The organism is Pseudomonas sp. MWU15-20650 (assembly GCF_023242475.1).
Taxonomy (GTDB): domain Bacteria; phylum Pseudomonadota; class Gammaproteobacteria; order Pseudomonadales; family Pseudomonadaceae; genus Aquipseudomonas.
Map to the genome: position 1 here is coordinate 56,808 of NZ_JALJFG010000016.1, position 57,671 is coordinate 114,478.

Here is a 57,671-nt window from a genome sequence, read left to right on the forward strand (position 1 = left end):
CCCTCGCGCTGCTGCGTGCGGCGCAACTGACCATTGCGGGGCGTGCCCCCAGAACTTTTCAGCTGCGGGTGGCAACCCTGCGGCATGCGGGAATGACCCAGGCCACACTTGACTCCTTACATAGCGGCTACAGCGCGCTGTTTTTGCATGATGACCCGCGTGTGGAACTGCTGCTGGTCGAAAACCAGGACGTGTATCCCTTTAATCCTCAGCGCCCGGCCTCGAGCGTCGGGCGTGAAGTCAGCCAGCGCAACATGCTGATGCTGGGGCACCTGACGTCCGGAGATATCCGCGCAACGTTGTGCAACGACACTTACCTGGCCTTGGGGGATTTTTACCAGCGAGTCACTACCTGGAACGGCGGTGTTCATGCGCTGGTCAGCGGTGATTCTGCGCGCAAGCAGGGCCAATACCTGGCCTGGTTGAAGAAGACCGCCTTGGCCGCGAATGTCACTGTCGCGCCCGGCTGGCCGGCGTCGCTCACTGCCCTGTTTGCACGCATGGAGGATTGGAGCATCGGTTGCTATCGTGACCTCTATGGCGAGCATTATGTGGGCGCCGAGAGTTCTGGCCGAGGCGAGCACCGTCATTTGGCCTACATCGGCATAGGCGACCTGCTCAACGACGTGGACGTTGCCCAGTCGCCGCTGTTGAGCGAGTTCCTGGCCCATAGGCCGGACCCGTTTGACTTCCACTTCAGCCATCCGGCCTACCCCAATCCATTGCTGATGGCGCATTTGCATGGGTTGCAGGCCGAATGCCTGCGTGAGCTTTCCTATGAGCATGGCGTCGAGGGCTTTGTTCGCCAGGCAATGGACTACATGCTCCGTCGACAGATCCCAACCGCCTTGATCGCCGAGGCGTCCGGCCACGATGGACGTGTTTTATCCACGACCTACGCTCAGGAATTCTTTGGCCTGGATGAGGGCCAATTGACCTGCCTGTTGTTCTCGCCCTTCATTCACCATGGCGAGCGGCTGGAGGGTTACCTGCGTCAATGTCATCCCGGCATGTTGGTGGGGCTCCCCGAACTGCACAAGGCACTTCAAGGCAGCCCGGCGGCCGACATGCTGCAACAGTGGTTAGTCGACACCAGCGGTTTGTCACTGCCCCTGTTGCAGCACTTGTACCGCAAGCGCCCCCAGCACGTTGACCGGGGGGCCTATGCGCGCAAACGGCGAGCGGCGCAATCCGAGATGCGGCTTGCCCAGTTGTCGGGGCGTTAGCAGCGTGCATTCACGTATACAGCCGAGTGGGCGGCCATGACCCTGAGGGGGGAGCGGCAGGCGGATTTTGCCTATCAGGCGGTGTATCGCTACATGATCAGCCTGATCAACGAAGTCAGCCTGGAAACGCCGGTCAAATTGCCGTCCCTGCGGCAGTTGTCGACGCGCTTGAACGTGTCGATCTCAACCATTCAGTACGCCTATTCACTGTTGGAGAAGGAAGGGCGTGTCTACTCGGTGGCCAAGTCCGGCTATTTTGCCTGGCCTGTGGCTGCCAACCCGCCCGTGATGGCGGGCACCGACCTGCTTGAGCGGCTGTATGCGGCGGCGCGGCGGCCGGCCATGGCCGTCCTCAGCGGTGATGAGCCGTCCCTGCTGGGGTCACTGGATGGCGCCTTGCTGACGTTGGAGCGCCAACTGGTGCGCAGTTATCCGCACCGCTTGCAGCCGTGGTCGCAACCCTGTGGCGTGTGGGAATTGCGCGCGGCACTGGCCGCCCGTTATACCTCGTCGCCCACGCGCTGCTGGCAGGCCGACGAGGTGTATATCGGTGCCGATCTGCAGGGCATATTAGCGATCTTGATTGACGCGCTGGGCCTCAAAGGCACTGCGGTGGTGGTCGAGTCACCTTGTGATTATCGTGTGTTGCGCCTGTTGCAAACCGCCGGCGTGCGGGTGATCGAATTGCCGTGGTGCGCCGATGGCAGCCTCGACCTGGCGACACTCGAACACGTGCTGCGTCACGAGCCGGTAAACCTGGTGCTGCTGTCATCGGTGGTCAGCATGCCGTCGGGTATTGCGTTGTCGGTTCCGGAACGGCTGCAAGTCGCGCATTTGCTGGACCAATATGGCTGCTGGCTGCTGGAGAACGACACCTTTGGTGAGCTGAGCTTCGCGCCTTCCCAGGCCGCCCTGCGTCACCTGGTCAATCCGCAACGGCTGGTTGTGTTCTCATCGTTCGAGAAGGTACTGGGCCCGGAAGCGCCCTTTGGCTATCTGCTGTCGCGGCACCTGAGCAGCGAATTGCAACGCCAGTTCCTGCTGCGCGCCTTCCGGCTGTCGTCTATCCGTCAACGCGCGATTGCCCGGCTTTACCAGAGCGGGCGAGTCGACCAGCACTTGCAGGCATTACGCCAGCGCCTGCAGGAGCAGGCGCAAGCCATGGCGCAGCGATTGGACGCACGCCTGGAAGGGCGCGTGAGCTATCGCCCGCCTATCGCCGGCGCAAGCTTCTGGTTGCGCTCGGTGGCGCCAGTGGACATGCGCCTGGTGTTCCAGCGCATGTTGGCCCAGCAGGTGGTGATTGCCCCCGGCGAGTTGTTCAGCCTCAGTGGCTTGCATCACCAGCATATGCGCCTGAGCCACACGTTCACTGGCCAGCCCAACCTGGATATCGCCCTGGAGGCGTTGGCCCAGGCGCTGCAACAGGCGCAGACTTGTTAGCGTATGAAAATTCTCCAAGAAAAGTCGGATCGATACCGTCGCGCAGTAGTCCAAGTCTCAGTAAACTGTCATTTTTTCCGAATCCTTCTTTTCGAGGTTTATGCATGACTATCAGTCCTTTTGCGGGCAAGCCGGCGCCAGCCCAGTTGCTGGTGGATATCCCGCGACTGGTCACGGCCTATTACACCGGCCAGCCTGATGCAGCGATCTCCACCCAGCGTGTGGCCTTTGGTACCTCCGGGCACCGTGGCAGCTCGTTCGAGCTGAGCTTCAACGAATGGCATGTCCTTGCGATCAGCCAGGCCATCTGCCTGTACCGCGAAGCCCAGGGCATCAATGGCCCTTTGTTCGTGGGCCTGGATACTCACGCACTGTCGACGCCTGCCGGCGCCAGCGCACTGGAAGTATTGGCCGCCAATGGCGTGCACGTGATGCTGGCCGAAGGCGATGAATACACGCCGACCCCGGCCATTTCCCACGCCATCATCTGCTACAACCGCGGCCGCACCAGCGGCCTGGCGGACGGCATCGTGATTACGCCGTCCCACAACCCGCCGCAAAGTGGCGGCTACAAGTACAACCCGCCCAACGGTGGCCCGGCCGATACCCACGTCACCAAGTGGATCGAAGCCAAGGCCAACGAATTGCTGGCCAATAAGCTGGCGGGGGTCAAGCGCATCTCCCATGCTCAGGCACTCAAGGCTGATACGACCCATCGCCACGACTACCTCAACAGCTACGTGGCCGACTTGATCAATGTGATCGACATGGACGCGATCCGCAGCGCCGACCTGCGCCTGGGTGTCGACCCATTGGGGGGTGCAGGGGTGCGCTACTGGTCGGCGATTGCCGAGCATTACCGCCTGAACCTGGACGTGGTGAATACCGAAGTCGACCCTACCTTCCGCTTCATGAGCGTCGACTGGGACGGCCAGATCCGCATGGACCCGTCTTCGAGCTACGCCATGCAAGGTCTGATCGGCCTCAAGGAACGCTTCGACGTTGCATTTGCCTGCGACCCGGACCACGACCGTCACGGTATCGTGACGCCATCTGGTGGCTTGTTGGCGCCGAATAACTACCTGGCGGTGTCCATCGACTACCTGTTCCAGAACCGTCCTGATTGGCGCGCCGACGCTGCCGTGGGCAAGACCGTGGTCAGCAGCGGCCTGATTGATCGCGTTGCGGCGCGTATCGGTCGTCGCCTGTACGAAGTGCCGGTGGGCTTCAAATGGTTTGCTGATGGCTTGTTCGACGGTTCCCTGGGTTTCGGCGGTGAAGAAAGCGCCGGCGCCTCGTTCCTGCGTAAAGACGGCACGGTGTGGAGCACCGACAAGGACGGCCTGATCCCAGCCTTGCTGGCGGCCGAAATGACCTCGCGCAAAGGCCAGGACCCAAGCCAGATCTACCGCGGCCTCACCGACGCCCTGGGCGAGCCGTTTGCCATTCGTGTCGACGCCAAGGCGACCCCGGCGCAGAAGGCCCTGTTGGGCAAGTTGTCGCCGGAGCAGGTCACGTCTACGCAATTGGCCGGGGAAAGCATCCAGCAGATCCTCAGCCATGCACCGGGCAACAACCAGGCGATTGGCGGCTTGAAGGTCATGACCGAGAACGGCTGGTTTGCTGCACGACCGTCGGGCACCGAGGATATCTACAAGATCTACGCCGAGAGCTTTATTGGCGAGGATCACCTCAAGCAACTGGTGGAAGAGGCCCAAGTGCTGGTTGACGGCGCAATAACCCAGTAACAGCGCAGAACCCGATGTGGGAGGGGGCTTGCCCGATAGCGGTGGATCAGTCGATAGCTTAATTGACTGACACACTGTCATCGGGAGCAAGCCCCCTCCCACATTTTTGATTGGGGCAACGAGTTACATCAGGCCAGATCGACCAGGACGATCTCACTGTCCTCAATCGCCGTCACCTGCAACACCTGCTCATCCTCAATCGCCACGCCATCTCGAGCCTGGGCCCTCAAGCCATTGACTTCAATCACGCCAGTGGCCGGTACCAGGTAGGCCCGGCGCCCGCTGTCCAGCCGGTATTCAGCACGTTCACCCGCTTTCAGGTTCGCCGCCACCAAGCGGGCATCGGCACGAATGCGCAGGCTTTCGCTGTCGCCGGCCTTGCCGCTGGCCAGGGTGACAAACCCCTCCCGGTCACCTTTTGGAAACGGCTTGGCGCCCCAGGAGGGCGGTAGGCCCGCCTCATTCGGGATGATCCAGATCTGGAAGATCCGGGTGGGGGTGGCTTCCAGGTTGTATTCGCTGTGGGCGATCCCGGTGCCTGCGCTCATCACCTGCACATCGCCAGCCTCGGTACGGCCCTTATTGCCCAGATTGTCGGCATGGCTGATAGCTCCTTCACGCACGTAGGTGATGATTTCCATGTCGCGGTGCGGGTGCTGGGGGAAGCCGGTGCCGGGTGCAATGATGTCGTCGTTCCACACCCGCAGGTTGCCCCAGTGCATGCGCTTGGGGTCGTGGTACTCGGCGAACGAAAAGTGATGATGAGCGTCAAGCCAGCCATGATGGGCGCCGCCCAGGGTGTTGAAAGGTCGAAGTTCAAGCATGATCGTCTCCTGTTGATGCGGCTCATCATCGCGCAGCACATGATCGATAAAAAGCGTAAAAAATGCCTGATTCCTATCCGTTTATTCGATGATTAATGCCTGCTTTGACTTTCACTTCATCGCCTAACTGCATGACGTCAAAGCAATTGGCTGGAACTGATCGCCGATTCCGGCGACCATGGCGCATTCGCCAAAACCAACCTCATCGCTGGAGTCCGCGTGCCGCAACAAACGCCTGATTTGCCCCCTGAACTGCTGCCCTTGGCCGAAATGCCCCTGTTGAAACGGCTTGCTGCCCGTTTGTTTGGCCACGGCCTGACACGCCTGCGTGCCCAACATCGGTTCTCCTGGTTGCACGGCCAAGCAGATGGTTTCCGTAGCGGGCATGAGGCAGGGGTAGAGTATGGCTATCGGGAAGGCAAGGCCGACGGTATCGAGGAAGGTCGGCAAGTCTTGTTGATCCGGGACTTTCGCCCCGACGAGCACCGTGCGCCCGGCGTGGATGACAGCCTGTTCGACGACTGGCGGCTGCCGTTGACGGCGCAGTTGAAGGCACGCATGAAAGCCGATGTGGCGCGCCTGCTCGCACCCCATGCACAGCCAAGCGCGGCGCAATGGAAAATGATCTTCAGCGATACACCTTCCACCTCTGTCATTGCCGGCGCGGGCGCGGGCAAGTCCACTTCCCTGGTGTTGCGTATCCTGCTGTTGACCCATTACCTGGGCTTCGAGCTGAGTTCGATGACCGTGGTGACGTTCACCCGTGAGTCGCGCAAGGACTTCATCCAGAAACTCATGGAGATTCTCAGCCTGTGGGGCCACCCCCTTGGCATGAAGGAAGCCCAGGCCGTGGTGCGTACGTTTCACTCACGCATCCTGCCGATGGTGCGCAGCTTGCCGGGCTTTGAGCGCCTGCAAGCCTTCGAAAACCTCAGTTCGGGTTTCGAGGACGCAGACACTAACCCCTTCGACCTGCGCATCAACGACGCGCAGCGCCAATTGATGAACGCCTGTTATCACCAGTTGCAGGGGCGGCATGCACGCTTTCGCGAGTTGATTGCACCGTTGGCACGCCACGGGCTGCAGCTCAAGGAATTGGAGCGCGATCATCCGGATGTACAAAAGCGCGTGGCGGTGACCGAGCTGGCTGCCAAGCGCGATGAAGAACTGTGCGATGTCATCGAAGACTTGTGGTTTCGCGCCGGCGCCTGGCCGATCCAAGGGATTGAACCCAACCGCCAGACCCTTGAAATCAATGGGTCACACTTTCACTGCCACGGCTATATCCCGCAGCTGGATGCCTGGGTGGTACTGGGCTTCGACCCGCGGGAAAACGCGCAGATCAGCCGGCCCAATTCAAAGCTATCGGTGCGCGCAGAGTGGGCAGTAAAACGTACCCTTTTTCAAGCTTTCTGTCGTAAGCCATTGATATGGCTTGATAGTTATGAATCATCCAAGCGTCTTTTGAGCAGCCTGGCGGGAGAGGCCACGGCCGGGCCCGGCTTTGATTACAAGGTCAAGGGCGAGCTTGCCTCAGCGCCGTTGCTGGACAGTTTTGTCATGGCGGCCGGGTTTATCGAGAACCTCGGGTTGGATGTTCCCACCGCCGTTGGCCAGATGCGTTTTGCCAAGGACGATCCTGACCGGTTCTTCTTTGAAGCCCTGGGCATTTTCTGGAAAGCCCTGGAAGACCATCTGCTCGATCAAACGCCGCCGATCATGACCTACAACCGAATGTTCTCGCTGTTCGGTGAAAACACTCCTGAAAACCTCAAGCTCCTCAGTGATCCGCTGCTGCGGCCTATGTCGCACCTGATGATCGACGAATTCCAGGATGTCTCGCCGCAGATCGTTTCGTGGATCCGCGCAAGCCTGCGCGAAATCCGTAGTCGTGGTCCGGCCATGCACGTGGGGCGCGGGGCGCAGCGCTCTTCGTTGTTATGTGTGGGGGATGACTGGCAGTCGATCTACGGCTGGCGCGGCAGCTCGCCCAAGTACTTCATGGCGTTCGACCAGGAGTTTGCTTCACCCAGCACCACCCGGGTCATGCTGGGTGAGAACTACCGCAGTCACCAGCACATCATCGATGCCGCCGAACATATCGTGCGCAGCGCCCCGGCGATCCCTGGCAAGAAGGCCAAGGCCAGTGGCGCCCCCAAGGCGCTGGTGCCGGTCACGGTGCTGGAGCGGGATGATGCAGCGCTGGGCCGGCAGCTGCTGGAGCGCTATCAGCAGGGCGATACGGTGTTAATGCTTTATCGAAAAAGTAGCGATAAGTTATTGATTCAAGAGCATATTCAGTATGTGGTTAATCTGGATTCTAGCTTGCCACCCCACGAGCGCAGACTCAAACAGCTGACTTATCACAGCGCCAAGGGCCTGCAGGCGGATGCAGTTTTTCTGCTGGGTGATTGCCAGCACGTCACCAGCTCACCGTATAAAAACCAGGTTTACCGCATGGCGGGCCTGGGCAAGGACGGCGACAGCGAGCCGTATGACAGCGCGCAAAAAGACGAAGTACTGCGCCTGGCCTATGTGGGCATTACGCGAGCGGTCAGCCACTGCTATTGGTATGTAGAGAAGCCGGAAGGCCAGGGCGTGAATGTGCCCAGGGCCTCCGAACGGGTCGACGGGAAAAAAGCCTTTTTCAACGATCGTCGCAGTTAAAGGCTGTAGGCCATCAATGTGGGGCTTGCTCCCGATAGCGGCGGATCAGTCGATACATGAGTTGACTGACACACTGTCATCGAGAGCAAGCCCCCCTCGCACACAGGATGTCTAGCAGGCTTCAGGCCCGCAAAGACAGCGGCGGCACAAAGGACTCCAGTTCATCCTCCACCGCTTCGATGATGCGTTCCACGTCAGCGGCGTTCATCACGGTGGCACAGGGGATGCCGGCGATGGCGATCAACGTCTCGCCGCTGGCGCGGTCGAACAGGCGGGCCACCATGCTGCCGGGGGCGTCCATACTCCCCTCGAAGCCCATCGGATGAAAATGCCAGCGCATCAGCTGGCAGGCGTTGGGGAACGTCACTTTGTTCATGTTGCCCACCTTGTTCATTGAGCGCTTCCTTTAGCTCGCGGCAGGGGCCAAGACCGTCATTGGTCATGGTGTCTAAGCACTTCAAAATAGCATCCGTTCGCAAGTGCAAGGTGATTTTTTCGGCCCGTTCGGCGGTTCTTTTCCTTAATTTTGATGTGGATCATGTCTTACTGAAAGTTAGGCAAAAGGCCATTAGTCAGAAGTTCCAGTTGGCCATTGAAGGCGCTGCTGAATTTCGGCACTCTCAGCCGTTTACCCTGTTGCAGAGCCCTATATGCCCGACATCGCGCCAGACGATGATAGCCAGAACACCCAAGCCACCGGCGAGTTGGTGCTGCGTCACCACCTGTGCTGGCGCCATCGCGATCTGGACGGCGTGATGGCTTACTACCACCCCGAAATCCAGTACCACGATTTTTTCCAGAACCGCGTGGTGGGTTACGCCCAATTGCGTGAGTACCTGCACGCCAGCATGCCGCGTGAGGCGGATGAGGCCATTGAGCACATTGACCGTATTCGTGCCGATGGTGACACGGCCTTTATCCAGTACCGCATCACCTTGCGCGGGGGGCAGGGGTTGGTGTCCTTTCGCACCAGTGAGGCCATCACCGTGCGCGATGGGCTGATCTGGCGCGTCAACGAGTACGCGTCCCTGGTGCATGAGCCGCCGGCCCGTACCCTGCGCCCAACCGTCAGCCGCCTGGGCCTGTCACCTCAGCAGTTGGGGCATATGGCCAACGACTTGCAGCATTACTTCCAGCAACAGCAGCCCTACCTGGACCCGGCGCTGGACTTGCAACGGGTGGCCAAGGAGTGCGGTTACAGCCGCAATCAGATTTCCTACTTGCTGAACCAGGTGCTGGGGCAGAGCTTCTACCGTTACGTCAACCAGGCCCGGCTCCAGCACTTGCTGGCTGCGCTGGACAGTGCCACACCGCCCATCAAGGTCGATGACCTGGCGTTCGCCGCCGGTTTCAATTCCCTGTCGGCGTTCTATAGCGCCTTTCGCCAGCACACCGGCCAATCGCCCAAAGCCTACGTCAAACAAATTTCCCTGCGTGCACGCGCGCAAGACAGCCCGTAACCCCGCGCTCTAGGATCGACCCTATCGAAACGAGGTAGGGGAACCTGGCATGCCGGCATGGCGCAATATCAGTTTATGGATGGACCAGTTGGACGACCCGCTGCTGGCGCGGCCGGCCCTGGAGCATGACCTGGACGTCAATGTGGCCATTATCGGCGCGGGGTACACCGGCCTATGGACGGCCTATTACCTCAAGCGCCAGGCCCCGGAGCTGAAAATCGCGATCATCGAGGCGCAAACCGCTGGCTTTGGCGCGTCCGGCCGCAACGGGGGCTGGCTGATGGGGAACCTGCTGGGGGAAGACCGCCTGTTGGCCGACCTTCCCCCCCAGCAGCGCCGCGCCTCGTTTGACCTGCTGCATGGGATTCCCGATGAAGTGGCCCAGGTGTTGGCCCTTGAAGGCATTGAGTGCGACTACCGCAAGGGCGGCGCCCTTTACTGCGCCGCGCGCTACCCCGAGCAGGAAGGCAGCCTGCGTCGTTACCTGGAGAAACTCTACGCCCAGGGCTTGACCGAAGATGACTACCGCTGGTTGAGCCCGCAGCAGTTGGCGGAGCAGATCCGCATCGCCAGGCCCTATGGCGGTATCTATGCGCCCCATGTGGCGACCATCAACCCGGCCAAGCTGGTACGCGGCCTGGCGCGGGTGGTTGAACGCATGGGCGTCGCGATTTACGAAAACAGCCCGGTGACCCATTGGCAAGCCGGTAGCCTGCGCACGGCCAAGGCTGGCGTGCGCGCCGCGTGGGTGGTGCCGGCCGTCGAAGGGTATGCCAATACCTTGCCGCCGCTGGGTCGTTATCAATTGCCGGTTCAAAGCCTGATCGTCGCCACCGAGCCCTTGCCCGCCAGCACTTGGGATGAAATCGGCCTGAACCATGGCCAGGCGTTTGGCGAGAGCAGCCGCCAGGTCACGTATGGCCAGCGAACGGCCGACAATCGCCTGGTGTTCGGTGCCCGTGGCGGTTATCAGTTTGCCGGCAAATTGCGCCACAACTTCGATTTGACCGACAGCGAAGTGGCGCTGCGTCGCTATCTGTTCGGCGAGCTCTTCCCACAGTTGAAGCAGGTGCGGATCACCCACTCCTGGGGCGGTAACCTCGGCATGTCGCGCAATTTCCGACCGCACATGCTCTGCAATCAGCAAACCGGCATCGCGCTCTGCGGTGGTTATGGCGGGGAGGGCGTAGGCGCCGCCCACCTCGGCGGTCGAACCCTGGCCGACCTGATTCTGGGCCTCGACACGCCGCTGACCCATCAACCCTGGGTGATGCGTGAGCGTGGCCTGGACGCCCTCAAGGCGTGGGAGCCCGAGCCCTGTCGCTGGCTGGGCTACAACGCGATCATTCGCAGCTTTGTCCATGAAGACCAGGTATTGGCCAACCCCAATACTGCTCCTTGGCGCCGCGCATTGGCGACCGGCATCGCCGGTTTCATGGAAGGTTTCATGCACTAGTCGTTTCACTCACACGGGGAAACCCCATGAGCATCACTCACGCAAGACCTGTGTATTGACCCTGTAACGCTTTGATCCTTGATCGCCTGCCATAAAAACAGCCCTAAAACCGCCAGGAAATCGAACCATGAAAGCCATTGCCCTGTTGCCCTTGATGTGGGTCGCCTGTATCAGCCAGGCTGCCGAGACAGTGAAAATCTACAACTGGTCGGACTACATTGCGCCGGACACCACCAAGAACTTCCAGAAAGAAACCGGTATCGGCTTCACTTACGACGTGTACGACAGCAACGAAACCCTAGACGGCAAGTTGATGACCGGTAAATCCGGCTACGACGTGGTGTTCCCGTCCAACCATTTCATGGCTCGGCAGATCCAGGGCGGCGCCCTGAAAAAGCTCGACAAGCGCCAGTTGCCAAACTGGAAGAACCTCAACCCGGTACTGCTCAAGGCCCTGGAAAACAACGACCCGGGCAATGCCCATGGCTTCCCGTACCTGTGGGGCAGCACCGGCATCGGCTACAACATCGACAAGGTCAAGGCGGTACTGGGTGACAACGCCCCGGTGGACTCCTGGGACCTGATCTTCAAGCCGGAAAACATGGCCAAGTTGCACAAGTGCGGGGTGGCGATCCTCGACAATGGCCCGGAGTTGCTGCCGGCCGCGCTCAACTACCTGGGCTTGCCGCACCACAGCAAAAAGGCTGAAGACTACAAAAAAGCCGAAGACCTGCTGATGAAAGTGCGGCCTTACGTGGCGTACTTCCACTCCTCGAAATACACCGCCGACCTGGCCAACGGTGATATCTGCGTGGCTGTCGGCTTTTCCGGCGACATCCTGCAGGCCGAAGGCCGTGCCAGGGAAGCCAAGAACGGCGTGAACATCGGCTACAACATTCCCAAGGAAGGCGCCGCCATCTGGTTCGACATGGTGGCCATGCCCGCCGACGCGCCTGACGAAAAAGCCGGCTATGCCTTCATGAACTACCTGCTGCGCCCGCCAGTCATGGCCAGCATTACCAACTACGTGCACTACGCCAACGGCAACGCCGCAGCCGACAGCCTGCTGGACCCGGCGATCAAGGCGGACACCAAGGTCTACCCGAGCCCGGAAATGATGGGCAAGTTGTTTGCGCTGCAAGCCATGCCGTTGAACATCGACCGTGTTCGTACGCGGGTGTGGAATAGCATTCGTACTGGCCGCTGATGTTTAAAAATGGTGTGCTCGATTAGTTTGAATGAGTTCCCGTTATATTGATTCGAAGGGTTTCATTGGTTATTCGTCACACGATGTTATACATGCAGGCTGGAAAATATTTATATTAAAGTGGAAGGTGGCGAGCAGCCGCGAATACAACAATCGCAACACATGCCGGCTGGCATTTAAAAAAGCCAGCCGGTTCTGCGCGGTGGTTATTGCTTGCTGGCTTCATCAGGAACTTTAACTTTTATATATAAGGCAACCCATATGTCATCTATAGAAAGTCTCCCCGTAGGCGGAACCTGGACCTATCCCGCGCCCCCTAGCACCGCACGTCCAACCTTGCGTGGCACAGACCAAAGTGAGCGGCTGGAGGCTGTTCGCGGCCAGGACTCGGTCATTATCGGCGGTGGCGGTGGCGATCAACTGGTAGGGAGTGTGGGCCGTAATAGCTTCAAGTATGAGAATGGCAGCGACTCAGTGGCCAGTAATCCAGACCGGATTTTAAACTTCAATCCCAAGCACGACAGGATTGACGTGTCCAAGATGCTCAAGCATTCGAAGATAACAGACATCAAACGCACTGACGGTCCACCCCAACAGGTCGGGGATATGCAATTGACGTATCTACGACCTGAGGAAGTGGGTGTGCTGAAGATTAAGCTTGAGCCCAAAGGCGAGGATTTCACGGTGTATGTCGACGGCGTTCATTTGACGGAAAAAAACATCAAGTTATTTAATAAAACCAAATAGCACTGGGTTCAGTGCTGCTAGCGCTCAAGGGAGGCATGCCAATTTTTCCGACTTGAGCGCTTATTGGGTCAAGGGTTTTCCAAGTCATGCCCCAACGACTGGATAAACAACGAAAACAACTCCGGCTGTGACGAAATATCCAGCTTGGCATACAGGTGCCGACGGTGCACCTTGACCGTATCCGGTGAGATACTCAGCCGTTCGGCCATGGCCTTGGAAGAAAACCCACGCAGCACCAGCCGGGCCACTTCCAGTTCGCGGTCCGAGAGCACGCCGCTGCCGAAATGGCTCAAGGCATCCCTGATCTGGCTCTCCATAGCGGGCGTGCGCTGGGTGCTTTGCTGCCAATGCTGTTGCATCAATGGCAGCACCCACGCCGCCAGCGTGGTCATCAACCCGGTTTCTTCAAAGCTGAACCGCCGCTGCATGCCCAGTGACAAGGACAAGGTCCCCGTGCCGGGCAATTGCAGGATGAATTGCACCTCATCTTCCAGCACGTTGTCGCGGAAGTAGTTGAGGAAGTATTCACTCTGGCGAAAATGATCCGGTGCCACTTCCTCCAGGCGGTACACGCCGCTGGCATAGTTATCGCGATACGCCTGGTAAAACGGGTCGATCAGGTACAAACCGTTGAGGTACACCAGCATCGACGCCGGTTTGCTGCTGGGCTGGGCGTCGTATTCCTCCAGGGCTTGAGGCGGGCCGTCCAGGGGGTAGAAAATCGCCAGGGCGTTATCGAACGGCAGGCATTGGTGCAGCAACAGCACCAACTGTTTCCAGAAGCGCTCGGTACCGATCTGTGACAGGGTGCGCCCCAGCCCTGCATGCATGCCGATTTCCCTGAACAGGCTCATGTAACAGGCTCCCGCCATCAAAAGGTTGGCCAAGGGTTCGGCTTTTAGCCGGTGTCGTCAAGGGGAGTACGCCAATAGGGGAATTGGCCTGCACCCGGCAGGCGTTTAACGTCGCCATTACCCAGCGGGAAACATATCCCGCATACGTCCCACTTTTCGTTTCTGCCTCCTACCAAAAACAACGACAGAGGATAACGATATGAGTGCTTCCCCCGCGCCGGATGGCGTGCTCAAGCCCACCCTGAGCGTCTTCGATGTAGTGGCCATTACCGTTTCAGCGGTGACGCCGGCCAGTTCCGTGTTTGTGATTGCCCCGTTTGCCATCCAGCAGGCCGGTAGCGGCGTGTTCCTGGCGTTTGTGATGGCCGCGTTGCTCGCGTTGATGTTCGCCTTCTGTTATGCCGAACTCGGTCGCGCCCATAACAGTGCCGGTGGCGAGTACGTGTACGCCAAGCGGGTATTTGGCGGCATGGCCGGCTATGCGACGTTCCTGACCGTGCTGGTGATGTTGCTGTTTATCCCGCCCGTGTTGGCGACCGGTGCGGCGACGTACCTGAATAACGCCCTGGGCACCAAGTTCGACGCCCAAACGGTCGCCCTGGTGATCGTGGTGTGCAGCTACGCCCTGGGCATCCTCAATATCAAACTCAATGCCTGGATCACCGGCACCTGTTTGCTGCTGGAAGTGGCCGCACTGCTGGTGATCGTGTTTATCGGCTTCGGCAACCCGGTGCAGCCGGCGAGTGTGCTGTTCCAACCGCAGATCGTCGAAAACGGCGTGTTGCACATGGCGCCCTGGGCGCTGGTGATTGGCGCTGTCGGCATTGGCCTGTTCTCGTTCAATGGCTACGGCCCGGCGGTGTTGCTGGCCGAAGACATGAAGTGCGGCGGCAAAGGCGTGCACAAGGCGGTGTTGTGGTCCCTGGGGCTGGTGGTGGTGATCGAGTTGGTCCCCATCACGGCCTTATTGATTGGCGCCCCCTCCTTGAGTGCGATGATCAGCAGCCCCGATCCCATCGGCTACCTGTTGACCAGCCACGGCAATGAAACCCTGTCACGGCTGGTCAGCGCCGGTATCTTCCTGTCGGTGTTCAACGCGATTGTCGCCATCGTTATCCAGATTGGCCGCGTGGTGTTCAGCAGTGGTCGTGATGCGCTGTGGACCCCAGGCATCAACAAACTGTTCACCCGTATTCACCCGCGCTGGGATTCCCCGTGGCTGGCGACGCTGTTCCTGGCGATTCCTTCGGCGCTCTTGAGTTTCAGTTCGAACCTGGCGGACCTGACCTCGTTCAGCGTCTTGCTGATCATGCTGGTGTACCTGGTAGTGGCGTTGAGCGCGCTGATGAGCCGGGTCCTGCTGCGTGATCGCGAGCACCCCTATCGCATGCCGCTGTGGCCGCTGCCGGCGTTATTGGCGGTGCTGGGCGCGGGTTATCTGCTGGTGACGTTGATCTATGCGGCGTCCGTGCGTGACATCATGATCATCATCGGCTTGCTGGCCCTGTCGGTGATTTTGTATTGCATCAGTGGCCGGTTGAGTCCGGCGTTTCAGAAATTGTAAGGAGTGGGTATGCGTGCACGTCAATTGGGCATCACCTTGGGGTTGGGCACCCCTGGCGAATTGAATGCCATCACCGATGTTCCCGGCGTCAGGGTCGGCCACACGACGCTCAAGACCCGTATCGACGGTAAGCAAGTGCGTACCGGCGTCAGCGTCATCCAGCCGCGCTTCGGGGAGGCGCGGCAGCAACCGTGTTTTGCCGGCTACCACGTGCTCAATGGCAATGGTGACGCCACGGGCCTTGAGTGGATCAGCGAAGCCGGGCTGCTGACCACGCCCATTGCCATCACCAACACCCACAGCATCGGGATCGTGCGTGACACGTTGATCGCCCTGGAGCGTGAACGCCTGGCGGACCCGGCGGTGTACTGGTGCATGCCGGTGGTGATGGAAACCTACGATGGCCTGCTGAACGATATCTGGGGCCAGCATGTGCAGCCCGAGCATGTGCGCCAGGCGCTGGAGAGTGCCGAAAGCGGCCCGGTGCAAGAGGGCGCGGTCGGCGGTGGCACCGGGATGATCTGCCATGAGTTCAAGGGCGGCATCGGTACGGCATCGCGGCGTTTGCCAGAGGAGCAGGGCGGCTGGACCGTCGGCGTACTGGTGCAGGCCAACCACGGCAAACGCCAGGAGTTGCGAGTGGATGGCTACCCGGTAGGGCGCCACTTGATGGAGATCCCCTCGCCATTCGCCGAACGGGGCACGCCGGGCATGGGGTCCATCGTGGTGATCATTGCCACGGATGCACCGTTATTGCCCCATCAGTGCCGGCGTCTGGCACAGCGAGCTTCAATCGGCATTGCCCGTACCGGCGGTGGCACCGAGGACTCCAGCGGCGACCTGTTCCTGGCGTTTGCCACGGGCAACCACGGGCTGCCGCCAGCCGATTATGGTCGCCAAGACCTGCCGCTCAGCAGCGTGTTGCGGATGGTCAACAATGACCATATTTCGCCGCTGTTCAGTGCGGCGGCAGAGGCTGTGGAGGAGGCGATCATCAATGCCGTGCTGGCGGGTGAAGACATGACCACGGCGGATGGCGTCAGTGTGCCGGGCCTTGCCGGCAGCACACTAATGGATGCATTGCAAAAGTGTGGGTGGAGTGTGTCCCGGTAATGGGGGCCAACGCACATTAATAGTGCAAGTCATGGCTCTTTAATACTGCCAATGACACCGTGACAATATATTGGATCCATTATTCAAGTGCGCCGCTCAACTAGAGCGGCTTTACCGCTATTTAATATTTAAATAACAGTCGGCGCTGATTTGCCGCACTCGGGCAAAACCCCCAATAAATGCTGCGTGCGACTTCCTGAAGTTGAATCTACGTCACATTTACGCTATGGAAATATTGGTAGACGAAAGATTTCAAGTTGTGTCAGTTTCGATACGCCTTCAAAAGAGGCGAGTGATAGGACTATCTCGCCCGCGAGGTTCCTATCGATCAAAGACTGATGCACTTGCAAACAAGGAAGTACGTTTATGTCAAAAGTAAAAGACAAAGCTATTGTATCTGCCGCGCAAGCCAGCACTGCTTACTCGCAAATCGATAGCTTTAGCCACTTGTACGATCGTGGCGGCAACCTCACGGTCAATGGCAAACCGTCCTACAGCGTGGACCAGGCAGCCACCCAGCTGCTGCGGGACGGTGCCGCTTACCGGGACTCTGATGGCAACGGCAAGATTGATCTGACTTACACCTTCCTCACCTCGGCTTCCTCGGCCACCATGAACAAACATGGCATCTCCGGGTTCAGCCAGTTCAACACCCAGCAGAAAGCACAGGCCGCACTGGCCATGCAATCCTGGGCGGATGTCGCCAATGTGACCTTTACCGAAAAGGCTTCCGGCGGTGACGCACACATGACCTTCGGCAACTACAGCGGTGGCCAGGATGGCGCAGCTGCCTTCGCCTACCTGCCCGGCACCGGCGCAGGCTACGACGGCACTTCGTGGTACCTGACCAACAACAGCTACACGCCGAACAAGACACCGGACCTGAACAACTATGGCCGGCAGACCCTGACCCATGAAATCGGCCACACCCTGGGCCTGGCCCACCCTGGCGACTACAACGCCGGGAGTGGCAACCCGACCTATAACGACGCGACCTATGGACAGGACACGCGCGGCTACAGCGTCATGAGCTACTGGAGCGAGAGCAACACCAACCAGAACTTCAGCAAAGGCGGCGTCGAAGCTTATTCCTCGGGCCCGCTGATCGACGACATTGCCGCGATCCAGAAGCTCTACGGTGCCAACTACGCGACCCGTGCCGGCGACACCACCTACGGTTTCAACTCCAACACCGGGCGTGATTTCTACAGCGCCACATCCAATGCCGACAAGCTGGTGTTCTCGGTATGGGACGGTGGCGGCAACGACACCCTGGACTTCTCAGGTTTTAGCCAAAACCAGAAGATCAACCTCAATGAAGCCTCGTTCTCCGACGTTGGCGGCCTGGTGGGCAACGTGTCCATCGCCAAGGGGGTCACTGTCGAGAACGCGTTCGGCGGTTCAGGCAATGACCTGATCATTGGCAATAACGTAGCCAACATCATCAAGGGCGGTGCCGGCAACGACATCATCTACGGCGGTGGCGGTGCGGACCAACTGTGGGGCGGTAGCGGCAACGACACTTTCGTGTACGGTGCCAGTTCCGATTCCGCACCGGGGGCTTCGGACAAGATCTTTGACTTCACCTCCGGTTCCGACAAGATCGACCTGACGGGCATTACCAAAGGTGCAGGCTTGACCTTCGTCAATGCGTTCACCGGCCATGCCGGCGACGCTGTGCTGAGCTATGCCTCGGGGACCAACCTGGGCACCTTGGCCGTGGACTTCTCCGGGCACGGCGCGGCGGATTTCCTCGTCACCACCGTCGGCCAGGCAGCGGTCGGCGACATCGTAGCGTGATGTAAAGCGCGCGGCGCCTCGGCGCCGCGCTCTATCATGGAGCACAACATGCCGCGTTTTTCCCATTTGATCGCCTGTGTTTTACAGGTGTTGTTCGTTTTGGCAGGAGCCCACGCAATGGCTAGCAGTCTCGTTTTACCCACCGCCGCCCAATTGGCCGGCCATTGGCAGTTACACCAGCAGGACCAGGTCTGTGCGCTGGACCTGTTGGAGCAGGCCAATGCCTTGGGCGGTGATGTTGCCTGTGCGGAGCAATGGCTGGGTGATAAACCCCAGACGTGGTCACCGACCCCGGACGGTATCTGGCTGATGAATGCCGAGGGCACCGGGATTACCCATTTGAATCGCCAGAAAGAAGGCGAATATAAAGGGCGCACGCCGTCAGGCCGTGAAGTTGTATTGCAACGAACACCTTAATTAAAGTTATAAGCTTATCACTCGATTTTAATAGTTGGCCGTCCCTTATTTAAGGGGTAGGGCAACTATTGCGCGTCATTCGCTTCAGGGAAGATCAGACACTATGGCGACGTCCCATGCGGTTGCGCCCTTATTCAGGGCGTTGGGTGAATACAAGAACATTTTGATCAGCATTGGCTGCTTTACGGCATTGATTAACCTGCTGATGCTGGTGCCGTCGATTTACATGCTGCAAGTGTATGACCGTGTGTTGTCCTCCCAGAATGAAACCACCCTGGTGATGTTGACGCTGATGGTCGTGGGCTTCTTTGCCTTTATTGGCACGCTGGAAGTCGTGCGCAGTTTTATCGTGATCCGCATCGGTAGCCAGTTGGAGCGGCGTTTCAACTTGCGCGTCTACAAAGCCGCGTTTGAACGCAACCTGCAACGTGGCCAGGGGCACGCCGGGCAATCCCTGGGCGACCTGACCGTTATCCGCCAATTCATCACGGGGCCTGCGCTGTTCGCATTTTTCGACGCGCCGTGGTTCCCCATCTACCTGTTTGTGATTTTCCTGTTCAACGTGTGGCTCGGCGTGTTGGCCACGGCGGGAGCGGTGTTGCTGATTGCGCTGGCGTGCCTGAATGAATACCTGACCAAAAAGCCGCTGGGCGAGGCGGGCGCCTTTTCCCAGCAGTCGACCCAGCTGGCGACCAGCCATTTGCACAACGCCGAGACCATCCAGGCCATGGGCATGCTGGGGGCGTTGCGCAAACGCTGGTTTGCGGTGCATTCGCAATTTCTCGGCTACCAGAACAAGGCCAGCGATACCGGCTCGGTCATCACCTCCCTGAGCAAGTCCCTGCGCCTGTGCCTGCAATCGTTGGTGCTGGGCCTGGGGGCGTTCCTGGTGATCAAGGGCGAGATGACCGCCGGGATGATGATTGCCGGTTCCATCCTGATGGGCCGCGTGCTCAGCCCCATCGATCAGTTGATCGCCGTATGGAAACAGTGGAGTTCGGCCAAGCTCGCCTACCAGCGCCTCGACGGATTACTGCGTGAGTTCCCGCCGGAAGTCGAGCAGATGGCGTTGCCGGCGCCCAAGGGCCAGGTCAGCTTCGAGCAAGTCAGCGCAGGCCCGCCCGGGCGGCGCATGGCGACCCTGCATCAAGTCAGTTTCAACCTGGCTGCGGGCGAAGTGCTGGGGGTGCTCGGTGCGTCGGGCTCGGGTAAATCCACCCTGGCTCGCGTGCTGGTGGGGGTGTGGCCGACCCTGGCGGGCACGGTGCGCCTGGATGGCGCGGACATTCACCGCTGGGACCGCGACGACCTCGGCCCACACATTGGTTACCTGCCCCAGGACATCGAGCTGTTCAGCGGCAGTATTGCCGACAACATCGCGCGTTTTCGCGACGCCGACCCGCAGCTTGTGGTCCAGGCGGCGCAACAGGCCGGTGTGCACGAGATGATCCTGCGCCTGCCCCAGGGCTACGACACCGTATTGGGTGACAACGGCGGTGGCTTGTCCGGTGGCCAGAAACAACGCGTGGCGCTGGCCCGCGCACTCTACGGCGGGCCGCGCCTGATCGTGCTGGATGAGCCCAACTCCAACCTCGACACCGTCGGTGAAGCCGCGCTGGCCAGTGCCATCGTGCAGATGAAAGCCCAGGGCAGCAGCGTGGTGCTGGTCACCCATCGTTCCTCGGCGTTGGCCCAGGCAGACAAGTTGCTGGTGTTGGGTGAAGGCCATTTGCAGGCGTTCGGTCCGAGCCAGGAAGTGCTACGCGCCTTGTCGGGCCAGCAAGAAGCATCACGGGAAAAGGCCGGTGTGAGCCTTAGCCGTCAGTATCAAGCCGCAAGGAATCCAGGCGCATGAGCAGCCTTACTGTTGAACCTCGTTTCAAAGAGCGCGACGCCGGTTTTTTTGTAAAGATGGGCTGGTTGCTGACCCTGGTCGGCGCCGGTGGTTTTTTCCTCTGGGCCAGCCTGGCCCCGCTGGACCAAGGTATCCCGGTGCAAGGCACGGTGGTGGTCTCGGGCAAGCGCAAAGCCGTGCAAACCTTCAGCCCCGGCGTGGTCAGCCGCATCCTCGTGAAGGAGGGCGAGTTGGTCAAACAAGGCCAGCCATTGTTTCGCCTCGACCAGACCCAGAACCAGGCCGATGTGCAGTCGCTGCAAGCCCAGTACCGTATGGCCTGGGCCAGCGTGGCGCGCTGGCAGAGCGAGCGTGACAACCAAACCGCGATTACCTTCCCGCCTGAGCTGAGCGCCAATCCGGACCCGGCCCTGGCGTTGGTGCTCGAAGGCCAGCGCCAACTGTTCAGCAGCCGCCGGGAAGCCTTTGCCCGTGAGCAAGCCGGGATTCGCGCGAACATCGACGGTGCCACTTCCCAGTTGGGCGGCATGCGCCGTGCCCGCAGCGACCTGACCGCCCAGGCCCAGTCCCTGCGTGACCAACTGAGCAACCTGCAACCCCTGGCCGACAACGGCTACATCCCGCGTAACCGGCTGATGGAATACCAGCGCCAATTATCCCAAGTGCAACAGGACCTGGCGCAGAACGCTGGCGAAAGTGGTCGGGTGGAGCAGGGCATTCTTGAGTCGCGCCTCAAGTTGCAGCAGCACAGCGAGGAGTATCAAAAGGAAGTGCGCAGCCAATTGGCCGACGCGCAGCTGCGCAGCCTGACCCTGGAGCAGCAACTCACCTCCGCCGGTTTCGACTTGCAACACAGCGAGATCAACGCACCGGCCGACGGCATCGCGGTCAACCTCAGCGTGCACACCGAAGGCGCCGTGGTGCGTGCCGGTGAAACCCTGCTGGAGATCGTGCCTCAGGGCACACGCCTGGAAGTGGAAGGGCATTTGCCGGTGCATCTGGTGGACAAGGTCGGCACCCATTTGCCGGTCGATATCCTCTTTACCGCCTTCAACCAGAGCCGCACCCCGCGTGTCCCAGGGGAAGTGAGCCTGATTTCCGCCGACCAGATGCTCGATGAAAAAACCGGCGCGCCGTATTACGTGCTGCGCACCACCGTGAGTGAGGCCGCCCTGGAAAAACTCCACGGTCTGGTGATCAAGCCCGGTATGCCGGCCGAGATGTTCGTGCGCACCGGCGAGCGCTCGTTGCTCAATTACCTGTTCAAGCCGCTGCTCGATCGCGCCGGCTCCGCGTTGACTGAGGAATGAGCATGAAAGTGGTGTTCATCGCCTTGCTGTTCAGCTGTGCCGGCGCTCACGCCGCCATGGGCCCATTCGACGTCTACGAGCAGGCGCTACGCAACGACCCGGTGTTCTTAGGTGCCATCAAGGAGCGCGACGCCGGCCTGGAAAACCGCACCATCGGCCGCGCGGGCCTGTTGCCCCGGCTGTCCTACAACTACAACAAGGGCCGTAACAACTCCGAGGCACACTTGCCTGACGGGCGCGGCGGCAGTTATCGCGACGACCGCAACTACGACAGCTACGGCTCCACCTTCAGCCTGCAACAGCCGTTGTTCGACTACGAAGCCTATGCCAACTACCGCAAGGGCGTGGCCCAGGCGCTGTTTGCCGACGAAAGCTTTCGCGATAAAAGCCAGGCGTTGCTGGTACGGGTACTGAGCTATTACACCCAGGCGTTGTTTGCCCAGGACCAGATCGACATCGCCCGTGCCAAGAAGAAGGCATTCGAGCAGCAGTTCCAGCAGAACCAGCACCTGTTCCAGCAAGGCGAGGGCACCCGCACCGACATTCTGGAAGCCGAATCCCGCTATGAGCTGGCCACTGCCGAAGAGATCCAGGCATTGGACGAGCAGGACGCGTCACTGCGCGAGTTGGGCGCGTTGATCGGGGTGCAAAGCGTCAACATCAACGACCTGGCGCCGTTGAACCAGAGCTTCGCCGCGTTCACCCTGACGCCGGCCAACTACGACACCTGGCATGAATTGGCGATCAGCAATAACCCAACGCTGGCCTCCCAGCGCCAGGCCCTGGAAGTGGCGCGTTACGAAGTGGAGCGCAACCGTGCCGGGCATTTGCCGAAAATCACCGCGTACGCCAGTGCGCGCAAGCAGGAGTCCGACAGCGGCAACACCTACAACCAGCGCTACGACACCAACACGATTGGCGTCGAATTCAGCCTGCCGTTGTATGCCGGCGGCGGCGTTTCGGCTTCCACGCGCCAGGCCAGCCGCGCCATGGAGCAGGCCGAGTACGAGTTGGAAGGCAAGACCCGCGAAACCCTGATCGAACTGCGCCGCCAGTTCAGCGCCTGCCTGTCGGGCGTGAGCAAGCTGCGCGCGTATCAAAAAGCCCTGGTCTCCGCCGAAGCGCTGGTGGTGTCGACCAAGCAAAGCATCCTCGGCGGCGAGCGGGTCAACCTGGACGCATTGAATGCCGAGCAGCAGTTGTACAGCACGCGTCGCGACCTGGCCCAGGCGCGTTACGACTACCTGATGGCCTGGACCAAATTGCATTACTACGCGGGCAACTTGCGCGACACCGACCTGGCGACCGTCGATGAGGCCTTTGGCCCTGTGAAATGAGCACCCATAACAACAATAAGGAAGGTTTAGATGATCACCGATTCACCACGCTTCAAACCCTTCACCGCTGGCTCCTTGCTCCTGCTGTCCGTTGCGGCACAGGCGCAATACACCGAGACCGGCCAACCGGGTAACCCCGCCAGTTGGCGCTCTGCCGAATACCTGAGCGACTGGGGCCTGGACCGCATGAAAGCCAACCAAGCCTACGCCGCCGGGATCAGCGGCAGCGGGGTGAAAATTGGCGCACTGGACTCGGGGTTCGATCCCAACCACCCGGAAGCCTCCAAAGACCGTTTCCACGCCGTCACCGCCACCGGCACTTACGTCAATGGCAGCCCCTTCAGCACCACGGGTGCGCTCAACCCCAACAACGACTCCCACGGCACCCATGTCACCGGCACCATGGGCGCGGCCCGCGACGGTGTGGGCATGCACGGCGTGGCGTACAACGCGCAAGTCTACGTGGGCAACACCAACGCCAATGACAGCTTCCTGTTCGGCCCGACCCCGGACCCCAAGTATTTCAAGGCGGTGTACAGCGCGCTGGTGGGTTCGGGGGTGCGCGCCATCAACAACAGTTGGGGCAGCCAGCCCAAGGACGTCAGCTACCAGACCCTCGGCGACCTGCACGCGGCCTACGCCCAGCATTACAACCAGGGCACCTGGCTCGACGCAGCGGCGGATGTGGCCAAGGCCGGTGTGATCAACGTGTTCAGCGCCGGCAACAGCGGCTATGCCAACGCCAGCGTGCGCTCGGCCTTGCCGTATTTCCAGCCGGAGCTGGAAGGCCACTGGCTGGCGGTGTCGGGGTTGGATAAAGCCAATAACCAGAAATACAACCAGTGTGGGATCGCCAAGTATTGGTGCATTTCCACGCCGGGGGCGCTGATCAACAGCACCATTCCCGAGGGCGGCTATGGCGTGAAATCCGGCACTTCGATGTCGGCCCCCCACGCCACGGGCGCACTCGCACTGGTGATGGAGCGCTACCCGTACATGACCAATGCGCAGGCGCTGCAGGTGCTGTTGACCACCGCCACGCAACTCGACGGCTCCATCACCCAGGCGCCCACTACCACTGTGGGTTGGGGCGTGCCGGACCTGGGCCGGGCGATGCATGGGCCTGGGCAATTGCTCGGCCCGATGGACGTGAACCTGGCGGCCGGGCAGGGGGATGTGTGGAGCAACGGCATCTCTGATCAGGCGTTGATCCAGCGCCAGGCCGAGGACCGCGCCGAGCATCTTGCCTGGCAGCAAACCTTGATCGACAAGGGCTGGCAAAACGGTGTGGGTGCCAATGCCAGCCAGCAGGACCAAACCGACTACGCCATCGGCCATGCGCGCGACCAAGCTGCAGCCAACCGTGTGTACGAGGGCAGCCTGATCAAATCGGGCGTCGGTCATCTGGTACTCAGTGGCGACAATACCTATCGCGGTGCGACCACCGTCAACGGTGGCCTGCTGACGGTCAATGGTTCGCTGGCCTCGGCAGTGACCGTGAACGACAGCGCCACCCTCGGGGGCTCCGGGCGTATCGCCGCGCTGTCGGTGAACAGCGGCGGCGCGGTGGCGCCAGGCAACTCCGTGGGCACCTTGCAGGTGGCGGGCGATGTCAACCTGGGCGTCGGTTCCACCTATGCCGTAGAGCTGACGCCCACCCGCAGTGATCGCATCGTCGCCGGGGGGCGGGCGCTATTGGGCGGCGGCAATGTGACCCTGGCCTTGGAGAACAGCCCGACGCTGCTCAGCCAGAGCCAGGTACAAAGCCTGATCGGCCGTCAATACAGCATTCTCCAGGCGGCGGGCGGCATCCAGGGGCAGTTTGGGCAAGTGTTGCCCGACTACCTGTTCCTCGGCGGTACGCTCGACTACGCCGCCAATAACGTGCAGCTCAACGTCGGGCGCAATAACGCCAGTTTCGCCAGCGTCGGCGCTACCCGTAACCAGCGCGCCGTGGCGGCCGCCGCCGAGCAATTGGGCGCCGGCAACCCGGTGTATGAAAGCGTGCTGCTGTCGGACTCGGTGGCCACTGCGCAACAGGGCTTGCAGCAACTGTCCGGGGAAATCTACCCGGCCGTGGGTGCGATGCTGATCAACGACAGCCTGCAATTGCGCGATGCGGTGGGCGAGCGCTTGCGGCATGTGCCGGTGGCCGGTGAAAGCAACCTCTGGCTCAAGGCCCTCGGTGCCTGGGGCAAGACCGACAGTCGCAGCGAAACGGCAGGCGCCACCACCTCGATCGGCGGCTTGCTGGCCGGTGTCGATGGGGCGCTGGACGAACAGACCCGCATTGGTGTGGTCGCCGGCTACAGCGACAGTTCGCTGAACCTGGGCAGCGGCACGCACGCGTCGGCGTCCATCGACAGTTACCACTTCGGCGCCTATGCGGGGCGTGAACTGGGTGACTGGCGCGTCAGCGTCGGCGGCGCCTACAGCTGGCATCGTGGCGATGTGAAACGTGACCTGCAATACGGCGACGTCAGTGGCAAACAAAAAACCAAGCTGGAGGCGCGCACGGCCCAGCTGTTCACCGAAGCCGCGTACCGCATTCACCTGCAACCGCTGGCGCTTGAGCCGTTTGCCAACCTGGCCTACGTGCACCTGGACAGTGATTCATTCCACGAAAAAGGCGATGCAGCAGCCCTTGAGCGCGGCAGCGATCGTCGCGATGCGGTGCTCAGTACCCTCGGTGTGCGTGCGCTGAAAACCCTTCCACTCAATGACCACCAGCAACTGGCGCTTTCCGGTTCGTTGGGCTGGCAACACAGCCTGACAGCGGTCGAATCCGAGGAGCATTTGGCGTTTGTCGCAGGCGGGCCTTCATTTGCCGTGCGCAGTGCGCCGTTGTTGCGCGATGCCGCGTTGGTCGGTGTGCAGGCCAGCCTGGCACTGAGCCCGACCACGCGGGTCAACCTCGATTACAACGGCCAATTGGGTGGCCGTGAGAAAACCCAGGGGGTGGGGCTGAGCCTCAACTGGCAGTTCTAAGTACACCGCAGACTCAAAATGTGGGAGGGGGCTTGCTCCCGATGGCGAATTTTCAGTCGCCAGATGTAGCGACGGGTACACCACCATCGGGAGCAAGCCCTCTCCCACAGTTGATCGAGGGTGTTTGGCAGAAATCGGATTTCCAAAGAAGTGCAATAAGAAAACTAAGGAAGGTCACCGTGAAAAAACGCAAGTCAGGGTTAACTACCGCCACCCACACCGGCCCGGGCTACCCGCTCAAGGCGTTGAGCTGCGTGCCATACGGCGCGTTGCTGTGCTGCCTGGCAAGCCTGGGAACCGCCCAGGCCGCACCCTATGTGGAAACCGGCAAGCTGGGCGACGCCGCCAGTTGGCGCAGCAATGAGTTCAAGGCCGACTGGGGCCTGGGCGCCGTGAATGCCGACACCGCGTATGCCGCCGGCTACACCGGCAAGGGCGTCAAGCTGGGGATCTTCGACCAGCCGGTGTACGCCCAGCATCCGGAATTCGACAGCCCTAACAAGGTGGTGACGATCGTCACCGAGGGCATTCGCCAATACACCGACCCGTATATCCCGGTGAAGGCCGGCGATGCGTTCCGTTACGACGGTACGCCGTCCAAGGACTCCAACGGCAAGCTGGGTAACCACGGCACCCACGTCGGCGGGATTGCCGCCGGTAACCGCGATGGCGGGCCGATGCATGGGGTGGCGTTCAATGCGCAGATCATCAGTGCCGAAAACGGCGACCCGGGCCCCGAAGACGGGATCATCCTCGGCAACGACGGCGCGGTGTACAAAGCGGGCTGGGATGGCCTGGTCGCCAGTGGCGCGCGCATCATCAACAATAGCTGGGGCATCGGCATCGGTGACCTATACGCCAAGGGCGGCCGCGATCCGGCGTACCCGAACTTCACGGTCAATGAAGCGCAGGCGCAGTTCAATCACATTCGGCCGATCCTCGGTACCCTGGCCGGCGGCGCTTACCAAGGCGCCATCGACGCGGCCCGCAGCGGTGTGCTGACCATCTTCGCGGCAGGTAACGACTACAACCGCAACAACCCGGACGCGATGTCGGGGCTGGCGTACTTTGTGCCGGAAATTGCGCCGAACTGGCTGTCGGTTGCGGCCTTGCAGCAAAACCCGGATACCACCAGCACCGTCCCCTACGTGATCAGTACATTCTCGTCACGCTGCGGCTATGCGGCGAGCTTTTGCGTGTCGGCGCCCGGCACCAAGATCTACAGCTCGATCATCAACGGCACCAGCCTGGAAAACCTCACCACCGACTGGGCCAACAAAAATGGCACCTCCATGGCTGCGCCCCATGTGGCCGGCAGTGCGGCGGTGCTGATGGAGCGCTTCCCGTACATGAGCGGTGAACAGATCTCCACCGTGCTGAAAACCACCGCCACAGACCTTGGCGCACCGGGCATCGATTCGCTGTATGGCTGGGGCATGATCAACCTGGGCAAGGCGGTCAATGGGCCAGGCATGTTCATCACCGCCGAGGATATACCGGCTGAGTTTCGCATTGACGGCGCCTATGGCAGCGGCCAGTTTGTCGCCGACCTGCCCGGGGTTGGCGCGCTGGTGGACGCCGGCAAACCCACTCAACGGCTGTGCAACGATGTGCATTGCGGCCGAGAGGTATGGAGCAACGATATTTCGGGGCATGGCGGCCTGACCAAGCAGGGCATCGGTACCCTGGTACTGACCGGCACCAATACCTACAGCGGCCCGACCCTGGTCAACCAAGGCTTGTTGGCCATCAACGGTTCGCTCACCTCTGATGTGACCGTCAGCCAGGGCGGTATCGTCGGTGGCTCGGGGCAGATCGGTTCGCTGATGGCGAGCAGCGGCGGCACGGTGGCGCCGGGTAACTCCATCGGTACGCTGAACGTGGCCGGCAATGTCACCTTTGGCCCGGGCTCGACCTACGCGGTGGAACTGTCACCGACCAGCAGCGACCGGATCGTCGCCGGCGGTACCGCCACACTCAGCGGCGGCACCGTGACACTGGCCTTGGAAAACAGCCCGACGTTGTTGAGCGTGACCCAGGCCGAAAGCCTGGTGGGGCGCCAATACAACATCCTGCAAGCCGCAGGCGGTGTCACCGGCAGCTTCGGTTCGGTCTTGCCTGACTACCTGTTTATCGGTGGCACGCTGAACTACGCGGCTACGGGGGTGCAGTTGGCGGTGGCGCGCACCAACAGCTTCGCCAGTGTCGCGGTCACGCCCAACCAACGGGCGGTGGCTGCGGCCGCCGAGCAACTGGGCGCGGGCAATGGTGTGTATGAAAGCCTGCTGCTGGCGCCGACTGCGGCCTCGGCCCAAGGTGCGTTCCAACAGCTGAGCGGGGAAATCTACCCAGCGCTGGAGAGCGCATTGGTCAACGACAGCCGCTACGTCCGCGAAGCCGTGGGCGAGCGCCTGCGCAGTGGCGAGATGGGCGCCAGCAGCCAGACCCTCGACAGCCGTGGCAACGTGTGGGTCAAGGCACTGGGCGCGTGGGGCAAGACCGACAACCGCAGCGACACGGCCGGCTACACCACCTCCATCGGCGGCCTGCTCGCCGGTGTGGATGGGGCGCTGGACGACGCCACGCGCATCGGCCTGGTGGCCGGCTACAGCGACACCTCGTTGAACATGGGCAATGACACCCATAGCCGTGCTTCGGTCGACAGCTACCACTTCGGCGCCTACGCCGGGCATGAAATCGGCGCGTTGCGCTTGAGCGGCGGTGCGACCTACAGCTGGCACCGTGCCGATGTGACGCGCGACCTGCAATACGGCGCTGTCAGCGGTAAGCAAAAAGCCAAGGTCGATGCTACCAGCACACAGGTGTTCACCGAGGCGGCGTATCGCGTCAACCTGCAACCCTTGGCCCTGGAGCCGTTCGCCAACCTGGCCTACGTGCACCTGGACACCGACGGCTTCACCGAGAAGGGCGACGCCGCGGCGTTGAAAAGCCATGACGACAGTCGCGACCTGGTGCTCAGTACCTTGGGTATGCGCGCCCTCAAGACCTTCAACGTGAATGACCACCAGCAATTGGAAGTGTCCGGCACCTTGGGCTGGCAGCACAACCTGAGCAGCACCGACTCCAAGCAGCACCTGGCGTTTGCCTCCGGTGGCCCATCGTTTACGGTGGAAAGTGCGCCGATGGTGCGTGATGCCGCGTTGGTCGGGGCGCGTGTCAGCCTGGCGCTGAGCAAGGATGCGCGAGTGAATTTCGACTACAACGGCCTGCTGGCCAGCAAGGAGAACGTGCACGGCGTCGGCCTGAGTCTCGACTGGGCCTTCTAAAGGAAAAGGTGCGGTGGGTTGGGGCGAGGGCGCTTGCTCGCGCTGGAGTGCGAAGCGCTCCCGTTTTTTAAGGGCGGCTTCGCCCCCCAACGCAAGCAAGCTTGCTCGCCACAAGCCGCTCGCGCCTTGTAGGTAATGGATAACACGCGTTTTAGCTATCTCGACAACTCCAACAACAGAGAGGCATTACCAATGGGTATTTTTGACTATAAAAACCTCGGTACCGAGGGCTCCAAAACGTTGTTCGCCGATGCCATGGCGATCACGTTGTATGCCTACCACAACCTGGACAACGGTTTTGCCGTGGGTTACCAGCACAACGGCCTGGGCCTCGGGTTGCCGGCCACGCTGGTGGGGGCCTTACTGGGCAGTACCGATTCCCAAGGGGTGATTCCCGGTATTCCATGGAACCCCGACTCGGAAAAAGCCGCCCTCGACGCGGTGCACAAAGCCGGTTGGACGCCCATCAGCGCCAGTACCCTGGGCTACACGGGCAAGGTGGATGCACGCGGCACGTTCTTTGGTGAAAAGGCCGGCTACACCTCGGCGCAGGTCGAGGTGCTGGGCAAATACGATGATGCCGGCAAGTTAGTCGAAATCGGCATCGGTTTTCGCGGGACCTCGGGGCCTCGGGAAAGCGTGATCAGTGACACCTTCGGCGATGTGATCAGTGACTTGCTCGCCGCCTTCGGTCCCAAGGACTACGCAAAGAATTACGCCGGCGAAGCCTTTGGCAACCTGCTCGAGAACGTCGCCGACTATGCCGGCGCCCATGGCCTGAGCGGCAAGGATGTACTGGTCAGCGGCCACAGCCTGGGCGGGCTGGCGGTCAACAGCATGGCCGACCTGAGCCCCAATAAGTGGTCGGGGTTCTACCAGGATTCCAACTACGTGGCCTACGCCTCGCCCACCCAAAGCGCTGGCGACAAGGTGCTGAACGTCGGCTATGAAAACGACCCGGTGTTCCGCGCGCTGGATGGCTCGTCGTTCAACCTGTCGTCCCTGGGCGTGCACGACAAACCCCATGAATCGACCACCGACAATATCGTCAGCTTCAACGACCATTACGCATCAACGCTGTGGAATGTACTGCCGTTTTCCATCGTCAACCTGTCGACCTGGGTCTCGCATTTGCCGACAGGGTATGGCGACGGCATGACGCGCGTCCTCGAGTCCGGTTTCTACGACCAGATGACCCGCGACTCCACGGTGATCGTCGCCAACCTGTCCGACCCGGCGCGAGCCAACACCTGGGTGCAAGACCTCAACCGCAATGCCGAGGCCCACAAGGGCAACACTTTCATCATCGGCAGCGACGGCAACGACCTGATCCAGGGCGGCAAAGGTGCGGACTTTATCGAAGGCGGCAAGGGCAATGACACGATTCGCGACAACAGCGGGCATAACACCTTTCTGTTCAGCGGCCACTTTGGCAACGATCGCGTGATTGGCTACCAAGCCACCGACAAGCTGGTGTTCCAGGACGTGGCGGGGAGCACCGACCTGCGTGACCATGCCAAGGTGGTCGGCGCCGATACGGTGCTCACGTTCGGCGCCGACTCGGTGACGCTGGTGGGCGTCGGGCAGGCTGGCCTGTGGGCCGACGGCGTGACCATCGGCTGATCAACGCCAATGCTGCTCCCGCCAGCCGCCACCCCAGTGTGGCCGGTGGGGGTAGCCATAGCCGTAGCCGTAGCGGTGATAGTGATGGGGGTAGTCGTAAGGCCGTGGGCCGTAACCCCAATGCCCGTAATAGATCGGTGGCGCAGGGGCTTGCACCACGATCACCCGGGGCGGCTGGCGAATGATGAGGGTATCGGCAAACGCCGGAGCGCTGGCCAGGGCCGCCAAGGCCAGGGGGATGAGCAAAACAGCGCGTAGCGTTCGGGACATGAGGGCCATGGCCGTCGTTCCTCCGTTCTACCGCCTTCGAAGATGAAGGTGGCTTATCGGTTAAACGCAGGGCCGGGGAAAATCCTTCGGTCAATAAATCTTTAACTTCAGCCGGCGACGGATAGCGCCGTTCACACACGTTCAACGGTTAACGGCGAGCTTTTTCGCCGGTTGCGTGGGAGAACCGAGCATGTCCCGACTTCGATTGCTGCTAGGCGCCTTGGTCCTGCTGGGGTTAGGCGGGTGTGCGGTGTATCCGGCCTATCCGGGCCCATGCTGCTACCGCCCGTACTACCACTCGTACTATTACCATCCCTACGATCGCCCGTATTACCACCACCCGTACTACCGGTATTGAGCGGGTGTGGCCATTAACAAAAAGCCCCGGTTTGCGGGGCTTTTTGGTTTTCACTTCTCTTGGCGTACCGTCGCCACATCCGCGGCCTTGACGCGTACGTGCTTGCCGGCGATATCGGTGAACTCGTAGAAGCCGTCGGCTGTCTTGGTATTAGGGATGTCCTTGGTCAAATACTGCGTGCCATTTTGCAATGTCACCACGGTTTGCGTCGCGCAACCGGCCAATAGCAGAAAAGTGAGTGCAACCAGCGGAAGACCCAAATTCTTCATGTTCATAACCCTTACCTTTAACCCTGAAAAATCCCGCCGCCCAAGGCCGCAGGCCACAAATGTTACGCGATCAACTCCCTCATCTGATCGCTTTTTTGCAAAAAGTTGCAGGGGCCATTTATCTATTACCGATTGCAACAACCGGTTTACGGCGGCACTCTGTATGCATAACCAGTATTTGATCTGTGCACGCCATGGCCAATTCCCTCGACGACCCCTTGTATTACCTGCATAACTTCCGCCAAGTGTTGCTTTGGCTGGGGCAGCGTTATACCGATTTGCTCGATTCGCACGAACAGCACTTTATTCAGCAATTTGACAGCTTGCCGCAGGCATCCCAGGCGCTGTTGGTGCGAATGGTGATGCGCAAGGGCGTGCATTTTCGTGCGGGCAAGCTCAATTACCCGGAGATCGGCTGCACCCAAGCGGCCATCGAGCCCCTGCTGCAACTGGATTGGGTGAGTGATCAAGCCCTGCTGGGGTTTACCGAACTGTTTGGGTTGCTGCAAAAAGGCGAAATCCTCACCGCCTTCACGCCCTGGATCGACCAGCCCAAAGGCAATAAGGCTGACTGGCTTGAGCCATTGGCCGCGCAGTTCACCGAAACCCGCTGCTTTGCCCAGTGGTGCCCCGAGGTGGACGATCGGCTTTATAGCCTCACGATCATGGACCTGTGTGATCGATTGCGCTTGATGTTCTTCGGCAACTTGCACCAGGACTGGTCGGAGTTCGTGCTGGCCGACCTTGGTATCTACACCTATGAAAAAGTCGAGTTCTGTGCCGAGTCCCGTGGCCTGCGTACCCGCGACGACGTGCAGGTTTTTTTGTTCCTGCACCAGTGCCAGCAAGCCTTTGAAGCGGGCGAGGCAGTGGACAGCGTGCTGGCGCAGATCGCCACGCTTTACACCGATAACCCCTGGCTGGAAAAACGCCGCGCCAAGTTACTGTTCCAGATCGGCCAGTATTGCGAACGTTGCGCCGAGCTGGTGCTGGCCGAACAGATCTACCGTACCTGCGCCTATCCCGGCGCGCGTGCGCGGTTGATCCGCGTATTGGAGCGCCAGGAGGACTACGCGCAAGCCATGGCCCTGGCAACCACTGCCCAGCTGGCCCCGCAAAGCGCTGCCGAACATCAACACCTGCTGCGGGTGCTGCCGCGTCTGCGGCGCAAACTGGGTGAGCCGGCGCTGCCCAAGGCCAAGCCGCAAGCCGTTACGCGCCTGGACCTGGCCTTGGTCCCGGAACCGCTGATGTCGGTGGAGCTTTGCGTCCAGGCCCATCTGAGCGCGCCGGATGCGCCGGTGCATTACGTCGAAAATGGCCTGATCAACTCACTGTTCGGCCTGCTGTGCTGGGAGGCGATTTTCGCGCCGCTGCCGGGCTCGTTCTTCCACCCATTCCAGCGTGGGCCGGCAGACCTGCACAGCGAAGATTTTCATCAACGCCGTGCAGCGTTGTTTGCTGCGTGCTTCGAGCAACTGGGGGATGAACGCTACAAGACCACCATCCGCCAGCGCTACGTGGACAAATGGGGCATCCAATCGCCGTTCGTGTTCTGGAACCTGCTCAGCGAAGAGCTGCTGGAACAAGCCTTGGCCTGCCTGCCCGCCGAGCACTTGCGCCATTGGTTTGAACGGCTGCTGCTGGATATCCGCGCCAACCGCGCCGGCATGCCGGACCTGATCCAGTTCTGGCCCGCGCAAAACACCTACCGCATGATCGAAGTCAAAGGCCCCGGCGACCGCCTGCAAGACAACCAACTGCGCTGGCTGGCGTTCTGCGGCGAGCACCAGATGCCGGTGACCGTCTGCTATGTGCGTTGGGCGGAGCAACCGGCTTGAGTTACAACGTGGCCGTGCGGGCACTGTGTGAGTTCACCGCCAAGGTCGGTGACCTTGACCTGCGTTTTACCCCATCCCCCAGTGCCCAGGAAGGTATCGTCGGCCACCGTACGGTCGCCTCTCGTCGCAGTGCGCACTACCAGCATGAAGTGGCCCTGGAAGGCGACTACCAGCAGCTCAAGGTGCGGGGCAGGGCGGATGGCTACGACCCCGACGCCAACCGTCTCGAAGAAGTGAAGACCTACCGTGGCGACCTGGCTGCCCAGCCTGCCAACCACCGGCAACTGCATTGGGCCCAGGTCAAGGTGTATGGCTGGCTGATGTGCCGCAAGCTTGGCCTGCAAGAGATCGACCTGGCGCTGGTGTACTTCGATATTGTCGGTGAAGGCGAGACGCCGCTGAGCCAGCGCTTCAACGCGGCCGACCTCGAACGCTTCTTCAATCAGCAATGTGCCTTGTTCCTCGACTGGGCTCACCAGGAAATGCAGCACCGCGCGGCGCGCAACCACGCCGCAGGCGCGCTCACGTTTCCCCATGCCGACTTCCGCACCGGCCAGCGTGCATTGGCCGAGACCGTCTACAAGGCCGTCAGTACCGGCCGTTGCCTGATGGCCCAGGCGCCCACCGGTATCGGTAAAACGGTCGGTACGATCTTCCCGATGCTCAAGGCCCTGGCGCCCCAGCAACTGGACAAAGTGTTCTTCCTCACCGCCAAGACCCCGGGTCGCCAATTGGCGTTGGACGCCGCCCAAGTGCTGTATGACAGCCATCCCGAGCTGCCGCTGCGGGTATTGGAGCTGGTGGCGCGGGACAAGGCTTGCGAGCATCCGGACAACGCCTGTCATGGCGATTCGTGCCCATTGGCCAAAGGTTTTTACGACCGACTGCCCGCCGCGCGCCAGGCGGCGTCCACGGTGCGCCTGCTCGATCAACGCAACCTGCGGGAAGTGGCTTTGGCCCATGACGTGTGCCCGTATTACCTGAGCCAGGAAATGGCGCGCTGGGCCGACCTGGTCGTTGCCGACTACAACTACTATTTCGACTTTGGCGCCATGCTGTTCGGCCTGGCCCAGCTCAACCAATGGCGCGCAGCCGTGCTGGTGGACGAGGCCCACAACCTGGTGGAGCGCGCGCGCTCGATGTACAGCGCCAGCCTCGATCAATACAGCCTCAAGACCTTGCGCGACACCGCGCCCGATGCGTTGAAAAAGCCGTTGCAGCGCCTGAACCGTGAGTGGAATGCCCTGCACAAGGACCAGATCGCGCCGTACCAGGCCTATGCCGCGCGCCCGGAAAAACTGCTCCTGGCCCTGAGCTTGTGCACCAGCGCCCTGGGCGACTACTTCAACGACCACCCCGAATCCCTCGCCGGTGACCTGCAAGCCTTCTATTTCGATGCGCTGCAATTTGCCAAAGTGGCGGAGCTGTTCAACGAGCATTTCATTTTCGATATCAGCAAGCGGCAGTCCAGTGGCAAACGCAGTGCATCCACCTTGTGCCTGCGCAACGTGGTGCCGGCTGAGTTCATTCGCCCCAGGCTGACGGCGGCCCGCAGCAGCGTGCTGTTTTCCGCGACCCTGAGCCCGCGTCACTATTACGCCGACTTGCTGGGGCTGCCGACGGATACCGCGTGGATCGATGTGCAATCGCCGTTCAAGGCCGAGCAACTGCAGGTGCGCATCCTCGACGCGATCTCCACGCGCTTCGTGCATCGCCAAGCCTCGCTGGAACCCATCGTCGAGGTGATCGCCCAGCAGTTCGCCGCGCAACCGGGCAACTACCTGGCGTTTTTTTCAAGCTTCGACTACCTGCAACAGGTCGCACAATTAATGGCCCAGCGGCACCCGCAAATTGCGTTGTGGCTGCAATCACGCGGCATGGCCGAGGCCGAGCGGCAAGCGTTTCTGGACCAGTTCACCCCACACAGCCAGGGCGTTGGCTTTGCGGTCCTGGGCGGTGCGTTTGGCGAAGGCATCGACTTGCCGGGCGCGCGCTTGATCGGGGCATTTATCGCCACATTGGGGTTGCCGCAGCTGAACCCGATCAACGAGCAAATGAAAGTGCGCATGGGGTCGATCTTCGGAGCCGGGTATGACTACACCTACCTGTACCCCGGCCTTCAGAAAGTGGTGCAGGCGGCCGGAAGGGTGATCCGCAGCCAGCAGGACCGGGGCGTGGTGATGTTGATTGACGACCGGTTTGGCGAGGCGCGGGTGCGGCAGTTGTTGCCGCGATGGTGGGCCGTTCATTAGACGCACGGGGAAAGTACTAGACGACGAACCCCCCGCCGCGGGTCAACGCGCTGATGCTTGGGTTTCTAGAGAAAAGCTGAAGGTCGCCCCCCGACCGGCTCGCTCGACCAGCTCAATGCGGCGCCCATGCAATTGCAGGATCCGGTGCACGATGCGCAGGCCCAGGCCACCTTCACGGCGTGCGCCGCCGATGGTGAAGGCACGCAGGAACAGCCCTTCACGCAGTTCGGCATCGATGCCCGGGCCGCTGTCGGTGACGGTCACCGTCACGCTGTCGGCTTCAGTTGCCAGGATCACTTCAACTTCGCCATGCATGGGGGTGTGCCTTAACGCATTGTCGAGCAGGTTGGTCAGCACCCGTTCGATCAGGCCCAAATCGGCCAATACCGTGGGCACGTAGGGGGGCAGGGTAGCAGTCAGGGTGATGGCGCGGGCTTCGGCGGTGAGCTCGAACTTCTGGAAGATGTCCTGCACCAGGTCCGGCAATGAAAAACCCTCGATCACCGGCTGCACAAAACCGTGTTCCAGGCGCACCAGTTCCAGCAGCGACTGGGCCAGGCCGCCGACTTTACGGCTCTGGTCCAGGGCAATCCCAAGGTAACGCCGGCGTTCTTCGGGGCTCAGGCTGGCGTCCTTGAGCGACAGGGTTTCCAGGTAACCCTGCAGGGAGGCCAGGGGCGTGCGCAGGTCATGGGAGATATTGGCGACCATTTCCCGGCGTTCCTGGTCTTGATGGGTAATGGCGCGCCATTGTTCGCCCAGGCGGTTTTCCATCTGCACGAAGGCGTGGTCGAGCACGGCGATTTCATCACCGCTGTCCAGCTCGGGCGCGCGCGGTTGCGCCAGCCTGGGCACGCCATTGATGTCGAACTGGCCGACCTTGTCGGTCAACTGGCGCAAGGGCCGGGTGATCCAGGCAAATGCGATCAGGCCGGCCATTAGGCACAGCAGGGCGACCAGGCCGATGGACCACAACGCGATTTTCAGCGCCATGCCCGTTGCATCCTTGGCGTCGTACACATCGTGGGCTTCGCCCAGCAGCACCACATACAGAAAACCGGTTTGTTGGCCGTTGGCTTTCAGTGGCGCGGCGCTGAAGACTTTGCGCCCGTCGACGCTACGCGGGTCATCGCCCAGGATCGGCAACATGGCGCCGCTGAGGAAACGCCGGATGGGCGCGAGGTCGACGCGATCACGCAGCAAATGCCCGCTGGGCGCGGCGTTACCGACCACACGGCCCTCGATATCCAGCAAATACACTTCGACGCTGGGGTTGACCAGCATCAACTGGTTGAACAGGTTGCGCACCGCTTCGGGCTTGAGGCCGTCGGCGTCCATCAGTTGGGTGTCGCGGGCAATGTGCGCGGCCAGGTCGCGAGACAGACCTTGCACCACTTCCAGTTCGTGCATGCGGTTGGAGCGCACCTGCAACCAGGCCGAGGTGCCGCTGCAAATCACCAGCAACACGGCGAACACCACCGAGAGGCGTTGGGTCAGGGTCAGCTTCATGGCGCGCTCTCGGCAAACTTGTAGCCGCGGCCCCACACGGTGAGGATGCGCGCCGGGTTGGCCGGGTCGGCCTCGACCTTGGCGCGCAGGCGGTTGATATGGGTATTGACGGTGTGTTCGTAGCCCTCGTGGCTGTAGCCCCACACGGCGTTGAGCAGGTCCATGCGCGAGAACACCTTGCCCGGCTGGCGCGCGAAGAAGTACAGCAAGTCAAATTCCCGTGGGGTCAGCTCCAGGCGTTGGCCTTGCAGGGTGGCATCGCGGGTGAGGGGGTTGATGAATAGCTGGCCCAGTTCAAGGCTGCCGGCGTCCATCTTCAGGTTGCGCGCCATGGCATCCACCCGGCGCAGCAGGGCCTTGACCCGCGCCACCAGCTCGGGCATCGAAAACGGCTTGGCCAGGTAATCGTCGGCGCCCAGCTCCAGGCCGAGGATGCGGTGCAGTTCGCTGGAGCGTGCGCTGGTGATGATGATCGGTGTGTAGCGCGTCATGGCGCGGGCGCGACGGCAGATTTCCAGGCCATCGACGCCGGGCAGCATCAGGTCGAGGATCAATGCATCCCAGCCGCCTTGTTCGAGCAGGCGCAAGCCTTCGTTGCCATCGGCACTGTGGGTCACCTCGAACTGCTCGTCACGCAGGTGCAGGCAGATCAAGTCGGCAATATGGGCATCGTCCTCAACCACCAGGACTCGTTTGGGCTGATCCATGTAAGGGAAACCTTCGCGTTGGGTTCGCGCATTGTGCGGGTTTTGTCTCAGTGTAGTTATCACGAATTGTTTAACTCTGCGTGAGGATTTCGCGACCGCCCAGGGTCCAGGATGGCCTCATTGTTCAATGAGGAGAACGCCATGTACTCACGTCGACAAATACTGCTGGCCGGTGGCGGCCTGGGTGTCGCCGTCCTGGCCGGTGGCCTGTTGAAACAGCTCAATGTCGTCACCGAAGTCCAAGCGGCCGAAACCTTCGAGGTCAACCACACCGAGGCCGAGTGGCGCAGCCTGCTGAGCGCGGAGCAATTCGACGTATTGCGCGAGGAGGGCACCGAACGCCCTTACAGCAGCCCACTTAACGACGAACACCGTGTCGGCACCTTTGCCTGTGCCGGCTGTGCGCTGGCGCTGTTTTCCTCGGCCACCAAGTTCGACAGCCATACCGGCTGGCCCAGCTTCTGGCAGCCGCTGGATAACGCCGTCGCCAGCCATACCGACACCTCCTTGGGCGTGGTGCGCAAGGAAATCCACTGTCGCCGTTGCGGCGGTCACCAAGGGCATGTGTTTGACGATGGCCCGGCACCCACCGGCCTACGCTATTGCATGAATGGCGTGGCCATGACGTTCATGGCGGCTTAAGCCAATGTCTATTTTTCATTCGTATAAGGGTCGATCCTATGTGGCTTCTGGTTCTTGCCTATCTGGGCGGCGTGCTGACCATTGTCAGCCCGTGCATCCTGCCGGTTCTGCCTTTTGTCTTCGCTCGCACCGGGCAGCCGTTTTTGCGCAGTGGCTTGCCGCTGTTGGCGGGGATGGCGGTGACATTCGCCCTGGTTGCCTCGCTGGCGGCGGTGGGCGGCGGCTGGGTGGTGCAAGTCAATCAGTACGGGCGTTGGCTCGCGTTGCTGTGCGTTGCCCTGTTCGGACTGACGCTGTTGCTGCCGCAACTGTCCGAGCGCCTGACCCGGCCGCTGGTGGCTGCCGGCAGTCGCTTGTCGCAAGCCGCCGGCGCGGATGCAAGGCCGCGTCCCGGCGCTTCGTTCCTGATCGGCGTGGCCACCGGGCTGCTGTGGGCGCCGTGCGCGGGCCCCATCCTCGGGTTGGTATTGACCGGCGCCGCGCTACAGGGCGCCAGCATCGGTACTACCTTGCTCTTGCTGGCCTACGCCGCCGGGGCTGCCACCTCCCTGGCCTTGGCCCTGCTGGTCGGCGGTAAAGTCTTCGGCTTCATGAAGCGTTCCCTCGGGGCGGGCGAATGGCTGCGCCGTGGCCTCGGTGCGTTGATGCTGGCCGGCGTGGCGGCGATTGCCCTGGGCCTGGACACGGGCGTGTTGTCGCGCTTGTCCTCGGCCTCGACCGGTGGCCTGGAGCAAAGCCTGGTGGACCGCCTGAGTGCCAAACCTGCACCACAGGGCGGCGCGATGATGATGGCCGCCAACCCCGGTGACACGCTGCCGATCGAAGGCGCACTGCCTGCGTTGGACGGCGCTGTGCAATGGCTCAACAGCCCACCGCTGACGGCCGAGGCGCTCAAGGGCAAAGTGGTGCTGGTGGATTTCTGGACCTATTCCTGCATCAACTGCCTGCGCACCTTGCCGTATGTCAAAGCCTGGGCCGCGAAGTACCACGACCAGGGCCTGGTGGTGATTGGCGTGCACGCCCCGGAGTTCGCTTTTGAGCGCGACGTGAACAACGTCACCCAGGCCATGAAGGATTTGGGCATCACTTACCCGGTGGCCATCGACAACAACTACAAGATCTGGCGCGCGTTCAACAACCAATACTGGCCGGCGCATTACTTTGCCGACGCCAAGGGCCAGATCCGTTACCACCACTTTGGCGAAGGCGATTACGCCGAGTCCGAGCGGGTCATCCAGCAACTGCTGCGCGAAGCCGGGGCGCAGAACGTCGGCGGTGGCTTGATCGAGGCCGATGCCAAGGGCGTGCAGCAAGCGCCGGACATGAACGAAGTGCAGTCGCCGGAAACCTACCTGGGCTTCCAGCGTGCGGAAAACTTCGTGACCACCGGCACACGGGGTACCGACACTGTGGTGAATTACCCGGTCGCAGGCCCCCTGGCGCTGAATAACTGGACCCTGGAAGGCCGCTGGAACGTCGGCGGCCAGCAAGCCACCCTTGACCAGGCCGGTGGCCGCATTGTGTATCGCTTCCATGCTCGCGACCTGCACCTGGTGCTGGGCCCGGGGGCCGACGGCAAGCCGGTGCGCTTCAACGTCTCGATTGACGGCCAGGCCCCAGGCGATGCCCACGGCACCGACGTGGCGCCGGATGGCAGCGGCACCGTGACCGAACAGCGCCTGTATCAACTGGTGCGCCAACCCGGTGCCGTCAAGGACCGCACCTTCACCATCGAATTTCTCGACCCGCACGTGTCGGCGTATGCCTTTACGTTTGGTTAATCAGGAGTGCCGTCCATGAAGCTTTTCAAATACCTGCCCGTCCTGGCGTTCGCGGCCTTTGTCGGGCAAAGCTCGGCCTTTTCATTCGCCCGCTCCGAAGACGCCGTGGCCATCGCGCCGCCGGCCCTGGACCTGCCCGCCGAACCCGGCAACCTGCAAACCGCCGTGTTTGCCGGGGGCTGTTTCTGGGGTGTCCAAGGTGTGTTCCAGCATGTACAAGGGGTGAAAAACGCCGTGTCCGGCTATGACGGTGGTGCGGCGAGCACGGCTGAGTATGAGGCCGTCAGCGGCGGCGATACAGGTCATGCCGAGTCGGTGTCCGTCACCTACGACCCGAGCAAGATCAGCTACGGCAAGCTGTTGCAGATTTACTTTTCAGTGGCCCATAACCCCACCGAGCTCAACCGCCAGGGCCCGGACAGCGGCACCCAATATCGCTCGGCGATCTTCGCGCAGAATGCCGACCAGCAGAAAGTCGCGCAGGCTTACATCGCGCAACTGGAGGCGGCCAAGTCGTTCGCCAAACCCATTGTGACCCAGGTGGAGATGGGCAAGACGTTTTACCCGGCGGAGGCCTATCACCAGGACTTTCTGACCGAGAACCCGTCTTACCCGTACATCGTGATCAACGATTTGCCCAAGGTGGCACAACTCAAAAAGCTGTTCCCCGACCAATACCGCGCAGAACCCGTGTTGGTGAAAAACCAATAAACGCCGTAAACCCAATGTGGGAGGAGGCTGGCTCCCGATAACGGTGGACCAGTCGATAGCTTCGTTGACTGACACACTGTCATCGGGAGCAAGCCCCCTCCCACATGTTGACCTGTGTTGGGCTTTAAATAACCTCCAGGTACGAGCTGTGGATGGCCCTTGCCAGCTCGCGCACGGTGTCGATGAAGCCCGTGAGCCGGCGGTGCAAGCCGTCGTCGAGAATCTCATCAATCCCGGTATAGCGCAGCCGCGCTTCGAACTCCGCGGCCAGGCGCTGCGCCGTGCGCCCATAACTGCCGGGCAGGTCCGCGAGGATATGGCTCAACTCCTCGACACACGCATGCAAGGAGCGCGGCACATCACTGCGCAGCAACAGCAACTCCGACACCGAACGCGCATTCAAGGCATTGGGGTACAACTCGGTATACGCCTCGAACGATGACAACGCGCGCAGCAGGGCGCTCCACTGGTAATAGCCACGTGCCGACAGGTCGCTGACTTCTTCTGACTCTTCACCGAACATCTCGTAGCGCGCATCCAGCAGGCGCAAGGTGTTGTCTGCGCGTTCGACAAACGTGCCCAGGCGAATGAAGCGATAGGCGTCATTGCGCATGATGGTGCCCGACGTTGCCCCCCGGAACAGGTGCGAGCGCTGCTTGACCCAGTCACAGAAGTGGCTGATGCCGTGCCGCGCCAGGCCGCCGGCGGCGATGCTGCGCATTTCCAGCCAGGTGGCATTGAGGTTCTCCCACATATCGGCGGTGATGCGCCCGCGTACCGCATGGGCATTGCCCCGGGCGGCGCGCAGGCAGTTGTAGATGCTGGCGGGGTTTTCTTCGTCGAGGGCGAAGAAGTGCAGCATGCGCATCGCGTCCAGCTGCTTATGGCGTTCCAGGTAGCTGTCGAGGGTGCCACTGCTGAGCAACGACATCGCCAGTTCGTCCAGGCCATCGCTGCGCCCGGCCTGGGGCATCAACGACAGCGAGTAACTGACCTCCAGCATGCGCGCCAGGTTCTCGGCGCGCTCCAGGTAGCGGGACATCCAGTACAGATCTGCGGCGGTTCTACTCAGCATACTCAGCCCTCCACCACCCAGGTGTCCTTGGTTCCGCCGCCTTGCGACGAGTTGACGATCAACGAGCCTTCCTTCAGCGCCACACGGGTCAAGCCTCCGGGTACCAGACGGGTTTCCTTGCCCGAGAGCACGAACGGGCGCAGGTCGATATGCCGGGGCGCAATGCCGTTTTCGACAAACGTCGGGCAGGTGGACAGGCTCAGGGTTGGCTGGGCGATATAGGCATGGGGGCGGGCCTTGATGCGCTGACGGAAATCTTCGATTTCGGCCGCGCTGGACGCCGGCCCCACCAGCATGCCGTAGCCACCTGAGCCTTGGGTTTCCTTGACCACCAGTTCCGGCAAATGCGCCAGCACATGGGACAGTTCATCCGGCTTGCGGCACTGGAAGGTCGGCACGTTCTGCAGGATCGGTTCTTCATCCAGGTAGAAGCGGATCATTTCCGGTACGTAGGGGTAGATCGACTTGTCATCGGCCACGCCGGTGCCGATGGCGTTGGCCAGCACCACATTGCCGGCGCAGTAGGCGGCCACCAGGCCGGGCACGCCGAGCATCGACTCGGGGTTGAACGCCTGTGGGTCGAGGAAGGCATCATCGATGCGCCGGTAGATCACATCCACGGCCTTGGGACCGTCGGTGGTGCGCATGAACACCTTGAGGTCGTGCACGAACAGGTCGGCACCTTCCACCAGTTCCACGCCCATTTCCCGCGCCAGGAAGGCATGCTCGAAGAACGCACTGTTAAAACGCCCTGGTGTCAGGACGACGACGTTGGGGTTGTCCAGGCGGCTCGAACTTTTCAGGGTCTTGAGCAGCAGGTTGGGGTAGTGGTCCACCGGCGCGATGCGCTGCTTGGCGAACACTTCGGGGAACAGGCGCATCATCATCTTGCGGTCTTCGAGCATGTAGCTCACGCCGCTGGGGGTGCGCAGGTTGTCTTCAAGCACGTAGTAGGTGCCATCGCCGTCGCGCACCAGGTCCACCCCGGAGATATGCGAGTAGAGGTCGCGGTGCAGGTCGAGCCCGACCATCGCCTGCTGGTAACCCTCGTTGCCCAGCACCTGGTCTGCCGGAATGATCCCGGCCTTGATGATGCGCTGGTCGTGGTAGATGTCGGCGAGGAACAAGTTGAGCGCATTGACCCGCTGGATGCAGCCGCGTTCGATCACCTGCCACTCGCTGGCGGGGATGCTGCGGGGAATGATGTCGAAGGGGATCAGGCGCTCGGTGTCTTGCTCGTCACCGTAGAGGGTGAAGGTGATGCCGGCGCGGTGGAACAGCAGGTCGGCTTCGCGGCGACGCTGGGCCAGCAGTTCCGGCGGCGTGTTGGCCAGCCAGCGGGAGAAATCCTGATAGTGCGCACGGCAGGCGCCGTTTGCGTCATTCATTTCATCAAAGAAAGATCGAGCCATTCCAGTACCTTGTCAGTGCCGAGGGACGCCTTGGGGGGCACTGCCGCTTAAAAAAACGCATTTTTTTATGAGCCCGTGGCGCAGGGTGCCAACAGGCCGGGTCCTTACTTTCTTATGGGGCGGCTCTGGGTCAAGGGGTAACGAATGCTCCTGTTTGCGGGTAGAAGAATGGATAAAGCAAGGCGTGTGCCGCAATTGTGCTCAGGCGTCGAAAACTGACTGTGTGTGGCGAGCGGGCTTGCCCCGCGTTGGAGTGCGCAGCGCTCCCGCTTTTTTGGGGCCGCTGCGCAGCCCAGCGCGGGGCACGCCCGCTCGCCGCAGCGCCCCAACTTGGTGCGGGAACAAACTTGAACTTCGCACACGCCCGGTTCTTCTAACGAAGCTCGAAACCGTGTGGAGCAACGTCGTGCCCAGAATCATCGCGCCCAACACCCCGCAGGCGGCCCTGGACGATCACAGTGAACACAACGCCAAGATCTTCGGCTCCCCCAAGGACCGCCTCGACTTCTATCGCCGCGAGATCCAATACGAAACCAGCATCCTGGCCAACCGCACCGACGCCTACCTCACGGCGCAATCGTTTCTGGTGATCGCCTTTGTGTCCGGCATGGGTAACCTGAACCCGGAATGGGGCAAGCTGTTCACCCTGGTGGTGCCGGTGTTCCTGGTGTTGCTTGGCATACTCAGCTCGCTGAATGCCTGGCCAGGTATTCGCGCAGCCTACGAAATCATCGACCACTGGCACTACAAGCAAAGTGAGCTGCTGCGCAGTGAGCCGGTGATGGGCCTGGCCTACGACGATTCGCCGCTGTTCTGCGAGACCGAGTCGTCACACAAGGGCTATCGCAAGTCGCTGCTATTCTCAATGCGTGCGCCCTGGCTTTTTATGGTGTTCTGGCTGGTGCTGGGGGCCTACGCGTTCTATATCCAGGTGGACAACCCGATTTCCTGAGAGGCGAGGGCCATGTCGAAAGAACCGGAAGACGACGAACTCAACGACCCAGGTAACGAAGACCCGGGTTCGCTGATGGATGATGCCCAGGTGCCGTTGCGCGAGCCGGATGACACTGCGCAGGCGGGCGAGCCTGAGCATCAGGACTGACGTGTATCCTGGCTACCGAGCGGCCAAATGCGGGTCAGCCGAACACTGGAGCGAGTCACCGCTAACCTGTGGCGAGGGAGCTTGCTCCCGTTGGACGGCGTAGCCGTCCCCTGCTTTTTAAACAAAGAGCGGGGCCGCTTCGCGCCCCAGCGGGAGCGAGCTCGCCACTGTTACGGTGTTCCGTTTGATTGACTGGCATACATCCGGGTATGTCGAGGGTTACAAAAACACTGGCAACGACCTGTTCACTCGATAAACGACACCCCTCCAAACTTACCCATTGAACGACTGTTCAGTTTGAACTATGTTGACCGCATCCACCCGTTTACACCTGAGCGGGTTCGCGCTTTTTCTTCTTGAACGAGAGGCTCTGGCATGCGGTTTTCCCCCTTCGTTGAGCGAATTGCAGGGCAGGGCGTCGCCGCCTGGGACATCCACCACGCCGCGTTCCACGCTGCCAGCCAGGGCGAAGACATCATCATCCTCAGCGTCGGCGACCCCGATTTCGCCACGCCGTCCTTCATCACCGACGCCGCCGTCAACGCCTTGCGCGAAGGCGATACCCACTACACTGAAATTCCCGGTCGCCCGGCACTGCGTGAGGCGGTCGCGGCGCGCTACAGCCAGACCCTGGCCCGCCCGGTGAGCGCCGAAAGCGTGATCATCGTGCCCGGCGCACAGAACGCCCTGTTCGTCAGTTCGCTGTGCTTGTTGCAGGCGGGCGACGAAGTGCTGGTACTTGACCCGATGTACGTGACGTACGAGGCCACGCTCAAGGCCAGCGGTGCCACCCTGGTACGGGTGCCGTGTTCGCCTGAGTCGGGTTTCCGCCTGGATGCACAGTTGCTCGCCGCGGCGATCACCCCGCGCACCCGGGCGATTTTCTTTTCCAACCCGAACAACCCCACCGGTGTGGTGCTCAACCCACAGGAACTGCAAGCTATCGCGGATCTGGCCATCGCCCATGACCTCTGGGTGGTGGTGGATGAGGTCTACGAAAGCCTGGTGTTCGACGGTGAGTACCACAGCCTCGCCGCGTTGCCGGGCATGGCTGAGCGCTGCATCGTGATCGGCAGCCTGTCCAAATCCCACGCCATGACCGGCTGGCGCATCGGCTGGATCATTGCCGCGCCGCAGATGGTGACCCACGCAGAAACCCTGGTGTTGAGCATGCTGTATGGCTTGCCCGGCTTCGTAATGGCGGCGGCGACCGCGGCGGTGTTGGCCCATGACGACGTGACCGTGGGCATGCGCGAAATCTACCGCCGCCGCCGTGACCTGGTGGTGGCGGGCCTCGGCGCCTGCCCGGGGATCAAGGTGCAAGCACCGCAAGCGGGCATGTTCGTGCTGGTGGATGTCCGCGGCACCGGCTTGGGCTCCCTGGATTTTGCCTGGCGCCTGTTCCGTGAAGCGGGGGTGTCTGTGCTCGATGCCGCGGCCTTTGGCGAACCGGCCCAAGGGTTTGTCCGGCTGTCTTTCACGCTGGGTGAGGAGCGCTTGAGCCAGGCGTGCCAGCGTATCGCAACGTTTGTGGCCAAGCTGGCGGGTGAGCCGCGTATCAACGCCGTGCCGAAGGTCGAAGTCGCACCACCGGCCGATGCCAGGAAGATGATCGACGTCATCGACCTGCATAAGCGCTTCGGCAATATCGAAGTGCTCAAGGGCATCTCCCTCACGGCCCACGAAGGCGAAGTGATCTCGCTGATCGGCGCCAGCGGTTCGGGCAAAAGTACCTTGCTGCGTTGCATCAACATGCTCGAAGTCCCCGACCAGGGCAGCATCCATGTCGATGGCGAGCCCATCAAGCTGAACTATGGCTGCCCCGGGGCGCCGCTGGTGGCCGACGCCAAGCAACTGGTGCGTATCCGCTCGACCTTGGGCATGGTGTTCCAGAACTTCAACCTCTGGCCCCACCGCACGGTGTTGGAAAACCTCATCGAGGCACCGATCCAGGTGCTGCGCGAAAGCCGCAGTGAAGCAATAGAGCGCGCCGAAGCCTTGCTTGACCGCGTGGGCCTGGCCGCCAAACGCAACGAATACCCGGCGTTTCTTTCCGGCGGCCAGCAACAGCGGGTGGCGATCGCCCGCGCGCTGGCCATGCGGCCCAAAGTGATGCTGTTCGACGAACCCACGTCGGCCCTCGACCCTGAATTGGTGGGCGAAGTGCTGCGCGTGATCCGCTCCCTGGCCGAAGAAGGCCGCACCATGATCCTGGTCACCCATGAAATGGCCTTCGCCCGGGATGTGTCATCCAAAGTGGCTTTTCTGCACCAAGGCATGATCGAGGAAGCCGGTTCGCCGGACTCGGTGTTTATCAACCCACGCAGTGAGCGTTGCCGGCAGTTCGTCAACGCGCATCAAACTCGCTAATTCCATAAAAAGACGGGGCACATCATGAAATCCAAACCCATGGCAAGGTGGTTGAGCAGTGCAGTGTTGATGTTGGTTGCAGGTTTTACCCTGGCGGCGGAGAAACCCATTGTGTTTGCGGTGGCGGCCGAACCCTATCCACCGTTCACCATAAAAGGCGGCAACGGCGAGTGGTCGGGTTTTGAAGTGGACCTGATCCACAAACTCTGTGCGGGCATGAAAGCCGAGTGCCAGATCAAGGAAGTGGCGTGGGACGGCATCATCCCCTCACTGTTGGCGAAGAAGATCGACGTGATCTTCTCTTCGATGTCAGTCACCGATGAACGCGAAAAACAGATCGCCTTCAGCCGTGCCTACTACGACTCGTTATTGGGCGTGGCGGGGCCCAAAGGCAGCGAGGTGGACATCTCCCCAGCGGGGCTCAAGGGCAAGTTGATCGGCGTGCAGATCTCCACCGTCAGCGCCAATTACCTGAAGAAGTATTACGAGAACATCGCCGACCTCAAGTACTACGACACCCAGGAGTCGGCCAACGCGGACCTGATCGCCGGGCGCATCGACTACATGATGGCCGACGACACGGCCATCGCCATGATGGTCAAGACTCCGGAGGCCAGTGGCCTGGCCCATATCGCCAGTGTGCCGTATGACCCGATCATTGGCCGTGGCGTCGGCGCCGGTTTGCGCAAGGAAGACGTCGCGCTCAAGGTCCGGTTGGACAAAGCCATCGGCGAGTTGCTGGTGAGCAAAGACTATGACGACCTGTCCGAGCACTATTTCGGCCTCTCCGTCAGCCCGTGCAAGCGTGGCGATACCCCGGCGTTCGTGAGCAAGACCTGCGACAGCCCGTACCCGCCCATCGCCCAGAAGACCGAATAAGATGTTCGACCTCCTCAGTTTCGGCGAACAGGGATGGGGTAACGCACTGCTCAAAGGGTTATGGATGACCCTGCAAATTTCTGCCGGCGCGTTTGCCGTCGGTGTGTTGATCGGCCTGGTGGTGGCTTGCGCCAAGCTCAGTGCACCGCGCCCGATTGCCCTGTTGATGCGCGGTTACACCACGGCGTTTCGCGCGGTGCCGGAACTGCTGCTGATCCTGTTGCTGTATTACGCAGGCTCCATGGGCCTCAACGCCTTGATGCTCGGGTTGGGGTATGAACAGGTGAATATCAGCGGCCCACTGGTTGCGATCCTGGTGCTGGGGTTGGTGCAGGGCGCCTACGCCTCGGAGATTTTCCGCGCGGCGATCCTGGCGATTCCCCACGGCCAGATCGAAGCCGCGCGGGCCTTTGGCTTGAGCGGCGTGGGCCTGTTCCGCCGGGTGACGTTGCCGATCATGGCCCCGTACGCCCTGGCGGGCATGTCCAACCTGTGGATCAACCTGATCAAGGACAGTGCGCTGATCAGCGTGGTCGGCACTAATGAACTGTTGTACACCGCCAAGCAGGCGGCCGGTTCCACGCGCCAATACTTACTGTTTTATCTCACGGCCGCCGCCTTGTATTACCTGGTGACGCTGGCTTCCAACCACCTGTCCGGGCGCCTGGAGCGACGTATTCGTCGCTGGATGCCGGCTGTCGAGTGAGTCGCCCATGCCTGAATGGATAAGCTATTACGCCGGGCTGGTCGCCAAGGGGTTGCAGACCACCTTGTCGCTGCTGGCGATCTCGGCAGTGCTGGGGTTTGCCCTGGCGGTGCTGGTGGCATTGGCGCGGCTGTCGCGACGCAAGTGGCTGGCCCGCGGCGCACTGGCTTACACCAGCGTGCTGCGGGGCACGCCGCTGCTGATCCAGATCTACATTTTCTACTATGGGCTGGGCAGTCTGTTTGCCCAGTTTCCGATGGTGCGGGGCAGCTTCCTATGGCCGTTTCTGCGCGATGGTTACTGGTACATCGTGTTCGCCCTGGTGCTGTCGGTGGGCGCCTATGTGGGGGAAGTGATTCGCGGCGGCTTGCTGGCAGTGCCCAAGGGTGAGATGGAGGCGGCGTCGGCGTTTGGCATGACCCCGCGCCAAGCCCTGTTGCGGGTGCGCTTGCCCCGGGCGATGCGCCTGCTCTTGCCGACCTTGGCGGGGGAGACCGTGATGCTGCTCAAGTCCACCGCGTTAGCCTCGACGATTGCCGTGGTGGACCTGCTGGGTGCGGCCAACGTGGTACGCGCGCAAACCTTGCAGATCTATCAGCCGTTGCTGTTGGTGGCCGGTGTCTACCTGTGCCTGACCTTCTTGATCGAGGCGGTGTATGCGATTGCCGAACGCCGTGGCACACCCCTGCGCAGGGCGGCCGGGTGAACCCGCCCCGCGCGCTGCAAGGGATCGCGCTGTGCGCCCTGGCCTATGCGTTCCTGGCGTTGCAGGACGCCGTGATCAAATGGTTGGTGGCCGATTATTCGGTGTTCACCATCCTGTTCTGGCGCAGCCTGGTGGTGGTCGCCGCGTGCGTGATCGCCGGGCGCATGGGGGTGTTGCGGCGTGCCTGGCGCTCTGCCAGCCGCAGGCTGTTGATCATTCGCGCACTGCTGTCGTTGTTGGCGTGGTTGTTGTATTACACCGCCGCCAAGGACCTGACCCTGGCGGAAATGACCACCTTGTATTTCTCCGCGCCGATCATGGTGACGCTGCTCGCCGCGCTGATCCTCAAGGAACGCGCCAGCCGTGGCCAGTGGGTCGCGCTGATCATCGGTTTTGTCGGCGTGGTCATCGCCTGCCGTCCGAGCCACATGGTCGATCCCGTGCCCATCGCGCTGACCCTGGCGGCCGCGCTGTGCTGGGCGTTCACCTATATCCAACTGCGCCAGGTCGACCCGACCACCTCGGTACTGGAACAAATGCTGATGACCAATGGCGTGTTCGTGGTCTGCATGGCCGTGACCTTGCCCTGGACCCACACGCCATCACCGACACCGGCCTGGCTCGGCATGTTGGCGGCGGGGCTGGTGGGCGGTATCGGTCAGTTCCTGTTGTTTGCCAGTTTCCGTCGGGCCACTGCGACGTTGCTTGCGCCGTTCGAATACACCGGTTTGATCTGGGCCTTTCTGTTATCGAGCCTGGTGTGGGGCACGTCGATGGACGGGTCGCTGATCATCGGCGCGGTGTTGATCGCTGTCAGCGGCACCCTGGCGATGCTCAGCGCCCGTCACCCGGAATCACAGGACGTGGTCGGCGCCGAATGCGCCGTGACGCAACCCCCGTACCCAGCAACGACAGATGTGCAAGCCGTTGGCGGGGCTGAACGTGCCGGGGTTGAGGCACCCCTCGAGCCAGAGCCCGTCGAGCATCGCCGATAGGCCGATGGCGGCCAGGTGGCTGTCGTGGATCACCAGGTTTTCGCTGCGGGCCAGGTCGTCCAGCAGTTGCTGGATCAGCGCCAGGTAAGCGCGGTAGCTGTTTTCGTGGGATTGGTTCACGTGGGGCGAATGGCGGATCAGGCTCCAGAACACCACCCACACGCCGAGCAAGTCGGGGTCCATCACTCGCGGTGAAAAAGACGCCGTAAGAAACGCATCCAGGCGTGCGGCCGCACCTTCGGCCAGCTCGACTTGCGCCCACAGTGCGCTGGTCAGCTCATTGGCGAGTTTGTGGTAGGTCTCGGCGACCAGCGCATCAATGCTGCCGAAATGGTGGTTCAGCAAGCCCACCGACACACCGGCCTCGGCCGCGATGCGGCGCACGGAAATCCCGGCATGCCCATCGCGGGCGAGGCAGGTGAGGGCGGCGGTAATCAGCAGGTCCCTGCGCTCATCGGGGTCGGCACGGCGCAGTTTGGGAGGGTCGATGTTCACGGGTATCCCTTCGATGAAGAAACTGCGGTGAAAGACAAGTGTGCTCAGGTTAATTGAACAGCTGTTCAATCTCTAGCGATTAAATGATCAGAGGAGGGCAAGGCATGGCATTGGACCTTTCGTGGCACGTAGCGGGTGACGCCGGTAACCGGTTGTCCATTGGCGCCTGGCGTTTTGACGGCGACGGCAGTGGGCCCAGGGTGCACCTGCAAGCGGGTGTGCATGCCGATGAAATCGCCGGGATGCTGGTGCTGCATAAGCTGCTGCCGCGCTTGCAGGCGTGCGAGCAGCAGGGCTTGCTCAAAGGCTGCGTGACCGTGGTGCCCCAGGCGAACCCCTTCGGCATCGGCCAGTTCCGCCAGGGCCGTTTGTTGGGCCGTTTTCACGCGGCCAGCGGGCAGAACTTCAACCGTGCGTTCGACCAGTCCCTGGCCATGGAGCGCCCGGCGAACACGCTGGCGCAATGGCAAAAAAGCCTGGTGCAACTGGCCGCCGACGCTGACCTGGTGCTCGACTTGCACACCGACGATGAGGCGCTGCCGTACCTCTACATCCACCGCCGCTTTTGGCCCGAGCAGGGCTTGGCGCTGGCAGTGGCATTGCAAGCGGAGGTGGTGATCGTCTGGGATGAAGGCGGCGATGGCTCCTTTGAGGAAACCCTCATCAATCATGGCGCGCCACGGCTGGCGGCCACCCTTGAGTTGCGCGGTCAAGCGGATGTCAGCGACGCTCTGGCGCAGCAGGATGCCGATGGCCTGTGGGCGTGGCTGTGTATCAATGGCGTGATTGATGAAGTGGCGGCCATCAGCGAATGGCAAGGCGAAGTGGTGGACATGGGCTGCATGGAAACCCTTCTCGCGCCCTGTGCCGGGGTGCTGGTGTTTGACCTGGGCCTGGGTGATGACGTCGAGGAGGGCCAGCCCTTCGCCAGAATCATTGGCCGCCCAGGCGACCCGGGTTCAGAAGTGATTTTGCACGCCGCCCAGGCCGGCCGCATGGTCACTCGCCACCGCGAACGGCTGGTGGCCCAAGGCTCAGTGGTGGCGAAATTCACCGGCACACGTTTATCCGATAGCTACAGCGGTGGGGTACTGGACCCTTAGGGTGCCAAAACGCAAGAAATGCTGAGATCGCAGATTTTGTGCCAGGTGAAACGTTTCTTCTAGCGACAAACGGCTGACGCAAGCGCTTGCGTAAGCAAATGTATCTGATTAGAGTCGGGGGCAACCGGCTCTGATCCAAAGGAGGCGGAATACAACAATAATAAATCCAGGAGCTCAGCCATGAGCCTTGACCCCCTGCTTGAGATGCAGGGCATCAGCAAAACCTTCAACGGTTTGCGGGTGCTCAAAAATGTCGGCCTGAAGGTATACCCCGGCGAAATCCACGCCTTGATGGGGGAGAACGGCGCCGGCAAATCAACCCTGATGAAAATCCTCTCCGGTGCTTACCAAGCCGACCCGGGCGGTGAAATCCACATCGACGGCCAACCCGTCGCCACCTTCGACCCTGCGACGGCCAAAACCCTCGGCATTGCCGTGATCTACCAGGAACTGAGCCTGTGCCCTAACCTGAGCGTGGCCGAGAACATCTACCTGGGCCGCGAGCTGCGGCGCGGCTGGACCATCGACCGCAAGGGCATGCAAGACGGCTGCACCGAGGTACTGCAACGCCTGGGGGCTGAGTTCAAACCCACGACGGCGGTCAGCAGCCTGTCGATTGCCGAGCGCCAGTTGGTGGAGATCGCCCGCGCCCTGCATGCCCACGCGCGGATCCTGGTGATGGACGAGCCGACCACGCCGCTGTCGTCCCGCGAGACCGACCGCCTGTTTGCCTTGATCAAGCAGTTGCGCAGCCAGGGCTTGGCGATTATCTATATCAGCCATCGCATGGCCGAGATCTACGAACTGTCAGACCGGGTTTCGGTGCTGCGCGACGGCCAGTACATCGGCGAACTGACCCGCGACGCCTTGTCGGCCGAGGTGTTGGTGAAAATGATGGTCGGCCGCGACCTGTCCGGTTTCTACAAGAAGGAACATGCCGCGTACAACCCCGGCAATGTGCTGATGCGCGTGCGCGACATGGCCGACGGCAAGCGTGTGCGCAATTGCAGCTTCGACCTGCATGCCGGTGAAGTACTGGGCATTGCCGGGCTGGTGGGGGCAGGGCGCACGGAGCTGGCGCGGCTGATCTTCGCCGCCGACCCACGCACCGGCGGCACCCTTGAAGTGGTTGGCAAGAACGTCACCCCATTGCGTAACCCGGCCGACGCAATCCGTGCCGGCGTGGTGTACCTCACCGAAGACCGCAAGGCCCAGGGCCTGTTCCTGGACATGAGCGTGGCCGACAACATCAATGTCTGCGCCTGTGTGCCGGACGCCCATGCGGGAGGGGTGTTAAACCGTGGCCACGCCGCGCAGCGCTCCAATGACGCGATCAAGTCCCTGTCGATTCGTGTGGGGTCGGGCAAGGTCAATGTCGGCGCGTTGTCCGGCGGCAATCAGCAAAAGGTGCTGTTGGCACGCCTGCTGGAGGTCAAGCCTCACGTGCTGATCCTCGACGAGCCGACCCGAGGCGTGGATATCGGTTCCAAGTCCGAGATCTACCGCATCATCAATCAACTGGCGCTGGCCGGTGTCGGCATTGTGGTGATCTCCAGCGAGCTGCCGGAAATCATCGGCACCTGCGATCGCGTGCTGATCATGCGTGAAGGCCAGTTGGTGGCTGAGGTCGGCGGGGCGTCGGGCCACGTTATTTCCCAGGAACGCATTATTGACCTCGCCACTGGTGGCGATCAGGTGACTGTCCATGGCTGATTCAAATAACAACACAATGACCCTTGCGCCCATCGGCAAGGCCGAGCGTCTGCGCGAACTGATGCGCACCGTTGGCATGTTGCCGGTACTGGTGTTGCTGCTGGTGGGGTTTGCCCTGGCCAGCGAGAACTTCCTGACCGGGCAGAACTTGTCGATCATCACCCAGCAGGCTTCGGTCAATGTGGTGCTGGCCGCCGGCATGACCTTTGTGATCCTCACCGCCGGCATCGACCTGTCTGTGGGCGCGATACTCGCGGCGTCTGCGGTGGTGGCGCTGCAGGCGTCGATGTCGCCGCAGTTCGGCATGTTTGGCATTGCCGCCGGCATCGGCTTCGGCCTGTTGCTGGGCCTGGTCAACGGTGGGCTGATCGCCTTTATGCGCCTGCCGCCGTTTATCGTCACCCTCGGCGCGCTGACCGCCATGCGTGGCCTCGCGCGTTTGCTGGCCGATGACAAGACCGTGTTCAACCCTGACCTGCCGTTTGCCTTTATCGGCAATGACTCGATCTTCGGCGTGCCATGGCTGGTGGTCATCGCCGTGGCCGTGGTGGGGATGTCGTGGTTCATCCTGCGCCGTACCGTGATCGGCGTGCAGATCTACTCGGTGGGCGGCAACCCCGAGGCGGCGCGGCTGTCGGGGATCAAGGTGTGGAAAGTGCTGTTGTTCGTCTACGCCATGTCCGGCGCATTGGCCGGGCTGGGGGCGGTGATGAGTGCTTCACGCCTGTTCGCCGCCAATGGCCTGCAACTGGGGCAATCCTATGAACTGGATGCGATTGCGGCGGTGATCCTTGGCGGTACCAGTTTTACCGGCGGGGTCGGCACCATCGGCGGCACGCTGATTGGCGCGCTGATCATTGCAGTCCTCACCAACGGCCTGGTGCTGCTGGGCGTGTCGGATATCTGGCAGTACATCATCAAGGGCATTGTGATCATCGGCGCGGTGGCGCTGGATCGTTACCGCCAGTCCGGTGCGCGGACCTGATTTCACTCCAACAACAATCACAAGAGAAACTCGCATGAACCTTAAACGCCTCTTTCCCGTTATTGCCTTGGCTGCCCTGATCGCCCAAACAGCGCAAGCGCGTGAACTCAAGGCCGTCGGCATCAGCATGGGCTCGCTCGGCAACCCGTATTTCGTGACCCTGGCCGACGGCGCCACGGCCCGGGCCAAGGCGCTGAACCCCAACGTCAAGGTCACGTCGGTGTCGGCGGACTACGACCTGAGCAAACAGTTCTCGCAGATCGATAACTTCATTTCGTCCAAGGTCGACTTGATCCTGCTCAACGCTGTCGACCCGTCCGCCATGGCGTCGGCGATCAAGAAAGCCCGGAATGCCGGGATTGTCGTGGTCGCCGTGGATGTGGACGCTAAAGGCGTCAACGCCACCGTGCAGACCGACAACGTCGAAGCCGGCAAGCTGGCGTGCCAATTCCTGGTGGACAAGCTCTCGGGCAAGGGCAACGTGATTATCCAGAATGGCCCGCAAGTCACTGCGGTGACTGACCGCGTCAAAGGCTGCAAGGCCGCATTGGCCTCTGCCCCGGACATCAAGGTGTTGTCCGATGATCAGGACGGCAAAGGTTCGCGCGAGGGCGGTTTGAATGTGATGCAGGGCTACTTGACGCGCTTTCCAAAAATCGACGGCTTGTTCGCCATCAACGACCCGCAGGCGATCGGCAGCGACCTGGCGGCCAAGCAGCTCAAGCGCAGCGGGATCATCATCACCTCGGTGGACGGTGCCCCGGATATCGAGAACGCACTGAAGACCGACACACAGATCCAGGCATCTGCCAGCCAGGACCCATGGACCATGGCCCAGACCGCCGTGAATGTCGGCAATGACCTCCTCAATGACAAGGCCCCGGCCGAAGTGATTACCCTGCTCGCGCCCACACTGATCACCCGCGACAACGTCGGTACGTACAGCGGTTGGTCGAGTAAGCATTGAGTCACTGAAAAAGGGGGGCAGCGTCGTGGTCACCATGGATGACGTGGCAAGCAGAGCGGGGGTGTCGACCTCGACCGTGTCTCATGTGTTGAACGGCACCCGCAAGGTCAGCCCGGCGACGGTGCTGGCCGTACAGCGAGCGATCCAGGCATTGGGTTACATCCCCAATACCCTGGCGCGCTCGCTGGCCCGCTCCAGCACCAGCACCATCGGTGTGGCGATTTCTGCGCTGTCCAACCATTACTTCAGCGAAACCGTGAACGCGATTGAACGCGAGTGCGCCCAGCACGGCTACATGATGCTGTTTGTCGACCCCCACGATGACCCGGAGCAAGAACTGCGGGTGGTAACGGCCCTGCATCATCGGCGTGTCGACGGGATTCTGTTGGCGCCGTCCACGGGGTCAAAGGCCCTGGAGTATCTGCAAGCCAATGAGATGCCAACGGTGCTGGTGGACCGCATGATGAGCGAGCGATTTGACCAGGTCGGGGTGGAGAACAGCCTGTCCACCCAGGCGCTGGTTGCCCACCTGATTGAACATGGGCACCGTCGCATCGGCTTTATCGCCGGGCGTGCGGGGCTTGCGACGAGCGATGAACGGGTGGCCGGCTATCGTGCCGCGTTGCAGGCTGCGGGGTTGGCGTTTGATGCGCAGCTGCTGGTCAACGGTGGTTCCAACAGCGAACCGGCGCGGGCTGCCACCGCGCAGTTATTGGCCCTGGCGGCACCGCCTACGGCGATTATGGCGGGCAATAACCTCATGACCCTGGGCGCCATGCATGCACTGCGTGATGCGCGTATTGATGTGCCGGGGCAAATGGCCCTGGTCGGTTTTGATGATTTTGATTGGGCGGATTTTTTCGTACCGCGCCTGACGTTGATCGCCCAACCGGTCAAGGCCCTGGGCGCCCGCGCGGTGCAGATGCTGTTGCAACGCATGGCTTCGCCCGACGCGCCGGTTCAAAGCGTGCGCCTGGCGCCGACCCTGCAATACCGTAATTCCTGTGGCTGTATTTGATCGGAACGAACCACGTATGAGCAGTCCTGTTTCTCTCGGTATTGATCTTGGCACGTCGGAGCTCAAGGCGATCCTGATGGACGCTGGCGGCACCGTGCTGGCCCACGCGGGTGTGCATTTGAGTGTTTCGCGGCGTCATTGCGGTTGGTCCGAACAGGCACCGCAAGACTGGTGGCAAGCCTGTTTGCAGGCGCTCGACCAGTTGCGTGGGCATGAGGCCTATAGCCGTGTGGTGTGTATTGGCCTGTCCGGGCAGATGCACGGCGCGGTATTGCTCGGTGAGGATGACCGCGTCTTGTACCCGGCCATCCTGTGGGATGACTCACGCGCCGTCGCCGAGGCTGAACAACTTGGCGCAGGCTTTGCCGACGTCACTGGCAGCTTGCCCATGGCCGGCTTGACCGCGCCGAAACTGCTCTGGCTGCAACGGCATGAGCCCGAGGTGTTCCAGGCAATTGATTGCGTGCTGTCGCCCAAGGATTACCTGCGTTTGCGCCTTAGCGGCGAGCGCATCAGCGAGATGTCTGATGCGGCCGGAACGCTGTGGTTGGATGTGGCACGCCGTGAATGGTTTACCCCGATGGTGCATGCCACCGGTCTTGCACCCCGGCAGCTGCCTCGCTTGGTAGAGGGCCGCGCGGCCGCTGGCGTTGTACGCGTAGCCGGACTGGGCTTGCCTCCCGGGGTGGTGATTGCCGGTGGCGGTGGCGATAACCCGGTAGCGGCTGTCGGTATCGGCGCGATCAAGGGCGGCGATGGCTTTATCACCTTGGGAACCAGCGCGGCCATCGTCGCGATCACCGAGCGTGCCGCAGGCAATCCAGGCAGTGCCGTGCATAGTTTTTGCCATGCGCTGCCCAACCGCTGGTACACCATGGG

46 protein-coding genes and 1 pseudogene (2 of these 47 cut by a window edge) are annotated in these 57,671 nt (G+C 61.5%); 37 read left to right on the forward strand and 10 right to left on the reverse strand.

Features of this window, described 5'->3' with window-relative positions:
* The 3 genes from M5B43_RS14460 to pgm all read left to right on the forward strand — a co-directional run.
* Nucleotides 1-1,226: the 3' portion of a hypothetical protein gene (locus tag M5B43_RS14460; protein ID WP_248750748.1), read on the forward strand. It extends 199 nt beyond the left edge of the window; only the last 1,226 of its 1,425 coding nucleotides appear in the window; the start codon falls outside the window, past its left edge; the stop codon is at nt 1,224-1,226.
* 36 nt (nt 1,227-1,262) lie between these two features.
* Entirely contained in the window at nt 1,263-2,669 is a 1,407-nt protein-coding gene (locus tag M5B43_RS14465; protein ID WP_248750749.1) for a PLP-dependent aminotransferase family protein, read from the forward strand.
* A gap of 104 nt (nt 2,670-2,773) precedes the next feature.
* A complete protein-coding gene (gene pgm, locus M5B43_RS14470; RefSeq protein ID WP_248750750.1) occupies nt 2,774-4,417 on the forward strand; it encodes a phosphoglucomutase (alpha-D-glucose-1,6-bisphosphate-dependent) in 1,644 nt (547 codons plus the stop codon).
* 128 nt (nt 4,418-4,545) lie between these two features.
* Here the strand turns inward: pgm and M5B43_RS14475 are convergent, their stop codons facing one another.
* Nucleotides 4,546-5,241: a pirin family protein gene (locus M5B43_RS14475; protein ID WP_248750751.1), complete on the reverse strand. Its 696-nt coding sequence runs from the start codon at nt 5,239-5,241 to the stop codon at nt 4,546-4,548.
* A 219-nt stretch (nt 5,242-5,460) separates the two neighbouring features.
* On the opposite strand from M5B43_RS14475, the gene M5B43_RS14480 reads away from it, so the two are divergent.
* Nucleotides 5,461-7,908, forward strand: coding sequence for a UvrD-helicase domain-containing protein (locus M5B43_RS14480; protein WP_248750752.1), 2,448 nt, complete (start codon nt 5,461-5,463; stop codon nt 7,906-7,908).
* Between the two features lie 121 nt (nt 7,909-8,029).
* On the opposite strand, the gene M5B43_RS14485 is transcribed toward M5B43_RS14480, so the two are convergent.
* Nucleotides 8,030-8,302 (reverse strand): DUF1652 domain-containing protein, encoded by a 273-nt coding sequence (locus tag M5B43_RS14485; protein WP_027605770.1) that lies wholly within the window; start codon nt 8,300-8,302, stop codon nt 8,030-8,032.
* Between the two features lie 256 nt (nt 8,303-8,558).
* On the opposite strand from M5B43_RS14485, the gene M5B43_RS14490 reads away from it, so the two are divergent.
* The 4 genes from M5B43_RS14490 (at nt 8,559) to M5B43_RS14505 (ending at nt 12,778) form a co-directional block, all read left to right on the forward strand.
* Nucleotides 8,559-9,368 (forward strand): helix-turn-helix domain-containing protein, encoded by an 810-nt coding sequence (locus M5B43_RS14490; RefSeq protein WP_248750753.1) that lies wholly within the window; start codon nt 8,559-8,561, stop codon nt 9,366-9,368.
* 49 nt (nt 9,369-9,417) lie between these two features.
* On the forward strand, nt 9,418-10,824 hold the full coding sequence (locus tag M5B43_RS14495; RefSeq protein ID WP_248750754.1) for an FAD-binding oxidoreductase: 1,407 nt from the start codon (nt 9,418-9,420) through the stop codon (nt 10,822-10,824).
* A 127-nt stretch (nt 10,825-10,951) separates the two neighbouring features.
* Nucleotides 10,952-12,031 carry a polyamine ABC transporter substrate-binding protein gene (locus M5B43_RS14500; RefSeq protein ID WP_248750755.1) on the forward strand — a complete coding sequence of 360 codons (1,080 nt, stop codon included), beginning with the start codon at nt 10,952-10,954 and terminating at the stop codon, nt 12,029-12,031.
* 261 nt (nt 12,032-12,292) lie between these two features.
* Entirely contained in the window at nt 12,293-12,778 is a 486-nt protein-coding gene (locus M5B43_RS14505; protein WP_248750756.1) for a M10 family metallopeptidase C-terminal domain-containing protein, read from the forward strand.
* Nucleotides 12,779-12,846: 68 nt separating this feature from the next.
* On the opposite strand, the gene M5B43_RS14510 is transcribed toward M5B43_RS14505, so the two are convergent.
* Nucleotides 12,847-13,632, reverse strand: a complete 786-nt coding sequence (locus M5B43_RS14510) for a helix-turn-helix transcriptional regulator (protein WP_248750757.1) — start codon at nt 13,630-13,632, stop codon at nt 12,847-12,849.
* Between the two features lie 199 nt (nt 13,633-13,831).
* On the opposite strand from M5B43_RS14510, the gene M5B43_RS14515 reads away from it, so the two are divergent.
* From M5B43_RS14515 to M5B43_RS14560, 10 genes are all read left to right on the forward strand, one after another.
* Nucleotides 13,832-15,196 carry an APC family permease gene (locus tag M5B43_RS14515; RefSeq protein WP_248750758.1) on the forward strand — a complete coding sequence of 455 codons (1,365 nt, stop codon included), beginning with the start codon at nt 13,832-13,834 and terminating at the stop codon, nt 15,194-15,196.
* Nucleotides 15,197-15,205: 9 nt separating this feature from the next.
* On the forward strand, nt 15,206-16,309 hold the full coding sequence (locus M5B43_RS14520; protein ID WP_248750759.1) for a P1 family peptidase: 1,104 nt from the start codon (nt 15,206-15,208) through the stop codon (nt 16,307-16,309).
* A 366-nt stretch (nt 16,310-16,675) separates the two neighbouring features.
* On the forward strand, nt 16,676-18,109 hold the full coding sequence (locus tag M5B43_RS14525; protein WP_248750760.1) for a serralysin family metalloprotease: 1,434 nt from the start codon (nt 16,676-16,678) through the stop codon (nt 18,107-18,109).
* A gap of 48 nt (nt 18,110-18,157) precedes the next feature.
* Nucleotides 18,158-18,526 carry a protease inhibitor Inh/omp19 family protein gene (locus M5B43_RS14530; RefSeq protein ID WP_248750761.1) on the forward strand — a complete coding sequence of 123 codons (369 nt, stop codon included), beginning with the start codon at nt 18,158-18,160 and terminating at the stop codon, nt 18,524-18,526.
* Between the two features lie 103 nt (nt 18,527-18,629).
* Nucleotides 18,630-20,381 (forward strand): type I secretion system permease/ATPase, encoded by a 1,752-nt coding sequence (locus tag M5B43_RS14535; protein ID WP_248750762.1) that lies wholly within the window; start codon nt 18,630-18,632, stop codon nt 20,379-20,381.
* The gene (locus M5B43_RS14540) at nt 20,378-21,691 is read left to right on the forward strand and encodes an HlyD family type I secretion periplasmic adaptor subunit (RefSeq protein ID WP_248750763.1); all 1,314 of its coding nucleotides are present in this window, start codon (nt 20,378-20,380) and stop codon (nt 21,689-21,691) included. The genes M5B43_RS14535 and M5B43_RS14540 overlap by 4 nt, the downstream gene beginning before the upstream one ends.
* A gap of 2 nt (nt 21,692-21,693) precedes the next feature.
* Nucleotides 21,694-23,028 carry a TolC family outer membrane protein gene (locus M5B43_RS14545; RefSeq protein WP_248750764.1) on the forward strand — a complete coding sequence of 445 codons (1,335 nt, stop codon included), beginning with the start codon at nt 21,694-21,696 and terminating at the stop codon, nt 23,026-23,028.
* A gap of 30 nt (nt 23,029-23,058) precedes the next feature.
* Entirely contained in the window at nt 23,059-26,016 is a 2,958-nt protein-coding gene (locus M5B43_RS14550) for an autotransporter serine protease (protein WP_248750765.1), read from the forward strand.
* A gap of 179 nt (nt 26,017-26,195) precedes the next feature.
* Entirely contained in the window at nt 26,196-29,303 is a 3,108-nt protein-coding gene (locus M5B43_RS14555) for an autotransporter serine protease (RefSeq protein ID WP_248750766.1), read from the forward strand.
* A 192-nt stretch (nt 29,304-29,495) separates the two neighbouring features.
* The gene (locus M5B43_RS14560; protein WP_248750767.1) at nt 29,496-30,926 is read left to right on the forward strand and encodes a lipase; all 1,431 of its coding nucleotides are present in this window, start codon (nt 29,496-29,498) and stop codon (nt 30,924-30,926) included.
* On the opposite strand, the gene M5B43_RS14565 is transcribed toward M5B43_RS14560, so the two are convergent.
* On the reverse strand, nt 30,927-31,205 hold the full coding sequence (locus M5B43_RS14565; protein WP_248750768.1) for a hypothetical protein: 279 nt from the start codon (nt 31,203-31,205) through the stop codon (nt 30,927-30,929).
* A gap of 181 nt (nt 31,206-31,386) precedes the next feature.
* On the opposite strand from M5B43_RS14565, the gene M5B43_RS14570 reads away from it, so the two are divergent.
* Nucleotides 31,387-31,554 (forward strand): hypothetical protein, encoded by a 168-nt coding sequence (locus tag M5B43_RS14570; RefSeq protein ID WP_248750769.1) that lies wholly within the window; start codon nt 31,387-31,389, stop codon nt 31,552-31,554.
* A gap of 50 nt (nt 31,555-31,604) precedes the next feature.
* Here M5B43_RS14570 and M5B43_RS14575 read toward each other — a convergent pair whose 3' ends face one another.
* A complete protein-coding gene (locus M5B43_RS14575) occupies nt 31,605-31,829 on the reverse strand; it encodes a YgdI/YgdR family lipoprotein (protein WP_248750770.1) in 225 nt (74 codons plus the stop codon).
* A gap of 188 nt (nt 31,830-32,017) precedes the next feature.
* Here M5B43_RS14575 and M5B43_RS14580 point away from each other — a divergent pair, with 188 nt between their 5' ends.
* Together M5B43_RS14580 and M5B43_RS14585 are read left to right on the forward strand one after the other, a co-directional pair.
* Entirely contained in the window at nt 32,018-33,664 is a 1,647-nt protein-coding gene (locus M5B43_RS14580; RefSeq protein WP_248750771.1) for a VRR-NUC domain-containing protein, read from the forward strand.
* The gene (locus M5B43_RS14585) at nt 33,661-35,916 is read left to right on the forward strand and encodes an ATP-dependent DNA helicase (RefSeq protein WP_248750772.1); all 2,256 of its coding nucleotides are present in this window, start codon (nt 33,661-33,663) and stop codon (nt 35,914-35,916) included. The genes M5B43_RS14580 and M5B43_RS14585 overlap by 4 nt, the downstream gene beginning before the upstream one ends.
* Before the next feature lie 42 nt (nt 35,917-35,958).
* Here the strand turns inward: M5B43_RS14585 and M5B43_RS14590 are convergent, their stop codons facing one another.
* A complete protein-coding gene (locus tag M5B43_RS14590; protein ID WP_248750773.1) occupies nt 35,959-37,425 on the reverse strand; it encodes a HAMP domain-containing sensor histidine kinase in 1,467 nt (488 codons plus the stop codon).
* Nucleotides 37,422-38,132 (reverse strand): response regulator transcription factor, encoded by a 711-nt coding sequence (locus M5B43_RS14595; RefSeq protein ID WP_248750774.1) that lies wholly within the window; start codon nt 38,130-38,132, stop codon nt 37,422-37,424. The genes M5B43_RS14590 and M5B43_RS14595 overlap by 4 nt, the downstream gene beginning before the upstream one ends.
* A 141-nt stretch (nt 38,133-38,273) precedes the next feature.
* On the opposite strand from M5B43_RS14595, the gene msrB reads away from it, so the two are divergent.
* Genes msrB through msrA form a run of 3 tightly spaced genes read left to right on the forward strand, consistent with a single transcriptional unit; the run spans nt 38,274 to nt 41,266 of the window.
* Complete coding sequence (gene msrB / locus M5B43_RS14600) at nt 38,274-38,774, forward strand: peptide-methionine (R)-S-oxide reductase MsrB (protein ID WP_248750775.1); 501 nt, start codon at nt 38,274-38,276, stop codon at nt 38,772-38,774.
* Nucleotides 38,775-38,812: 38 nt separating this feature from the next.
* Complete coding sequence (locus tag M5B43_RS14605) at nt 38,813-40,555, forward strand: cytochrome c biogenesis protein DipZ (RefSeq protein WP_248750776.1); 1,743 nt, start codon at nt 38,813-38,815, stop codon at nt 40,553-40,555.
* A gap of 15 nt (nt 40,556-40,570) precedes the next feature.
* Nucleotides 40,571-41,266 (forward strand): peptide-methionine (S)-S-oxide reductase MsrA, encoded by a 696-nt coding sequence (gene msrA, locus M5B43_RS14610; protein ID WP_248750777.1) that lies wholly within the window; start codon nt 40,571-40,573, stop codon nt 41,264-41,266.
* A gap of 124 nt (nt 41,267-41,390) precedes the next feature.
* On the opposite strand, the gene M5B43_RS14615 is transcribed toward msrA, so the two are convergent.
* Both M5B43_RS14615 and M5B43_RS14620 read right to left on the reverse strand, forming a co-directional pair.
* Entirely contained in the window at nt 41,391-42,341 is a 951-nt protein-coding gene (locus tag M5B43_RS14615; RefSeq protein WP_248750778.1) for an alpha-E domain-containing protein, read from the reverse strand.
* A 2-nt stretch (nt 42,342-42,343) separates the two neighbouring features.
* Nucleotides 42,344-43,753, reverse strand: a complete 1,410-nt coding sequence (locus M5B43_RS14620) for a circularly permuted type 2 ATP-grasp protein (RefSeq protein WP_248750779.1) — start codon at nt 43,751-43,753, stop codon at nt 42,344-42,346.
* 406 nt (nt 43,754-44,159) lie between these two features.
* Between M5B43_RS14620 and M5B43_RS14625 the strand changes: the two genes are divergently transcribed.
* From M5B43_RS14625 to M5B43_RS14660, 7 genes are all read left to right on the forward strand, one after another.
* Nucleotides 44,160-44,705 carry a hypothetical protein gene (locus tag M5B43_RS14625; RefSeq protein ID WP_248750780.1) on the forward strand — a complete coding sequence of 182 codons (546 nt, stop codon included), beginning with the start codon at nt 44,160-44,162 and terminating at the stop codon, nt 44,703-44,705.
* Nucleotides 44,706-44,717: 12 nt separating this feature from the next.
* Nucleotides 44,718-44,855 carry a hypothetical protein gene (locus M5B43_RS14630; protein ID WP_248750781.1) on the forward strand — a complete coding sequence of 46 codons (138 nt, stop codon included), beginning with the start codon at nt 44,718-44,720 and terminating at the stop codon, nt 44,853-44,855.
* Nucleotides 44,856-45,230: 375 nt separating this feature from the next.
* Nucleotides 45,231-47,225 carry an aminotransferase class I/II-fold pyridoxal phosphate-dependent enzyme gene (locus M5B43_RS27280; protein ID WP_283099482.1) on the forward strand — a complete coding sequence of 665 codons (1,995 nt, stop codon included), beginning with the start codon at nt 45,231-45,233 and terminating at the stop codon, nt 47,223-47,225.
* A 24-nt stretch (nt 47,226-47,249) separates the two neighbouring features.
* Nucleotides 47,250-48,104 carry a transporter substrate-binding domain-containing protein gene (locus M5B43_RS14645; RefSeq protein ID WP_248750782.1) on the forward strand — a complete coding sequence of 285 codons (855 nt, stop codon included), beginning with the start codon at nt 47,250-47,252 and terminating at the stop codon, nt 48,102-48,104.
* A gap of 1 nt (nt 48,105) precedes the next feature.
* Nucleotides 48,106-48,810 (forward strand): ABC transporter permease subunit, encoded by a 705-nt coding sequence (locus M5B43_RS14650; RefSeq protein ID WP_248750783.1) that lies wholly within the window; start codon nt 48,106-48,108, stop codon nt 48,808-48,810.
* 7 nt (nt 48,811-48,817) lie between these two features.
* On the forward strand, nt 48,818-49,516 hold the full coding sequence (locus tag M5B43_RS14655; RefSeq protein WP_248750784.1) for an ABC transporter permease subunit: 699 nt from the start codon (nt 48,818-48,820) through the stop codon (nt 49,514-49,516).
* Nucleotides 49,513-50,511 (forward strand): DMT family transporter, encoded by a 999-nt coding sequence (locus tag M5B43_RS14660; protein ID WP_248750785.1) that lies wholly within the window; start codon nt 49,513-49,515, stop codon nt 50,509-50,511. The genes M5B43_RS14655 and M5B43_RS14660 overlap by 4 nt, the downstream gene beginning before the upstream one ends.
* Here M5B43_RS14660 and M5B43_RS14665 read toward each other — a convergent pair.
* Nucleotides 50,467-51,006 (reverse strand): annotated as a pseudogene (locus M5B43_RS14665) (TetR family transcriptional regulator C-terminal domain-containing protein); the annotation flags it as partial. The gene M5B43_RS14660 and the pseudogene M5B43_RS14665 overlap by 45 nt on opposite strands.
* 104 nt (nt 51,007-51,110) lie before the next feature.
* Here M5B43_RS14665 and M5B43_RS14670 point away from each other — a divergent pair.
* The 6 genes from M5B43_RS14670 to xylB form a co-directional block, all read left to right on the forward strand.
* The gene (locus M5B43_RS14670) at nt 51,111-52,109 is read left to right on the forward strand and encodes a succinylglutamate desuccinylase/aspartoacylase family protein (RefSeq protein ID WP_248750786.1); all 999 of its coding nucleotides are present in this window, start codon (nt 51,111-51,113) and stop codon (nt 52,107-52,109) included.
* Between the two features lie 180 nt (nt 52,110-52,289).
* Complete coding sequence (locus M5B43_RS14675; protein ID WP_248750787.1) at nt 52,290-53,822, forward strand: sugar ABC transporter ATP-binding protein; 1,533 nt, start codon at nt 52,290-52,292, stop codon at nt 53,820-53,822.
* Nucleotides 53,815-54,807 carry a ribose ABC transporter permease gene (locus tag M5B43_RS14680; protein ID WP_248750788.1) on the forward strand — a complete coding sequence of 331 codons (993 nt, stop codon included), beginning with the start codon at nt 53,815-53,817 and terminating at the stop codon, nt 54,805-54,807. Before M5B43_RS14675 ends, M5B43_RS14680 begins: the two co-directional genes overlap by 8 nt.
* Before the next feature lie 34 nt (nt 54,808-54,841).
* Entirely contained in the window at nt 54,842-55,774 is a 933-nt protein-coding gene (locus tag M5B43_RS14685) for an ABC transporter substrate-binding protein (protein WP_248750789.1), read from the forward strand.
* A 25-nt stretch (nt 55,775-55,799) separates the two neighbouring features.
* Nucleotides 55,800-56,792: a LacI family DNA-binding transcriptional regulator gene (locus M5B43_RS14690; protein ID WP_248750790.1), complete on the forward strand. Its 993-nt coding sequence runs from the start codon at nt 55,800-55,802 to the stop codon at nt 56,790-56,792.
* 16 nt (nt 56,793-56,808) lie between these two features.
* Nucleotides 56,809-57,671, forward strand: the 5' portion of a protein-coding gene (gene xylB, locus M5B43_RS14695) for a xylulokinase (RefSeq protein ID WP_248750791.1). The gene runs 598 nt beyond the window's last position; only the first 863 of its 1,461 coding nucleotides appear in the window; its start codon is at nt 56,809-56,811; its stop codon lies beyond the right edge, outside the window.

Bases quoted from the DNA above. Each gene is read 5' to 3' on its own strand.
- M5B43_RS27280 (WP_283099482.1), top strand. From the start codon at position 45,231: ATGCGGTTTTCCCCCTTCGTTGAGCGAATTGCAGGGCAGGGCGTCGCC.
- M5B43_RS14520 (WP_248750759.1), top strand. From the start codon at position 15,206: ATGCGTGCACGTCAATTGGGCATCACCTTGGGGTTGGGCACCCCTGGC.
- M5B43_RS14500 (WP_248750755.1), top strand. From the start codon at position 10,952: ATGAAAGCCATTGCCCTGTTGCCCTTGATGTGGGTCGCCTGTATCAGC.
- M5B43_RS14655 (WP_248750784.1), top strand. From the start codon at position 48,818: ATGCCTGAATGGATAAGCTATTACGCCGGGCTGGTCGCCAAGGGGTTG.
- M5B43_RS14535 (WP_248750762.1), top strand. From the start codon at position 18,630: ATGGCGACGTCCCATGCGGTTGCGCCCTTATTCAGGGCGTTGGGTGAA.
- M5B43_RS14490 (WP_248750753.1), top strand. From the start codon at position 8,559: ATGCCCGACATCGCGCCAGACGATGATAGCCAGAACACCCAAGCCACC.
- M5B43_RS14495 (WP_248750754.1), top strand. From the start codon at position 9,418: ATGCCGGCATGGCGCAATATCAGTTTATGGATGGACCAGTTGGACGAC.
- M5B43_RS14485 (WP_027605770.1), bottom strand. From the start codon at position 8,302: ATGAACAAGGTGGGCAACATGAACAAAGTGACGTTCCCCAACGCCTGC.
- M5B43_RS14510 (WP_248750757.1), bottom strand. From the start codon at position 13,632: ATGAGCCTGTTCAGGGAAATCGGCATGCATGCAGGGCTGGGGCGCACC.
- M5B43_RS14540 (WP_248750763.1), top strand. From the start codon at position 20,378: ATGAGCAGCCTTACTGTTGAACCTCGTTTCAAAGAGCGCGACGCCGGT.
- M5B43_RS14570 (WP_248750769.1), top strand. From the start codon at position 31,387: ATGTCCCGACTTCGATTGCTGCTAGGCGCCTTGGTCCTGCTGGGGTTA.
- M5B43_RS14525 (WP_248750760.1), top strand. From the start codon at position 16,676: ATGTCAAAAGTAAAAGACAAAGCTATTGTATCTGCCGCGCAAGCCAGC.
- M5B43_RS14615 (WP_248750778.1), bottom strand. From the start codon at position 42,341: ATGCTGAGTAGAACCGCCGCAGATCTGTACTGGATGTCCCGCTACCTG.
- M5B43_RS14670 (WP_248750786.1), top strand. From the start codon at position 51,111: ATGGCATTGGACCTTTCGTGGCACGTAGCGGGTGACGCCGGTAACCGG.
- M5B43_RS14675 (WP_248750787.1), top strand. From the start codon at position 52,290: ATGAGCCTTGACCCCCTGCTTGAGATGCAGGGCATCAGCAAAACCTTC.
- M5B43_RS14605 (WP_248750776.1), top strand. From the start codon at position 38,813: ATGTGGCTTCTGGTTCTTGCCTATCTGGGCGGCGTGCTGACCATTGTC.
- M5B43_RS14475 (WP_248750751.1), bottom strand. From the start codon at position 5,241: ATGCTTGAACTTCGACCTTTCAACACCCTGGGCGGCGCCCATCATGGC.
- M5B43_RS14620 (WP_248750779.1), bottom strand. From the start codon at position 43,753: ATGGCTCGATCTTTCTTTGATGAAATGAATGACGCAAACGGCGCCTGC.
- M5B43_RS14550 (WP_248750765.1), top strand. From the start codon at position 23,059: ATGATCACCGATTCACCACGCTTCAAACCCTTCACCGCTGGCTCCTTG.
- M5B43_RS14595 (WP_248750774.1), bottom strand. From the start codon at position 38,132: ATGGATCAGCCCAAACGAGTCCTGGTGGTTGAGGACGATGCCCATATT.
- msrA (WP_248750777.1), top strand. From the start codon at position 40,571: ATGAAGCTTTTCAAATACCTGCCCGTCCTGGCGTTCGCGGCCTTTGTC.
- M5B43_RS14505 (WP_248750756.1), top strand. From the start codon at position 12,293: ATGTCATCTATAGAAAGTCTCCCCGTAGGCGGAACCTGGACCTATCCC.
- M5B43_RS14650 (WP_248750783.1), top strand. From the start codon at position 48,106: ATGTTCGACCTCCTCAGTTTCGGCGAACAGGGATGGGGTAACGCACTG.
- M5B43_RS14465 (WP_248750749.1), top strand. From the start codon at position 1,263: ATGACCCTGAGGGGGGAGCGGCAGGCGGATTTTGCCTATCAGGCGGTG.
- M5B43_RS14580 (WP_248750771.1), top strand. From the start codon at position 32,018: ATGGCCAATTCCCTCGACGACCCCTTGTATTACCTGCATAACTTCCGC.
- M5B43_RS14630 (WP_248750781.1), top strand. From the start codon at position 44,718: ATGTCGAAAGAACCGGAAGACGACGAACTCAACGACCCAGGTAACGAA.
- M5B43_RS14545 (WP_248750764.1), top strand. From the start codon at position 21,694: ATGAAAGTGGTGTTCATCGCCTTGCTGTTCAGCTGTGCCGGCGCTCAC.
- msrB (WP_248750775.1), top strand. From the start codon at position 38,274: ATGTACTCACGTCGACAAATACTGCTGGCCGGTGGCGGCCTGGGTGTC.
- M5B43_RS14565 (WP_248750768.1), bottom strand. From the start codon at position 31,205: ATGGCCCTCATGTCCCGAACGCTACGCGCTGTTTTGCTCATCCCCCTG.
- pgm (WP_248750750.1), top strand. From the start codon at position 2,774: ATGACTATCAGTCCTTTTGCGGGCAAGCCGGCGCCAGCCCAGTTGCTG.
- M5B43_RS14515 (WP_248750758.1), top strand. From the start codon at position 13,832: ATGAGTGCTTCCCCCGCGCCGGATGGCGTGCTCAAGCCCACCCTGAGC.
- M5B43_RS14530 (WP_248750761.1), top strand. From the start codon at position 18,158: ATGCCGCGTTTTTCCCATTTGATCGCCTGTGTTTTACAGGTGTTGTTC.
- M5B43_RS14560 (WP_248750767.1), top strand. From the start codon at position 29,496: ATGGGTATTTTTGACTATAAAAACCTCGGTACCGAGGGCTCCAAAACG.
- M5B43_RS14680 (WP_248750788.1), top strand. From the start codon at position 53,815: ATGGCTGATTCAAATAACAACACAATGACCCTTGCGCCCATCGGCAAG.
- M5B43_RS14685 (WP_248750789.1), top strand. From the start codon at position 54,842: ATGAACCTTAAACGCCTCTTTCCCGTTATTGCCTTGGCTGCCCTGATC.
- M5B43_RS14590 (WP_248750773.1), bottom strand. From the start codon at position 37,425: ATGAAGCTGACCCTGACCCAACGCCTCTCGGTGGTGTTCGCCGTGTTG.
- M5B43_RS14645 (WP_248750782.1), top strand. From the start codon at position 47,250: ATGAAATCCAAACCCATGGCAAGGTGGTTGAGCAGTGCAGTGTTGATG.
- M5B43_RS14575 (WP_248750770.1), bottom strand. From the start codon at position 31,829: ATGAACATGAAGAATTTGGGTCTTCCGCTGGTTGCACTCACTTTTCTG.